At 61.4% G+C, this 56,992-nt stretch carries 52 protein-coding genes and 1 pseudogene (1 of these 53 cut by a window edge); 15 read left to right on the top strand and 38 right to left on the bottom strand.

What is annotated here, in order from left to right:
- Window positions 1-468: the 3' end of an aconitate hydratase AcnA gene (gene acnA / locus KJS47_RS21360; RefSeq protein ID WP_213527543.1), read on the top strand. It extends 2,250 nt beyond the left edge of the window; only the last 468 of its 2,718 coding nucleotides appear in the window; its start codon lies off the left edge, out of view; it ends in the stop codon at window positions 466-468.
- A gap of 153 nt (window positions 469-621) precedes the next feature.
- Here acnA and KJS47_RS21355 read toward each other — a convergent pair whose 3' ends face one another.
- The 5 genes from KJS47_RS21355 to KJS47_RS21335 form a co-directional block, all read right to left on the bottom strand.
- Entirely contained in the window at window positions 622-1,869 is a 1,248-nt protein-coding gene (locus tag KJS47_RS21355; RefSeq protein WP_374707057.1) for an MFS transporter, read from the bottom strand.
- Between the two features lie 192 nt (window positions 1,870-2,061).
- Entirely contained in the window at window positions 2,062-2,676 is a 615-nt protein-coding gene (locus KJS47_RS21350) for an alpha/beta hydrolase (protein WP_213527539.1), read from the bottom strand.
- Window positions 2,673-3,623: a ring-cleaving dioxygenase gene (locus KJS47_RS21345; RefSeq protein WP_213527537.1), complete on the bottom strand. Its 951-nt coding sequence runs from the start codon at window positions 3,621-3,623 to the stop codon at window positions 2,673-2,675. Before KJS47_RS21345 ends, KJS47_RS21350 begins: the two co-directional genes overlap by 4 nt.
- Before the next feature lie 225 nt (window positions 3,624-3,848).
- A complete protein-coding gene (locus tag KJS47_RS21340; protein ID WP_213527534.1) occupies window positions 3,849-4,298 on the bottom strand; it encodes a MarR family winged helix-turn-helix transcriptional regulator in 450 nt (149 codons plus the stop codon).
- Between the two features lie 359 nt (window positions 4,299-4,657).
- On the bottom strand, window positions 4,658-5,404 hold the full coding sequence (locus KJS47_RS21335) for an IclR family transcriptional regulator (RefSeq protein ID WP_213527532.1): 747 nt from the start codon (window positions 5,402-5,404) through the stop codon (window positions 4,658-4,660).
- Window positions 5,405-5,684: 280 nt separating this feature from the next.
- Between KJS47_RS21335 and KJS47_RS21330 the strand changes: the two genes are divergently transcribed.
- A complete protein-coding gene (locus KJS47_RS21330; protein WP_213527530.1) occupies window positions 5,685-6,914 on the top strand; it encodes a Fe-Mn family superoxide dismutase in 1,230 nt (409 codons plus the stop codon).
- Window positions 6,915-7,137: 223 nt separating this feature from the next.
- Here the strand turns inward: KJS47_RS21330 and folE are convergent, their stop codons facing one another.
- The 7 genes from folE to KJS47_RS21295 all read right to left on the bottom strand — a co-directional run bounded on the left by folE (window position 7,138) and on the right by KJS47_RS21295 (window position 12,488).
- Window positions 7,138-7,728, bottom strand: a complete 591-nt coding sequence (gene folE, locus KJS47_RS21325) for a GTP cyclohydrolase I FolE (protein WP_213527528.1) — start codon at window positions 7,726-7,728, stop codon at window positions 7,138-7,140.
- Between the two features lie 46 nt (window positions 7,729-7,774).
- Window positions 7,775-7,990 (bottom strand): YneF family protein, encoded by a 216-nt coding sequence (locus tag KJS47_RS21320; protein ID WP_213527526.1) that lies wholly within the window; start codon window positions 7,988-7,990, stop codon window positions 7,775-7,777.
- Between the two features lie 118 nt (window positions 7,991-8,108).
- On the bottom strand, window positions 8,109-9,140 hold the full coding sequence (locus KJS47_RS21315; RefSeq protein ID WP_213527524.1) for an HD-GYP domain-containing protein: 1,032 nt from the start codon (window positions 9,138-9,140) through the stop codon (window positions 8,109-8,111).
- Between the two features lie 199 nt (window positions 9,141-9,339).
- Complete coding sequence (gene queG / locus KJS47_RS21310) at window positions 9,340-10,551, bottom strand: tRNA epoxyqueuosine(34) reductase QueG (RefSeq protein ID WP_213527614.1); 1,212 nt, start codon at window positions 10,549-10,551, stop codon at window positions 9,340-9,342.
- A 231-nt stretch (window positions 10,552-10,782) separates the two neighbouring features.
- Complete coding sequence (gene rnhA / locus KJS47_RS21305) at window positions 10,783-11,220, bottom strand: ribonuclease HI (protein ID WP_213527522.1); 438 nt, start codon at window positions 11,218-11,220, stop codon at window positions 10,783-10,785.
- Between the two features lie 98 nt (window positions 11,221-11,318).
- Window positions 11,319-11,867: a DUF402 domain-containing protein gene (locus KJS47_RS21300; RefSeq protein WP_213527520.1), complete on the bottom strand. Its 549-nt coding sequence runs from the start codon at window positions 11,865-11,867 to the stop codon at window positions 11,319-11,321.
- A gap of 198 nt (window positions 11,868-12,065) precedes the next feature.
- A complete protein-coding gene (locus tag KJS47_RS21295) occupies window positions 12,066-12,488 on the bottom strand; it encodes a GNAT family N-acetyltransferase (RefSeq protein WP_213527518.1) in 423 nt (140 codons plus the stop codon).
- Between the two features lie 311 nt (window positions 12,489-12,799).
- Here KJS47_RS21295 and KJS47_RS21290 point away from each other — a divergent pair, with 311 nt between their 5' ends.
- On the top strand, window positions 12,800-13,798 hold the full coding sequence (locus KJS47_RS21290; protein ID WP_213527515.1) for a metallophosphoesterase: 999 nt from the start codon (window positions 12,800-12,802) through the stop codon (window positions 13,796-13,798).
- Window positions 13,799-14,052: 254 nt separating this feature from the next.
- Window positions 14,053-14,667: a superoxide dismutase gene (locus KJS47_RS21285; RefSeq protein ID WP_213527513.1), complete on the top strand. Its 615-nt coding sequence runs from the start codon at window positions 14,053-14,055 to the stop codon at window positions 14,665-14,667.
- A gap of 255 nt (window positions 14,668-14,922) precedes the next feature.
- Here the strand turns inward: KJS47_RS21285 and mutY are convergent, their stop codons facing one another.
- Window positions 14,923-16,044, bottom strand: coding sequence for an A/G-specific adenine glycosylase (gene mutY / locus KJS47_RS21280; protein ID WP_213527511.1), 1,122 nt, complete (start codon window positions 16,042-16,044; stop codon window positions 14,923-14,925).
- Window positions 16,045-16,338: 294 nt separating this feature from the next.
- On the opposite strand from mutY, the gene KJS47_RS21275 reads away from it, so the two are divergent.
- The 3 genes from KJS47_RS21275 (at window position 16,339) to KJS47_RS21265 (ending at window position 18,957) form a co-directional block, all read left to right on the top strand.
- A complete protein-coding gene (locus KJS47_RS21275; protein ID WP_213527510.1) occupies window positions 16,339-17,232 on the top strand; it encodes a helix-turn-helix domain-containing protein in 894 nt (297 codons plus the stop codon).
- Window positions 17,233-17,289: 57 nt separating this feature from the next.
- Complete coding sequence (locus KJS47_RS21270) at window positions 17,290-17,865, top strand: hypothetical protein (RefSeq protein ID WP_213527508.1); 576 nt, start codon at window positions 17,290-17,292, stop codon at window positions 17,863-17,865.
- A 411-nt stretch (window positions 17,866-18,276) separates the two neighbouring features.
- The gene (locus KJS47_RS21265; protein WP_213527506.1) at window positions 18,277-18,957 is read left to right on the top strand and encodes a DUF421 domain-containing protein; all 681 of its coding nucleotides are present in this window, start codon (window positions 18,277-18,279) and stop codon (window positions 18,955-18,957) included.
- A 110-nt stretch (window positions 18,958-19,067) separates the two neighbouring features.
- Here KJS47_RS21265 and glpK read toward each other — a convergent pair whose 3' ends face one another.
- From glpK to KJS47_RS21250, 3 genes are all read right to left on the bottom strand, one after another.
- Window positions 19,068-20,540, bottom strand: coding sequence for a glycerol kinase GlpK (gene glpK, locus KJS47_RS21260; protein ID WP_213527504.1), 1,473 nt, complete (start codon window positions 20,538-20,540; stop codon window positions 19,068-19,070).
- 288 nt (window positions 20,541-20,828) lie between these two features.
- Entirely contained in the window at window positions 20,829-22,499 is a 1,671-nt protein-coding gene (locus KJS47_RS21255; protein WP_249716627.1) for a glycerol-3-phosphate dehydrogenase/oxidase, read from the bottom strand.
- Between the two features lie 232 nt (window positions 22,500-22,731).
- Window positions 22,732-23,298, bottom strand: coding sequence for a glycerol-3-phosphate responsive antiterminator (locus tag KJS47_RS21250; RefSeq protein WP_213527502.1), 567 nt, complete (start codon window positions 23,296-23,298; stop codon window positions 22,732-22,734).
- Window positions 23,299-23,489: 191 nt separating this feature from the next.
- On the opposite strand from KJS47_RS21250, the gene KJS47_RS21245 reads away from it, so the two are divergent.
- Window positions 23,490-23,879 carry a c-type cytochrome gene (locus KJS47_RS21245; protein WP_213527500.1) on the top strand — a complete coding sequence of 130 codons (390 nt, stop codon included), beginning with the start codon at window positions 23,490-23,492 and terminating at the stop codon, window positions 23,877-23,879.
- Window positions 23,880-24,075: 196 nt separating this feature from the next.
- Here the strand turns inward: KJS47_RS21245 and acpS are convergent, their stop codons facing one another.
- Both acpS and nadE read right to left on the bottom strand, forming a co-directional pair.
- Window positions 24,076-24,465 carry a holo-ACP synthase gene (acpS, locus tag KJS47_RS21240; protein ID WP_213527498.1) on the bottom strand — a complete coding sequence of 130 codons (390 nt, stop codon included), beginning with the start codon at window positions 24,463-24,465 and terminating at the stop codon, window positions 24,076-24,078.
- Between the two features lie 122 nt (window positions 24,466-24,587).
- Window positions 24,588-25,397: an ammonia-dependent NAD(+) synthetase gene (nadE, locus tag KJS47_RS21235; protein ID WP_213527497.1), complete on the bottom strand. Its 810-nt coding sequence runs from the start codon at window positions 25,395-25,397 to the stop codon at window positions 24,588-24,590.
- Between the two features lie 195 nt (window positions 25,398-25,592).
- On the opposite strand from nadE, the gene KJS47_RS21230 reads away from it, so the two are divergent.
- Together KJS47_RS21230 and KJS47_RS21225 are read left to right on the top strand one after the other, a co-directional pair.
- Window positions 25,593-26,306, top strand: a complete 714-nt coding sequence (locus KJS47_RS21230; RefSeq protein WP_213527495.1) for a tyrosine-protein phosphatase — start codon at window positions 25,593-25,595, stop codon at window positions 26,304-26,306.
- A gap of 224 nt (window positions 26,307-26,530) precedes the next feature.
- A complete protein-coding gene (locus tag KJS47_RS21225) occupies window positions 26,531-26,734 on the top strand; it encodes a helix-turn-helix transcriptional regulator (RefSeq protein ID WP_213527493.1) in 204 nt (67 codons plus the stop codon).
- Window positions 26,735-26,842: 108 nt separating this feature from the next.
- Here the strand turns inward: KJS47_RS21225 and KJS47_RS21220 are convergent, their stop codons facing one another.
- The 3 genes from KJS47_RS21220 to KJS47_RS21210 all read right to left on the bottom strand — a co-directional run bounded on the left by KJS47_RS21220 (window position 26,843) and on the right by KJS47_RS21210 (window position 28,003).
- Window positions 26,843-27,274, bottom strand: coding sequence for a BrxA/BrxB family bacilliredoxin (locus KJS47_RS21220; protein ID WP_213527491.1), 432 nt, complete (start codon window positions 27,272-27,274; stop codon window positions 26,843-26,845).
- Window positions 27,275-27,450: 176 nt separating this feature from the next.
- On the bottom strand, window positions 27,451-27,858 hold the full coding sequence (locus KJS47_RS21215) for a DUF3905 domain-containing protein (protein ID WP_213527489.1): 408 nt from the start codon (window positions 27,856-27,858) through the stop codon (window positions 27,451-27,453).
- Between the two features lie 7 nt (window positions 27,859-27,865).
- Complete coding sequence (locus KJS47_RS21210; protein WP_213527487.1) at window positions 27,866-28,003, bottom strand: hypothetical protein; 138 nt, start codon at window positions 28,001-28,003, stop codon at window positions 27,866-27,868.
- Window positions 28,004-28,146: 143 nt separating this feature from the next.
- Here KJS47_RS21210 and KJS47_RS21205 point away from each other — a divergent pair, with 143 nt between their 5' ends.
- Together KJS47_RS21205 and KJS47_RS21200 are read left to right on the top strand one after the other, a co-directional pair.
- Entirely contained in the window at window positions 28,147-29,424 is a 1,278-nt protein-coding gene (locus KJS47_RS21205) for a BaiN/RdsA family NAD(P)/FAD-dependent oxidoreductase (protein ID WP_213527485.1), read from the top strand.
- A gap of 170 nt (window positions 29,425-29,594) precedes the next feature.
- Window positions 29,595-30,671 carry an SGNH/GDSL hydrolase family protein gene (locus tag KJS47_RS21200; protein WP_213527483.1) on the top strand — a complete coding sequence of 359 codons (1,077 nt, stop codon included), beginning with the start codon at window positions 29,595-29,597 and terminating at the stop codon, window positions 30,669-30,671.
- 164 nt (window positions 30,672-30,835) lie between these two features.
- Here KJS47_RS21200 and ilvA read toward each other — a convergent pair whose 3' ends face one another.
- From ilvA to KJS47_RS21150, 10 genes are all read right to left on the bottom strand, one after another.
- A complete protein-coding gene (gene ilvA, locus KJS47_RS21195) occupies window positions 30,836-32,101 on the bottom strand; it encodes a threonine ammonia-lyase IlvA (protein ID WP_213527481.1) in 1,266 nt (421 codons plus the stop codon).
- Between the two features lie 382 nt (window positions 32,102-32,483).
- The gene (locus KJS47_RS21190; protein WP_213527479.1) at window positions 32,484-33,710 is read right to left on the bottom strand and encodes an ABC transporter permease; all 1,227 of its coding nucleotides are present in this window, start codon (window positions 33,708-33,710) and stop codon (window positions 32,484-32,486) included.
- A 12-nt stretch (window positions 33,711-33,722) separates the two neighbouring features.
- Complete coding sequence (locus KJS47_RS21185; protein ID WP_213527477.1) at window positions 33,723-34,412, bottom strand: ABC transporter ATP-binding protein; 690 nt, start codon at window positions 34,410-34,412, stop codon at window positions 33,723-33,725.
- 250 nt (window positions 34,413-34,662) lie between these two features.
- Window positions 34,663-35,316 (bottom strand): HD-GYP domain-containing protein, encoded by a 654-nt coding sequence (locus KJS47_RS21180; protein WP_213527475.1) that lies wholly within the window; start codon window positions 35,314-35,316, stop codon window positions 34,663-34,665.
- A gap of 355 nt (window positions 35,317-35,671) precedes the next feature.
- Window positions 35,672-37,801 (bottom strand): LuxR C-terminal-related transcriptional regulator, encoded by a 2,130-nt coding sequence (locus KJS47_RS21175; RefSeq protein WP_213527473.1) that lies wholly within the window; start codon window positions 37,799-37,801, stop codon window positions 35,672-35,674.
- Window positions 37,798-38,049 (bottom strand): hypothetical protein, encoded by a 252-nt coding sequence (locus tag KJS47_RS21170; protein WP_213527471.1) that lies wholly within the window; start codon window positions 38,047-38,049, stop codon window positions 37,798-37,800. The genes KJS47_RS21175 and KJS47_RS21170 overlap by 4 nt, the downstream gene beginning before the upstream one ends.
- A 33-nt stretch (window positions 38,050-38,082) precedes the next feature.
- On the bottom strand, window positions 38,083-39,507 hold the full coding sequence (locus KJS47_RS21165) for an RAD55 family ATPase (RefSeq protein ID WP_213527469.1): 1,425 nt from the start codon (window positions 39,505-39,507) through the stop codon (window positions 38,083-38,085).
- Between the two features lie 190 nt (window positions 39,508-39,697).
- The gene (locus tag KJS47_RS21160; RefSeq protein ID WP_249716626.1) at window positions 39,698-40,702 is read right to left on the bottom strand and encodes an inorganic phosphate transporter; all 1,005 of its coding nucleotides are present in this window, start codon (window positions 40,700-40,702) and stop codon (window positions 39,698-39,700) included.
- Between the two features lie 394 nt (window positions 40,703-41,096).
- Window positions 41,097-41,867, bottom strand: a complete 771-nt coding sequence (locus KJS47_RS21155; RefSeq protein WP_213527467.1) for a MerR family transcriptional regulator — start codon at window positions 41,865-41,867, stop codon at window positions 41,097-41,099.
- Window positions 41,868-42,028: 161 nt separating this feature from the next.
- Entirely contained in the window at window positions 42,029-43,096 is a 1,068-nt protein-coding gene (locus tag KJS47_RS21150) for an acyl-CoA dehydrogenase family protein (RefSeq protein WP_213527465.1), read from the bottom strand.
- A gap of 177 nt (window positions 43,097-43,273) precedes the next feature.
- On the opposite strand from KJS47_RS21150, the gene KJS47_RS21145 reads away from it, so the two are divergent.
- Entirely contained in the window at window positions 43,274-44,437 is a 1,164-nt protein-coding gene (locus KJS47_RS21145) for an AI-2E family transporter (protein WP_213527463.1), read from the top strand.
- Window positions 44,438-44,640: 203 nt separating this feature from the next.
- On the opposite strand, the gene KJS47_RS21140 is transcribed toward KJS47_RS21145, so the two are convergent.
- Both KJS47_RS21140 and KJS47_RS21135 read right to left on the bottom strand, forming a co-directional pair.
- Complete coding sequence (locus KJS47_RS21140; RefSeq protein ID WP_213527461.1) at window positions 44,641-45,318, bottom strand: class I SAM-dependent DNA methyltransferase; 678 nt, start codon at window positions 45,316-45,318, stop codon at window positions 44,641-44,643.
- Between the two features lie 26 nt (window positions 45,319-45,344).
- Window positions 45,345-47,234, bottom strand: a complete 1,890-nt coding sequence (locus tag KJS47_RS21135; protein ID WP_213527459.1) for a hypothetical protein — start codon at window positions 47,232-47,234, stop codon at window positions 45,345-45,347.
- A gap of 143 nt (window positions 47,235-47,377) precedes the next feature.
- On the opposite strand from KJS47_RS21135, the gene KJS47_RS21130 reads away from it, so the two are divergent.
- Window positions 47,378-49,546: a HelD family protein gene (locus KJS47_RS21130; protein ID WP_213527457.1), complete on the top strand. Its 2,169-nt coding sequence runs from the start codon at window positions 47,378-47,380 to the stop codon at window positions 49,544-49,546.
- Between the two features lie 107 nt (window positions 49,547-49,653).
- Here the strand turns inward: KJS47_RS21130 and KJS47_RS21125 are convergent, their stop codons facing one another.
- A complete protein-coding gene (locus tag KJS47_RS21125; protein WP_213527455.1) occupies window positions 49,654-51,258 on the bottom strand; it encodes a type 2 periplasmic-binding domain-containing protein in 1,605 nt (534 codons plus the stop codon).
- A gap of 456 nt (window positions 51,259-51,714) precedes the next feature.
- Here KJS47_RS21125 and KJS47_RS21120 point away from each other — a divergent pair, with 456 nt between their 5' ends.
- Window positions 51,715-52,632, top strand: coding sequence for an AraC family transcriptional regulator (locus KJS47_RS21120; protein ID WP_213527453.1), 918 nt, complete (start codon window positions 51,715-51,717; stop codon window positions 52,630-52,632).
- Between the two features lie 262 nt (window positions 52,633-52,894).
- Here KJS47_RS21120 and KJS47_RS21115 read toward each other — a convergent pair whose 3' ends face one another.
- From KJS47_RS21115 to KJS47_RS21100, 4 genes and pseudogenes are all read right to left on the bottom strand, one after another.
- On the bottom strand, window positions 52,895-53,878 hold the full coding sequence (locus KJS47_RS21115) for a Gfo/Idh/MocA family protein (RefSeq protein WP_213527450.1): 984 nt from the start codon (window positions 53,876-53,878) through the stop codon (window positions 52,895-52,897).
- A gap of 2 nt (window positions 53,879-53,880) precedes the next feature.
- The gene (locus tag KJS47_RS21110) at window positions 53,881-54,888 is read right to left on the bottom strand and encodes a Gfo/Idh/MocA family protein (protein ID WP_213527448.1); all 1,008 of its coding nucleotides are present in this window, start codon (window positions 54,886-54,888) and stop codon (window positions 53,881-53,883) included.
- 114 nt (window positions 54,889-55,002) lie between these two features.
- On the bottom strand, window positions 55,003-56,619 hold the full coding sequence (locus tag KJS47_RS21105) for a type 2 periplasmic-binding domain-containing protein (RefSeq protein WP_249716630.1): 1,617 nt from the start codon (window positions 56,617-56,619) through the stop codon (window positions 55,003-55,005).
- 62 nt (window positions 56,620-56,681) lie between these two features.
- Window positions 56,682-56,992, bottom strand: a pseudogene (locus KJS47_RS21100) (carbohydrate ABC transporter permease); the annotation flags it as partial.

The following is a 56,992-nucleotide window of genomic DNA, read 5'->3' as shown; positions in this document are numbered from 1 at the left end:
TACCTGCCAAGCGGTGAAGTGATGTCGATCTACGACGCATCGATGAACTACCAGGATCAGAACACCAACCTGATCGTACTCGCCGGCAAAGAATACGGCACCGGCAGCTCCCGTGACTGGGCAGCCAAAGGGACGTTCCTCCTGGGCGTCAAAGCCGTTATCGCCGAAAGCTACGAGCGCATTCACCGCAGCAACCTGGTGGGCATGGGCGTACTTCCGCTCCAGTTCCCGGAAGGCTTCGGCTGGAAGACGCTCGGCATCTCCGGCACCGAAACCTTCGACATCCTCGGTCTGGACAACAGCGTACAGCCGGGCCAGAAGCTGAAGGTCGTCGCTACCCGTAACGACGGGTCGACTTTCGAATTCGAAGTCGTCGTTCGCCTGGACAGCATGGTGGAAGTGGACTACTACCGCAACGGCGGTATCCTCCAAACGGTCCTGCGTCAAATGATGAACAACTCCAAGTAAGAAGCTCCGCTTCTTGCCTGCAAGCCAAACAGCCTCCGACGGCATCGTCGGAGGCTGTTTTTGTGTTCCTTTAAATAGTCTCGCTGTATCACTCGCTGTTGGGCCGGTGGGAACCACAGGGGAGGTTTGCTTCCTCTTATCCCCGGTCCGCGGTTATGCCGCCTGGGCGGATTTGCTTTTGACGCGCCGGCCCCAGACAGTCGACACCGCCAAACTGCCGAGCAGAATCAGGGCCGCAAGCAGATAGGGATAATCGGCGTGCTGGTCGAACAGGACGCCGGCCAGCATCGGGCCGCAGATGTTACCGAGGCTCATGTAGGCGTTGTTCATCCCGGCCACGAAGCCCTGCTCCTCCCCGGCCATTTTGGACAGCAGCGTATTGATCGCCGGCCGCATGATCGCCGTGAAGGTAAAGAATAGAATCGTGACGCCGAGCACGTACCAGAAGTTGCCCGACAGCAGCATAAGAACAAGCGTCAGCGCGGAGACGAGGAACGACGCGTTAATGAGCTTCCGCTCGCCGAACCGGCGGATCAGACGATCGATCAGCGCCGCCTGGATGAATGTGCCGATCAGCGCACCCACCGTAATCAGGATGGCGATGTCTCCGGTATCGAAGCCGTACTTGCGGTCGACGAACAGCGGGAAGATCGTCTCAAAGTTCGCGAGGCCGAACGTCAGCGTGAACACAAGCAGCAGCAGAATAAAATACGGCGCCTTGAACGAACGCGCAAACTGAAGAAAAATGCTTTCTTTCTTCACGACCGCTTCGCGGTGCTCGCGCATCTTGGCCTTGGTCAGCGTCTCGGGCAGCACCAGCAAAGAACCGATCATAGCCAGCAGCCCGAAGCCTGCAGAGACGAAGAACGGCGTCCGCAGCCCGAACGCGGCAAGCAGCCCGCCGATTCCCGGCCCGATGACGAAACCGAGCGACATGGCGGCGCCGAGCAGGCCCATGCCCTTGCCCCGCTGTTCCTCCGTCGTCGTATCGGCGACGTAAGCCATCATCGCGGGGATCATTGCGGCGGCGCCGATGCCGCCGATCAGCCGGGACAGATACAAGAGCCACAGCTCGGAAGCAAGCGCGAAGAGCAGGTTGGAGATCGAGAACAGGGCAAGTCCCGACACGATCATGATTTTGCGTCCGTATTTGTCGGACCATTCTCCCCCTATGGGGGAGAAAAGGAATTGCGTCAGACCGAAGGCGGCCACCAGATTGCCGGCAGCTTTGCCGCCGGCTCCGAATTCCGCCAGAAATTCGGACAGCACCGGGATAATGAGGCCGATGCCGAGCATGGCGATGAACATGTTGATCATCAATAGGATAAGCGGCGTATTGCGGGTTTTTGCAGTAGACATTACAGGGGTTTCTCTCCTTTTTCTCTCTGGCTCCGGGTCCATCCGGTTTCCGACCTGGCCCGGGCTCTCTCTTCGGTCTTTCCTCCCTCCTAAGTAAAAACAACAACCGGCAGGTTGTAAAGTCCAGACTTTCGTTTCAATAAAACTGGACCAAAAAAAGCCGGCTCCCCTATCGGGTCGCCGGCTAATAGCCAAACATTTGGCAGCTGTGTCTAAATACTGCCAGTTAAACTCTTACCGGGAAAGAAGCTCCTCCCGGAACCATGCCGATGCTGCCTCCACCTCGGTCGCCGTCAGCTGATGGCCGGCTCGTTCCCAATGCACCGAGACGTCTGCGCCGGCCTCCGCCAGGAGGCGCTCCAGCTCCTCGGTCTCCTCCGGCGTACAGAGCGGATCGTTCCGCCCGGCGCCGATGAAGACCGGCGTCCCTGTCAGGTCGGGAAGCTGGACGCCGCGGCGGGGCACCATCGGATGATGAAGCACCGCTCCCCGGAGCGCGCCGGGATGGTGGAACAGGAGACTGCCCGCCAGATTCGCCCCGTTGGAATACCCGACGGCGACGAAATTAGCCCGGTCTACGCCGTACTGCGCCGCCGCTTCATCCAGGAAGTCGTAGGCCTCCCTGGTCCGCAGCAGCAAATCCTCCTCGTCGAAGACTCCCTCGGCGAGCCGGCGGAAAAACCGCGGCATGCCGTTTTCCAGCACGCTGCCTCGGAGCGAGAGCACGGAGGAGCCGGGGGAGAGCATCGCCGCCAGCGGGAGCAGATCCCGCTCCGTTCCGCCCGTGCCGTGCAGCAGGACGAGTGTCGGAGCCTGGGGATCGGTGCCCTTCTCGAACAGATGCTTCATTGCTCTCCCTCCTTCAGCTCTCTGACCTGGATCGGCATCAGACCCGCCTCGATCTGGGCCCGCTTCGGCTCATACCAGTCCGGCAGCATCAGATGGCTGCCGAGCTCCTCGGACGCCTCGTCGACTGCGAATCCGGGCGGATCCGTCGCGATCTCGAAGAGGATGCCGCCGCCCTCGCGGAAGTAGACGGCGTTGAAATATTGGCGGTCGATGACCGGAGTCGGCTGGAAGCCGTTCTGCCGGACGTGCCCCCGCCAAGCCTCGTGCTGCTCGTAATCCTTCGCCCTCCAGGCGATATGGTGCACGGTGCCGGCGCCGCCGTCCCCCCAATTGACGCTTTCGACCGGAACGTCGATGACGTTGCCGAGCTCGCCTGGGGCCCGGAACCGGGCGTAGCCTTCCTCCTCACCCTCCGGCTGGAGGCCCAGAACATGCTCGAGCGTATGGCGCGTGCTGGCCGAGTCGACGCTGTACAGGATGGCGCCTCCGAAGCCTTTGATCGCGTGCTTCTCGGGTACGCCCCCGAACGACCAGGTGCTGGCGGGACCTTCCTCCCGCTCGACCAGCTCGAGGCGCAGCCCCTCGTTGTCAGTGAAAGCCAGGTACGACTCTCCGAACCGGGAGGACGCGCTGTTCTCGATCCCGAACGATTGTAACCGCTTCTCCCAGAAGCTCAGCGAGCCCGGGGGCACGACATACGTCGTGACGCCTACCTGGCCTCCGCCGATTTTGCCTCGGCGGGAGTCGGGCCACGGGAAGAAAGTGATGATCGTGCCGGGACTTCCCTGTTCGTCACCGAAATACAGGTGATAGACATCAGGCGCGTCGAAGTTGATCGTTTTTTTGACGAGCCGCAGTCCGAGCACCCCTGCATAAAAATCGACGTTCTGCTGGGGATCCCGCGCGAAAGCGGTGATATGATGGATACCGGAAGTTTGTAATGCCATAGTTATCGCCTCCATAGTAGTAGTTTGCCGGTTCGAGGCCAGAGTGAACCGTGGAATGAAAAAGATGGGCCCTCTCCCTGGGTGCAGCCCGGCCACAAAGCTGCCTTTAGCCTCAGGATAAGGATGGACAGTATCTTTACCTTTAATATCTTTAATTCAAAGTATCTGGCGTGAACCATCCGATCGAATATCGTCCGTACGCCGGACGGATCGCTGGCTAAGGACTTAGCCGCCCCCCGCCCTCTTGCCCAGCTTCTTGAGCAGCTCGATAGCCTCAAGCTTCTCCTCGAGCGATAGGCCGTCCGCTGCCTGATGGACACTCTCTGCGTGGTCGGGGAAGATCCGGCCGAACAGCTCGGTGCCCTTGGCGGTCAGCTCCGCAAAGATGACCCGGCGGTCCTCTCCGCACGGAACCCGCTTCAGCAGCTGCTTCTTCTCCAGCTTGTCGATGTTGTAGGTGACGCTCCCGCTCGTGACGAGTATCTTCTCGCCGATCTGCTGCAGCGGAATCCGTCCCTTCGTGTAAAGAACCTCGAGGATCATAAACTCGGAAGGCGACAAGCCGTACTGCTTCATATCCTTGACCGCGAGATCGCTCATCGTCTTATAGGCCTTCGACAGAACGACGAACAGCTTGAGCGAAGCGGCCCGGTCCTGGTCCATCTTGTGCGGCATGTCTCTTTCCCCTCCTTTTTGGATTCCTCAGTGAAAAATATCTTAAATTTAAGATAATACATCTCCGGTAGGATGTCAATCCCACTCCCTGCACCTCTCGAACAAAAAGCCGGACGGGAGATCGCGGCAGCTTAGATGGCGGCGAAGGCCCGCGAGCAGAGGAGCGGTCCGTTCGCGACCCCGCCAGGGCAGCGGCATCCGGTCAAGGGGCGTTGCCGTAGAAGCGTGGTCCCTTCGCAGCCCGCCAGGGGCGGCGGCACCCGCCGAGGGGCCCAGCCTTTATTCCCGCAGCTGCTGCGGCACCACATCTCTGCGTGCTACAAGCGATACGCCCCAGCGGCCTACCTCGCGTGACCCGCCTACTTGAGCATCTTGCCCATCCGCCCCGCCGTCTCCAGCACGTCCGGCGCCGCCTCCTGCATCCGCTCCGGAGTGAGCCGGTTGGCTGGTCCGGATACGGCCACCGCGGCGACGAGCTTGCCCGCGCGGTTGAACACCGGCGCCGCGATAGCGGCCGCTCCGGCCTCCCGCTCCTCCACGCTCGTCGCGTAGCCGAGCAGCTGCGTCTCTCTCAGCTGCTGCAGCAGCTGCGCCCGGTCCCAGCCCTCCGGCCAATCGGGGGAGGCGAGCAGCTCCTGCGTCACGGCGGGATCGCCGAACGCGACCAGCACCTTGCTCGACGCGCCTACGTAGAGCGGCAGGCGCGCGCCGACCGGCGCGACGCGGCGAATCGCCTGCAGACTCTGGACCGCCTGGATGCGGATCCGCTCGAGTCCGTCGCGCACGTACAAGCTAACGGTCTCGCCCAGCACATCGCGCAGCCGCTCCATCTCCGGCAGGAGCAGGATGGCCGGGTCGTCCGTCTGCGACATGCCGGCGGCCAGCTCCCAGACGCGCAGGCCGAGCCGATAGCGGTCGGTCCCCGCATTGCGCACCAGGAAGCCTTTGCCCTCAAGGGAAGCGAGCAGCCGGTGCACCGTACTCTTGTGCAGCCCGACCCGCGTCGCAATCTCCGTCAGGCTCAAATCCGAAGAATCGGTGAAGCATAGCAAAATATCCAACGCCCGCTCAACTGCGCGGACGGTCAGTTTCGTATTGTCTTCCATTGCCAACATCCTCCGCCTCTCGGCACCCGCCCCTCGCGGGCGGACTTTGAATCGGGCCGCATTCGGCCTGTAAAGTTTCAAGGGGTGAAACCTCGTTACACCTAGTATACCCGATCACCGCTATCCGGTAAAGCGTTCAACCCGTTTTCCGGACCTCCGGCTCCTGCATTTTTTCCGAGGCGGACACGCGCATAACGTTCCCGCCCGCTTCATAGAGTGGCAATAGTGCACAATGGACCGCCGGACACCGGCAGCCCATGCCCAAAGGAGGAATTCGCCAATGCTCACTGTCTACGGGGCGCTGATGCCTCTTCGCGTGCTGGAAGAGATCCGCTTCTGGAAGATGCAGGAGAAGGAGCATACGGAGGTTATCCGCGCCCTCGTGCCCAATCTGGAGCCGGAGTACGTCCGGCTGCTCAAGGAATGGGAGCCCGTCTTTGCGCAGACCGAGAATACGGCCGTCCAGTACATAGAAGCGGTCGTCCGGACGCCCGGCAGCCTGTCTCCCTACATGCAGACCCAGGTCGAGCAGCTCATGTATACGTCTCTCCTGCAGTCCCGGCTGTTCGTCAGCCAGCTGAGCTACATGGCGTTTCACAGCGCACCGATTGCCGCGAACCCGACAGCGCAGGTGGTCGTGCAGCACATCATCCGGGAATCCGAGTATTTCCTCGGCGTGCTGGACAGCTTCCTCGCCCGCTATCAGATCACGCCGGAGATAGCCCAGCAGGAGGCCTATGTTCCTTATCCCGGCGAAGCCAAGGTCTCGCTGTCCGCGTTCGAGGAGCTGCGTACGAAGGAGGAGGCGGCCGACCGGGAAGCGGCATCGATGAACCTGACCGCCGAAGGCCAATGGTCCCAGCCCCCCGTGCCTGACCAGAAGCCGGTTCCGATCGGCGGCCATACGCTTCCACCCCTTCCTTATGCGTACGACGCTCTGGAGCCCCATATCGACGCCGAGACGATGAAGCTGCATCACGACAAGCATCATCAATCTTACGTCGAAGGGCTGAACAAGGCGGAGAAAATGATGGCCAAGGCGCGGCAGTCCGGCGATTTCGAGCTCATCAAGCATTGGGAGCGGGAGGCGGCTTTCAATGGAGCCGGGCATTACTTGCACACGATCTTCTGGAATATTATGAAGCCGGGCGGCGGCGGCAAGCCGACGGGCCCGATCGCCGAGCAGATCAACCGGGATTTCGGCAGCTTCGCGGCGTTCAAGAAGCATTTTTCCGAAGCGGCGGAGAAGGTGGAGGGCGGCGGCTGGGCGATCCTCGTATGGAGCCCTCGCAGCCACCGGCTGGAGATTCTCCAGGCGGAGAAGCACCAGAACCTGTCGCAGTGGGACGTCATCCCGCTCCTCGTCCTAGACGTCTGGGAACACGCATACTACCTGAAGTACAAAAACGAGCGCAAGCCGTACATCGAGGCTTGGTGGCACACAATCAACTGGGGGCATGTGAACGAGCGGTTCTCGGCGGCCCGCATGCTGAAATGGCATCCGTACTGACCGGACACGCAGCCATAGGGCTTCGACAAGACTCCGGGGCCATACTCAAGAAGACCGCTTGTCGCCCATTCCCGCCTCGCCGGCATCGCTGCTCTTCCGGCCGGCATTGCTTCCATAGAAGCGGGCCCAGGAAAACGAACAAAAGCCTCCCGCCGCGTCTGCGGCAGGAGGCTTTTTCGTGGGGCCGGCCGGAAGGGAACCCTCTCCCTCGGCAGGCGTATCGTTAGGACTTCAGAAGCGACAGGAATTCGGTCCGAAGCGCGGCATCGTTGCGGAAGACGCCTCTCACGCCCGAAGTGACGGTCGAGCTTCCGTACTTCTTCACTCCGCGGGCGCACATGCACAGATGTTCTCCCTCGACGACAACCATGCAGCCGTGCGGCTGCAGCACTTCCTCGATAATATCGGCCACCTCTGAGGTGATCCGCTCCTGCACCTGCAACCGCTTCGTCACGGCGTCGACGAGACGGGCGAACTTGCTCAGGCCGGCAATCTTGCCGCTTGGGATGTAGCCGATGTGGACCTTGCCGAAGAACGGCGCCATATGGTGCTCACATTGGCTGTAGTAGATGATGTCCTTGACGATGACGAGCTCCTCGTGGTGCTCGTCGAACGTGACGCCCAGCACATCGCGCGGGTCAACATTGTAGCCTGCGAATACTTCCTCGTACATCCGGGTGACACGGGCCGGCGTGTCGAGCAGGCCTTCCCGCTCGGGGTCCTCCCCGATCAGCCTTAGGATTTCCCTGACGTGGCCTTCGATCTTCTCGCGGTTCTCCGCGACCAATTCATTGCGGTATTCTTGAAACGGCATGCTTGCACCCTCCCTGTACCTATCCGGTTCTCTATCTTTGTTTTGTCTATTTGAACTTCTGCTTCTTCATCATCTGCTGCACGCGCTGCATCTGCTGCTTGTTCATGTTGTAGCCCATCTGCTTGGCCATCTTCTGCAGCATCTCGGGATCGCTCTGCATCTTTTCCATCTGCTTGCGCAAGTAATACACGCCGGCCAGGAAGCCCAGCACCGCGCCGATCAGCAGCGTGACGATGGGAATGACATAGTTGTACCAGCTCATGCCTGTTTCACCTCATAAAATATGTTTCGTCTATCCAATCCGGCGAGCAGCGCCTGCCACCGGACATAGGTCCTGCACTATCATAGCATGTCCGCTAACTGGATACAAATAGGAGACATCAGGAAAGAACGGCCTCGATAAACGTCGTTGTATGCCGGGCCAGATCGACCTCCCGGTACTCGAGCTCGTCGTCTCTTTTCTGGATGACGCGCACGATCGGGCGGCCCGGAAGCCCCCGATGCTGGCCGACGACTACGCCCGTCTCCTTGGTGGACAGCCGTACCGAGATGCCGGTTGGATAGATGGAGATCATGCGTAGAAACGCTATGACCAGCTCCCGGTCGAGCTTCGTTCCGGCCATCCCCATCAAATGCTCGGTCACCTCGTGCGGCAGAAGGCGGCGGCCGTCCTCTCCCTCCCGGTTCAGCAGGTTGTCGTACGTGTTCGCCACGGCGACGATCTTGGCGTACAGATGAATCTGCTCGCCCCCGAGCCCGCGCGGCACGCCCTCGCCGTCCAGTGTCTCGTGGTGCTGAAAGGCGACGTGCGCCACGAGCAGGCTGAAGTGCTTCTTCGCCTTCAGCAGCTCGAAGCCCCGCCAGGTGTGATGCTTCCGCATGTCCTCAGCCTCGTCGTCGTGCCCTTCCTCGACCTTGCCGGCATCGTGCAGCAGAGCGCCGATCGCCAGCTCCTTGAGCTGGACGTGCGTCAGTTCGAGCTGCGCTCCCATCAGCACGGCGATCGTGCACACGTTAAGCGCGTGTAGGTATTGCTCATTGTCGCGGGTGCGGATATCCGTCAGCTGCAGCATGATCTCCTTCTTCTCCAGCAGCTCCTCGATGAGCCGGTCCATCGATAGGCTCATCGAGCGCATCGGCAGCTCCCTGCCGGAGCGGAACGCCTCGAGCGTCTCCCCCATCCGCTGCATGACGTTTCGCTTCGTCTCCTCGGTCAACGCTTCCTCGACCTTCAGGTCCGCGAAGCCCGGATCCTGGATGAACAGCATGGTGACGCCGATCCGGCGCAGCGTATTGATCATGAACACGGTCAGCTGCACACCCTCGGCGAGCATAACCGTCCCGTTTCCGTTAAAGATAGTCTTGCCGAGATACTGCCCCGGCTCTACGGCGTCGATTTGAATATATCTCACGGATGCATTCCCCCATCATAAGTCCCGTCCTCTCCCTCTGCGGGGGACAGCCTCGCCTGATGCGGCGGTTCCGGCCAGGAGGCTGGAAGGCCCTCCGCTCGGGGGAACATAGGTCTGTCCGGCAAACAGCCGCGCGGCCGCATGCCGGCACGCAGCACCTTCTAAGCCGGCAAGGGCGCAACGCTGGCACACAGCCGATCTAATCAGCCGCCTCTCCGTGGGCTGACGCCCGGGAGCGGTCCTCCCGCTCCCCCGCTTCGCCGTCCAGACGGACAAGCGCCTTGGCGATCTCCTCGGCCGCTCGCTCATCCGTCTCGTCCTCCGCCGCCTGCCGCAGCGCCTGCAGCGCTTCCTCCCCGCCGATCTTGCCGAGCGCCCAGGCAGCTGTCCCCCGGATCTCCCAGCGGGGATCCGATCGCATAGTCTCTATTATTATCGGTACGGCGCTCCGGTCTTTGAAGTTGCCGAGCGCAAGCAGGGCGTTGCGCTGGATCGGCTTCTTGCCCCGCCAGGCCGCGGCCGAGCTGCCGAACCGCTCCTTGAACTCCTTGTTGCCAAGCGTCAGGAGCGGCTTGAGCAGCGGTTTGACGATTTCGGGATCGGGCGCAAGGTCCGCATGGTGCGACCAATGCTTGCCCTTATTCTTCGGACAGACGATCTGGCAGGTGTCGCAGCCGTACAGCCGGTTGCCGATCTTCTCGCGGAATTCGTCGGGAACGAGCCCCTTGGTCTGTGTCAGAAACGAGACGCAGCTGCCCGAGTTGAGCTGACCCGGCCCGACCAGTGCCCCGGTCGGGCAGGCGTCGATGCAGATCGTGCAGTCGCCGCAGTCCTCCGTAACGGGGGTATCCGGGGCAAAGGGGAGATTGGTAATCATCTCCCCCAGGTACACCCAGGAGCCCCATTCCGGCGTAATGACGGCGCAGTTCTTGCCCGTCCAGCCGATGCCGGCCCGTTCCGCCACCGCGCGGTCGACGAGCGCGCCGGTATCGACCATGCTCTCCAGCCGGGCGTCCGGCACCCGGTTTCGGATGAAGGCTTCGAGCCTCGCCAACCGGTCGCGCAGCACATGATGATAGTCCTTGCCCCAAGCCGAGCGGGACAGAATGCCTCGGTAGGCTCCCGGCTCCGAGCGGGGCGGATTGTGCAGCTTCGATGGATAGGCGACCGCGATGGAGAGAATCGACCGCGGACGGTCGAAGAGCAGTTCGGGATGAACCCTCTTCTCGATATCCGGCTCCTCGAAGCCGGATTCGCGGCCAGCCTCCCGGTGGCGGTACAGTATGTCCTTCAGTTCCAAGAACGGGTCCGCCGTCGTGAAGCCGATCTTGTCGATGCCGAGCTCGGGGGCCGCCGACCGGATCTCCTCCTTCAGCCGCTCCCAGAATGCGGGATCCCTCTCCGGGGGCATCCCGCCCCCGGCATGGGGCTCAGGGCCCGTCCCTGGTCCTGCGTCACCGCCAATGGCCGCGCCCGAACCGGTCCCCGTCCGCTCTTCGGCTTGCCAGCTGCCTCCTGCGCCGGCATCGTTCTCCCTCAGGAAGGCAGCGGGAGGAACGGTGCCGCCGTTTCGCTTCCGGTTTTCCTGCTCTCTGATGTCTGTGTTCTCTGTCCGCCGGTTCCCGTTCATCCCGCATCCTCCTTATCTCATCTGCTTGATCGCTTCCCGCGCGAGAAAATCGCAGCGGTTGTTGAATTCGTTGTCTGCATGGCCCTTTACTTTGATATAGCTTACGTTGTGCACCTTCATCAGCTCCAAGAGCCGCTTCCACAAGTCCTGGTTCTCGACGGGCTGCTTCTTGCTGTTCATCCAGCCGTTTCGCTGCCAGCCGCCGACCCAATTCTTCTGAAAGCCGTTCACCACATAGGCCGAGTCACTGTAGATCGCCGCTTGGCATGGCTCCTTGAGCTGCTCGAGCGCCGAGATCATCGCCTGCAGCTCCATCCGGTTGTTGGTCGTATGCGCTTCGCCGCCCGACAGCTCCTTCCGGTGTCCGTTGAAAAAGAGGATTGCTCCCCATCCGCCCGGGCCCGGATTGCCCGAGCATGCGCCGTCCGTATAAATGGTTACTTCCTTCACTTGCGTTCCTCCCTCGCGTCAGTCCCTTAATTCCTGCTGTCCGCTCTACCCGAGAGCGGTCTTTCGGCTTGCCGAGCAGGCGTGCCGTCCACCTGCGCCTAGTCCGCCGCTTGTTCGTCCGGGAAGAGCGCTAGGTAGCGGCGGATTGCCTCCTCGTCTCCGAACGGGGCGGCTCCCTCCCGAATCCGCGCAAGCAGCTCTTCGAGCCCGGTGCGCACCGCCTCCCGGATCGTCTCCGGATAGCCGTACCGCTCGCTGTGCAGCTCGTATTCGTCCTCGTCGTCGATCGTAACCAGCCCCTCCGGCGATACCAGCACGTCGAGATCGTAATCGACGTACCGGATAGCCGCCGCATCCACTTCAGGCGGAGAAGCTAGGTTGCAATAATAGCTGAGACGTCCCTCCATGGGAAGGGCGACAATATTGTACCACCATCCCGGCTTGAAAAAGCTGACCGCCCGCGTCCTCGTAATCCACGTGGTCCCGTCGGCCTCCGTGACGGGCGTCCGTCCGTTCACGAGGACGAGCAGGCACTCCTCCCGGTGAGCGTCCGCCAGCAGCTCGTCCGGCACGCGGAGATTCTCGTGCCAGGTCCGGTGCTGCCGGCCGTCGTGCTTCAAGCTGTGAATGCTCCAGTTCTCCCGCATGCCCTCGCGCCTCCCGCTTCCTTCCGGTTCGTCCAAAGGCGTGCCAATAGGCCGCGTGCGGACGAACCCGTTATAGCAAGAAAAGCATATCCGGCGGCCAAATGCAATGGCGGCCGGATATGCTCTCCTTAAGAGCTTCCGGTGAAGCGAGGCAGGATTCACGCCGTCTATTCTTCGCGGCGTTAATCGGTAAGAGGGTTAACCATTCACGATGCCAAGCGGTTTGTCGGGCTTGGCGAAGTCGCCCATGTCGTAGCCGACTGCCTGATAGAGCGGCAGTACCGGCTCGTTGTGCGCATCGACTGTCACGAGGATGCGGCTGACCTTGCGCGTAATGAACCGTTCCTTGAGCCGTTGGATCAGCGCTTTGCCGATGCCCTTGCGGCGGTGGTCCGAATGGACGGCGACGCGGTAATAGTAGCCCTTGTTATCGTCGATGGTGCCGATGATGATGCCGACAACCGCATCCTGCTCGGTCGCTACGAGGACGAGCTGGCTGTCAAGCGAGAGCTGTCTGCTGAACGCCTTCATCGTCTCCGTGTAGCATTCCTCCGAGAGGACGTCTTCCAGGAGCCGATTGACCGAGAAATAATCCGACAAATGAAACGAACGTACGATCATGTCTGTCTCTCCCCGCAGCATGGTTTAGGTAACCTATCCTATTCCTATTCTCTCTCGACGCATATTCTGTACTTATATTTTACAACAGTTATCGCGAAAATCGAGCAAAAAATTCAAAAATTGTTTAGAAAACTTTCAAATTTGGGCGAAACCACCTGGCTGTCACCGCTTTCATCCGCGCCGCTGCTGGGTCTGTCCATCGGCTGCCAATTGCAGGCGCTGTGAGGCTAATCAGTTCCAAAACTGGCATATTTCCCCTATCAACTTGTGCTATAATGAGCCCGACTCTCTACCATGAAGAAGGCTGGTGAATGCTTATGACTACTCCTACCGATTCCCTCCGTCCGGAGACCGACTTCGATTTTTCGGTCGTGCTTATCCCGGATACGCAGTATGCCAACCGCTACTATTCAGACCTGGTGGAAAAGATGGCGCGCTGGATCGTCGACAATGCAGCGGCGCTAAGTATCAAGGCCGTCGTCCATCTCGGCGATATCGTCGATGTCGGCAAGAACGAACAGGAATTCCAATGGGCCCGCCGCTGCATGGACATCGTCACGGACGCCGGGCTCCCTCTCCTGGTCTGCATCGGAAACCACGATTACGAGGATTTTGAAGTGAGCCGGGAGGCGCCCTTCTTTCGCTCGTACTTCGGGCTCTCGCATTACCGGAACCAGCCGTGGTTCCGCGAAGCGTTCGAGGAGGGCAAGCCGGACAATCTGTATGGCATTCTCGAGATGGGAGGCGGCGTCCGGTTCCTCTATCTTATGCTCGAATTCGGCCCCCGGGAAGAGGTGCTTGCCTGGGCGGACGAGGTGCTGAGCCGCCATGCGGACTGCCCCGCCGTGCTCTTCACGCATTCCTACATGTATATCAACGGAGAGCGAACCAAGCCGGGCGACGATCACAATCCGAAGGACTATGCCGGCATGACCGGGGCGCTCGACGGGGAGGATATTTGGAACCGGCTCGTGCGCAAGCACCCGAATATGACGGCCGTGTTCAACGGTCATCATGTGCCAGGCCCCGTCAGCTTCCGCGTGGACCTCGGAGACCACGGCAATCCCGTGCTCCAGTCGTACCAGAACTGGCAGCATTCCGAGGAGGGAGGCGCCGGCAGGATCCGCATCCTGCAGTATTCGCTCGCCCGCCGCGAGCTTCGGATGACGGTCTATAACCCGTCCACGGGCGTTTATGAGGACAAGGAAGGCTACACGATCGTGCAGCCGCTGCCGTCGCTCGTATGCACCCCAGCCGCTTCTCCCGCCGAGGAGAGCCCCCTGCCGGAAACGGCCGCAGACGCCGGCTAGCTCATAGACGTCGGGTAGCCAGTGCACAAGACGTCCGCCAGCCGTGTATAGACGGCAGCGGCCGTCCATGAACAGCGGCTAGACGTTCCTGCACGGCGGCTTTCTCCGCGTATAAAAGAAGAGAATGGGAGCAAGCTAGAACGGCAAGACGATCCCCCGCCTCCGGCTAGTTTAGCAACACCCATGTTGATTTATTAACCGGAACGAGAGATAATAGACTCGTAATCACTACATACAATAGGAGGTTTTACGAAATGGCCCATCAATTACCTGCACTGCCTTATCCGAACAACGCGCTGGAGCCTCACATCGACGAGCAGACGATGATGATTCACCACGACCGCCATCACAACACTTACGTCACCAATCTGAACGCGGCCCTGGAAAATGCTCCTGAACTGCAAGACAAGAGCGTGGAAGACCTCATCTCCGATCTGAACAGCGTGCCGGAGTCGATCCGTACCGCGGTTCGCAACAACGGCGGCGGCCACGCCAACCATACTCTCTTCTGGCAAATCATCGGACCGAACGGCGGCGGCCAGCCGACCGGAGCGCTCGCGCAAGCGATCGACAGCGAGCTCGGCGGATTCGAGAAGTTCAAGGAAGATTTCGCCAAAGCAGCTACCACACGCTTCGGCAGCGGCTGGGCATGGCTCACCGTTGATAACGACGGCAAGCTGGGCATCAGCAGCACCGCCAACCAGGACAGCCCGCTGATGGAAGGCAAGACTCCGATCATCGGCCTGGACGTCTGGGAGCATGCTTACTACCTCAAGTATCAGAACAAGCGTCCGGACTACATCGGCGCGTTCTGGAACGTTGTGAACTGGGAAGAAGCGAACAATCGCTACGAAGCCGCCAAGAAGTAAGGCTCGCTTCGCCTGTCCGGCGGTCCGGCTCCCCCGTTTGCGTGAGCACGGGGCGCCCTCCCGCAAGACACAACAAAAGCCCGGCAGCCGCCGGGCTTTTGTTGTGTCTTGACGCGCATACGTCCGCCGACGGGGAAGGTGCCTACGGCACGTCTCCCCATAAACCCCGTGAGCTTCCGTGCCACTGGTTTTGAGCTGCGGGAGTCGGGGCACGGCGACGCTGCTCTCCTCGCTTGGGCCGAGACGCGCACGGCGCTAGGAGGCGCCTCCCCGCCCCCAGTACCGCTGGAGCAGCCGGACAAAGACGTTGGGGAACGCATAAGCGTCCACGTCTTCGGGCCCGATCCAGCGGTAATGGGGCGGCAGTGCCTCGGGCCGCAGCCGGGCGTCCGGGCGGCAGCGGTACACGGCCAGCTCCCAGCGAATGTGGCTGAACACGTGCTCCGTGTTCAGCCACCAGCCGGACGGCCAGACCGCCACGCCGTCGCCCGAGGCCAGCTCGCGGGCGAGCGCGTCCATCTCCGCCGGCGCATCGGGCTCGGCCCCCGGTGCCCGCTCCACCGGGACGTGCGGCAGCTCCCACATCCGCGCGAGCAGGCCCTCCTGCGGCCGCTGGCGGATGAGCAGCTTGCCCGCCTGCGCGCCTTCTCCTTCCACGAGCGCGACGGCGCGCGGCTCGAGACGCGGCTTCTTGGCTTTCGTCTTGATCGGCAGCTCCTCCTCGCGCCCGGCGATCCGGGCCGCGCAGTGCTCCATGACCGGGCAGACGAGGCACTTCGGCGACCGCGGCGTGCAGACGGTCGCCCCTAGCTCCATGAGACCCTGGTTGAAGTCGCCCGCCGCTCCGTCCGGAATGAGCTCCTTAGCCAGCTTTTCGATCTTGACGCGGGTCGCCGGCTTCGCGATATCGTCCTCCAGGGCAAAATACCGCGACAGCACACGCATGACGTTGCCGTCCACCGCTGGCTCCGGCACGTTGTAGGCGATGCTGAGGATCGCGCCGGCGGTATAGGGGCCGACTCCCTTGAGCGCGGACACGGCTTCCTTGGTCGACGGGACGATGCCGCCGTGCTCGTCGCGCACCTCGCGCGCCGCCGCCTGGAGATTGCGCGCCCGCGAATAATAGCCGAGCCCCTCCCACAGCTTGAGCACGTCCTCCTCTGGGGCGTCCGCCAGGGCGTCGATCGTCGGAAACCGCTCCGTGAACCGCAGAAAATACGGGATGACGGCCTCCACCCGCGTCTGCTGGAGCATGATCTCCGAGATCCAGATGTGATAAGGATCGCGCGTACGGCGCCACGGCAGGTCCCGCTTGACATGCCGGTACCACGGCACTAGCCTGGCGGAGAAATAAGCTTTTGATTGTTGACTGGTCATGCTGCCTCCTTGCTTGTCCGTTTCCGGACCTCTCTATTGGGAATTCCGTAGTTTCCCGATTGGGGCTTGACGAGCCCCGCGGATGTTCTACTATAAGAAGAAACCGCTCCATCCTGTCGACGGCCGGAGCGGACCGCATCGCTAGCCGGATGCTGCCCGAGCGGCAGAGGGTCCGCCCGTCCGGGGGCCCCTTCGCTTCGGCGCAGCTTCTACTCTATGGGACGCCATTCGCGCCGCTCGGCGAACAATCGCTTCGGTGCGCGGCGGCCTTGACCGAACGGAGGCCACGAAGTCATGCTGACTCCAGGCGAGCTCGCCGCCAACCTCAATCAATTGGTGTATACCCTGCTCCTCGTCGGGCACGTTAAGTCCGACCCGGACTGGTACCGGCCGCCCGGCCTGACCCGCCACCATTCCCTGTGGCTCGTCGTCAAGGGCAGGGGCACGTTCACCATCAACGGCACCCACTATCCGGCGGAGCCGGGCAAGATTTTCTTCTTCGTGCCCGGGATGACCGTCGAACGGCGGACCGATCCGCTGGAGCCGGTAGAATACTATTTTCTCCGGTTCGACTATGCCGAGAGCCATCCGGGCAAGGAAGGCTGGAGCCTCAAAACGTCCGCCGAGCGGCCGTTTCCGCTCCAGGGCATGTATACGATCAGCGATACGCCCAAACTAATCTATCTGCTGGAGCAGCTCCTCGCGCTCAAGAACAAGCGCGGCCCGATTACGGGCATGCGCCGCCGCATCATGCTTCAGGAGCTGATGCTGACGGTCGTTCTGGACTTCCGCTCCCAGCTTATTACAGGCGATACGACGTCGGCGATCGAGCGCACGCAGGACTACATGAGCTGGCACTACCAGGAGCCGCTCACGCTGGAGCAGCTCGCCCAGATGGCCGGGCTCAGCGTAAGCCACTATTCCCGGCTGTTCCGCAAATACAGCGGGTACAGTCCGATCGATTACCTGACGAATTTGCGGATGGACCGGGCCAAGGAGCTTCTCGTGCTATCCGGTTACCGGCTCAAGTCGATCGCCAACAGCGTCGGGTATGCGGACGAGTTTTATTTTAGCCGAATCTTCAAAAAAATTGAAGGCGTCTCGCCGCGCGAGTACGCCAAGCAGCACCGGGTCGACCTCGGGCATACGGCCACTCCTCCGCCGTCCGGGCCGAAGCCGCCCATTTGACTTCCCGCCCCGGAAAATAGTAAGCTAGCGCATAGAAAAAAGAGAGGAGGAGACCTGTTGGCACAGTCGTATGGCGACTGGCAGCGCACCATGCGCGGCTATCTGCCTCAAGCATCCTCATTATTGCCGTTATTCCATGTATGGGGGCTGCAGTGGATCCTCCATGCCGGATTCCAAATTTATTACCGCTGGAACGAACCGACCTGGATCGAGCCCGCGACCCTCGCGGCCGCCTTGCTCATCAGCCTTTTCGTTCTATTCCGCAAGCCTGCCCGCACGGCGGAGCCCGCCGCCAAGGAATGGAAGATGGCGCTCTGGCTGCTGCTGCCGCTCGTCGTCCTGGCCGTCTCCTCGGCGGTGCTGCTCTACGCGGGCGCCGTAAGCTGGTTCTACGGCGGCATGCTGCGCGGCCTCGCGGCGGCGCTTCTGTACGTCCTGCTGGGCGTCGTATTCGGCAAGACGCTGGTCTACATCGGCCTGTGGCTGCTCACGTTCTCCGCGCTCGTCAGCTTTCTCTACCTCGGCTTCTCCCCGATTGCCATCCAGCTGATGGGCGGGTTCAGCCTGCTCGGCGCCGGCTGGCTGCTTCAGCGCTGGAGCCAGGCGGCGGCCGGCAGCAGCCGTTCCGCGTAGCCTAGAGGGCGCGGGACGTCTCCGAACAAGCCGGTGCCCATCCGTCGGCGCAGAACAGGCCAATGTCATTCGTCGGTGCCGGCCAATGAGCTTTAACCCGCTCCGCTCATTGGCCGTTTCCACAATCATTTTTCTTGTGGATACATACCTACACGCTCACGCTCACGCCCTTCCCAAAAACCCTATCTTACCTAACCTTATCATCCTTACGCCAACACAGAACCACGTCCTCCCGCACTTGCAGCACGCAACGCTGCCGTCACGTCCCGCAGCCCCGCCGCGTTAAACCGGACAGGGGAGCTTTGGCGCGCCTCCCTCTCATTCCCAGCCTCTCGCCTCTGCTTGCCGGATTCCTTCTAGCCGGGAACGGGTAAGAATGGGCAATCACAGTGAGAAAGGCGGGTGCGTTTCATGGCGTTCGGACAGGTGGCGCTCAAGCTAGCGTTCTCGTTTGTCATGCTGTGGATTGTGACGCGTCTTGTCGGCAAGAAAGAAATTTCCCAGCTGACGCCGTTCGATTTCATCTCCTCGCTTATGCTGAGCGAGATCGTCGGCAATACGCTGTACGATGAGGAAGTCAGCCCCTATATGATTGTTCTCGGTTTGGTCTTTTGGGGGGTGCTTACATTTCTGTTCGATCTGTTGACCCGGACCTTCAAAAGCTCGCGGAACACGCTCGAAGGGAAGCCTTCGCTGCTCATCGCCAAGGGCGATGTCAATGTCCGCGAGCTTCACAAAAACAACCTGGATTTCGATCAACTGACGATGATGCTGAGGCAAAAGGATATTTTCTCGATGAGGGAGGTCGAATACGCCATCTACGAGAAGAACGGCTCGCTCAGCGTGATCAAAAAAGCGCCGTACGAGGCCGTCACAACAAAGGATCTCCAACTCGAGGCCGAGAGTGAATGCCTCTCCTACTGCGTCGTCGAGGACGGCCGCATCCGGGAGGATACGCTTCGCGAGCTTGGCTTATCCCGTTCGTGGCTGCTCGACAAGCTGAAGGAACAAGGATACGAGGGACGGCGGATCCACGACATCGCCTACGCGGAATGGAAGGAAACGGAGGGCATCTATATCCTGACCAAGTAGCCGCGTAAGCAGAAACAACCTCCTCGCGCCCCGGCGGCAAGTCCTTCTCGAAGGACCCGCCTGCCGAATGCGCAGGGAGGTTGTTTGTTATGCCGTGGGAACCTTCTTCGTCACTGCTGGTAGCCGACCGCGCGCTTCCAGCCTTCGTACTTCCGCTCCCGCGCCGTCTCGTCCATCTGAGGCAGGAACCGGGTATCCTCGGTCCAGATCCGGCAGATCTCGTCGGTATCCTTCCAGACGCCGACCGCAAGGCCTGCAAAGAAGGCCGCGCCCAGCGCCGTCGTCTCGCGGACCTGAGGACGCGATACAGGCTCGCGGATCAGGTCGGACTGGAACTGCATCAGGAAGCCGTTCTGCACGGCGCCGCCGTCCACCCGCAGCTCCTGCAGCTTGATGCCGGATTCCTCTTCCATCACTTTGAGCACGTCGGCGGACTGGTAGGCGATTGCCTCCAGCGCCGCGCGGATGAGGTGGTTGCGTGTCGTCCCGCGCGTGAGGCCCGTAATCATGCCGCGCGCGTGCGGATTCCAGTACGGCGTGCCGAGTCCGGTGAAGGCCGGCACAAAGTAGACGCCCCCCGTATCCTCCACCGCGAGAGCGGCTTCTTCCGTCTCCGCAGCATCGGCGATGATGGAGAGGCCGTCGCGCAGCCACTGGATAACGGCCCCCGCCGTGAAGACGCTGCCCTCCAGCGCATAGGTGACCTTGCCGTTCAGGCTCCAGGCGATGGTCGTCAGCAGGCCCTGCTGGGAGGCGACCGGCTTGGCGCCCGTGTTCATCAGCATGAAGCAGCCGGTGCCGTACGTGTTCTTGGCCATCCCTTCGGAGCAGCAGCCCTGGCCGAACAGCGCCGCCTGCTGATCTCCTGCCGCTCCTGCGATCGGTACCTCGCTCCCGCCGCCGAGCAGGCCGGTCGTGCCGTACACCTCGCTGCACGAACGAACCTCCGGCAGCATGGCACGCGGAATACGCAGCTTGGCGAGAATCTCCTCGTCCCAGTCAAGCGTGTTGATGTTGAACAGAAGTGTGCGGGACGCGTTCGAGATGTCGGTGACGTGGACGGCTCCGCCCGTCAGCTTCCAGATGAGCCAGCTGTCGATCGTCCCGAACAGCGCTTCGCCGCGTTCGGCCTTCTCCCGAATGTCCGGACGCTCCGCCAGCAGCCACGACAGCTTCGTTCCCGAGAAATACGGGTCGGTCACGAGCCCCGTCTTCTCGCGGATTTTCTCTTCCCAGCCTTCAGCCTTGAGCTGCGCGCACATCTCCGCGGTGCGGCGGCATTGCCAGACGATTGCCCGGTAGAGCGGCTCTCCCGTCTCGCGGTCCCAGACGACCGTCGTCTCCCTCTGGTTCGTTATGCCGATTGCCGCGATGGCCTCGGCGCCAACGGCGGCCGCAGCTTCCTTCATGACGTCCAGCTGCGTATTCCAGATCTCGGCGGCGTCATGCTCTACCCAGCCCGGCTGGGGAAAGTGCTGCGTGAACTCACGCTGCGCCATTGCCTTGACCTGTCCGGTCCGGTCGAACACGATGGCCCGGCAGCTCGTTGTCCCTTGATCCAGCGATAGTATATATTGCCCCACTCTATCGTTCTCCCTTCCTGATTCCCCGTATATGGAACGTTATGATGGCGTTTACATAGTCATTCACAGGCCTGCCGCTCCGCCGCGGAACGGCGGGTCGGCAAGGCGTTCCGATGCTAGCATAGCATATCCGCCGGCCGCTGACAGCCCGTACTACGCTTGCGGGTAAGGGCTGCGTAGCGCGCACGGGCTGCCGCCGCCGGGGACGACAAACCGGCCGAAGCCCCTGTCGGTGCCAGGGCTGGCCGGATCTGCGTGCCTCGGAGGCGAACCGCCCCCGCTGCCGGTTTATTTGCTGTCCTTGCGCGTCGTTGCCTTAACGGTCTCGAATTCCTTCTCGAGCCGGTCCTGCTGCAGCTTGAGCTCAGCCTCGCTCCAGCCCAGACGGTCGGCGAGCAGATGCAGAATGGACGGCGCGATTTCTTTGGCGCGCTTCACGTTGAAGAGCAGAAGCCCTGTCCGGCGGACAAGGAAGTCGACTGCCGTGACGGTCATCTCGTTCTGGATGCAGTAATCCACCTCGGCGATCAGCGCCTTCTGGTCGGTCGACAGCGCCTGCTCGCCCGCCATCTCACGAATGCCGGCATGAATCTGAGGCGTGTTGGAGCCATAGCGGGAATACAGATAGGAAGCGTGCTTCGGGCTCAGGCCGAGGCGAATGCCCTCGTCCTCAATCTGCTTCTTGTAGGCTTCGTAGCTCTTGCCGTCGGTGCTGCCGCCGCTCAGCACTTCCTGGTCGGTCGTGCAGCCCGGGAACGAACGGCCTTCTTCCTGGCCGATCTGCTTGGCGACGAGATCGACAACCTTCTCGGCCATTTTGCGGAAGCCGGTCAGCTTGCCGCCCGCGATGGTGATGAGACCCGAGTCCGCAAGGAAGATCTCGTCCTTCCGGGATACCTCGGACGGCTTCTTGCCGTCCTCGTGAATGAGCGGGCGCAGGCCGGCCCACATCGATTCGACGTCATCCGGCGTCAGCTTCACGTCCGGGAACATGTTGTTGCACGCGTTGAGCAGGTAATCCCGATCCTCGACTGTCGTCCGCGGCTCTTCGATCGCATCCTTGTAGAACGTATCCGTCGTCCCCATATAGGTCTTGCCGTCGCGCGGTATGACGAAGATCATCCGGCCGTCCGGCACGTCGAAGTACGCAGCCTGCTTGACCGGCAGGCGGCTGTGGTCGACAACGAGGTGGACGCCCTTGGTCAGGAGCAGCTTTTTCCCTTTAACCTCATGGTCCTTGCCGCGGACACGGTCAACCCACGGACCTGCGGCGTTGACGATTTTCTTCGCGTAGATCTTGTACTCCTCGCCAGTCGTAACGTCCGTTACATTCACGCCGATGACGCGGCCGTTCTTGTACAGGAATTCCCCCGCCTGGGCGTAGTTGACGAGTTTGGCGCCGTTGCGGTTCGCGCACTTGGCAACCTCCATCGTCAGCCGGGCGTCGTCGGTCCGGTATTCGTAATAGTAGCCCGAACCGATCATGTCCTTCTTCTTGAACAGGGGCTCGAGCTCCTGCGTCTTGGCGACACGGTACATGATGCGCCGTTCCTTGCGCTTGACGCCCGCAAGCATGTCATAGACGTAAAGGCCGATCGAGGACATGAAGTAGCCCATCGAGCCTCCCTTGTAGATCGGCAGCATCATCGGTGCCGGAATGACGATGTGCGGGGCGTTTCGGTGCAGCAGCGCGCGCTCCCGTCCGACTTCCATGACCAGCTTGACCTCACCCTGCTTCAGATAGCGCAGGCCCCCGTGCACGAGCTTGGTCGAGCGGCTCGACGTGCCCCAGGCAAAGTCCTTCATCTCGATCAGCGCCGTCTTCATTCCCCTGCGACTGGCGTCCCAGGCCGTTCCGACCCCGGTAATCCCCCCGCCGATAATAAGAATGTCGTGTGTCTCCGCGGCCATCGCCTTCAGAATGTTCTGCCGCTCCGTTGCTGCAAAAGCTGTACTCATCCTGTATCCCTCCAATGCATGTCTTCGTCCTTGCGCATAGCGGTGCCGGCCATCGGGTGCGGCGCCCCCGCCCAAGAGCGGGAAGGCGGACACCCGATTCTTGAACATAAAAAAGAGAACCCTGCGTCCTACACACCTAAACAAGGTGCATAATCAGCAAAGGGTTCTCTTTGGTCTCCGCCCACTTGCAATATGCTTATGGCTCCATTATAGCCCTCCAGGAGGAATCTGTCTACAAGTCCATTCGCCATAATTCGGGCGTTCCGACCGATACGGCCAGTGCGCCCGCCCGGAGCGCCTCAAGCACGTCCTCTCTCGTCCGCACGAGGCCGCCCGCAATAATCGGAAGATCGGTCAGGTCGGTCAGCTCGCGGATCACCTTGGGCATGACGCCGGGCATGATCTCCACCGCGTCGGCGCCGGACGTGTGGATGGCACGGAGTCCATTGCGGATCGCCGTGCTGTCGATCAGGAATAACCGCTGGATCGCCATCAGCCCGTATTCCTTGGCTAATCCGACGACATGGTTGCGCGTCGACAGGATGCCGTCCGGGCGAATGTCGTTGGCCATGAACCGGATGCCGCTCTTGTCGGGTGCGATCCCTTCCGTAAAGTCCAAATGAACGAACATCCGCTTGCCGGAGCGCTTGCCCAGCAGAATTCTCTCCTGCAGATTCAGGATCGACCCGTTCAGCAGAAAGATAACGTTGACGCTACTGGAGAGCGCGTCCGCCAGCTCCTCGTCGGACCGCACCGAGGCGATCACTTGGTGCTCCACCATGTCGACAATCGATTCCACGAAGGGTGTCTTCCTTTCCGGATTTCCAGTCTTGCTCCAATTGTAGCATAAACGGCTCCGCCGCGAGAGCCTGTCCGGCATAGAAGACGGCCGGGGCGAAATAAAACGCCCGTTCGGTTCCCGTATCGTTTTGGCCGTTTGGGACACTCTATCGGTAGACTTTCCATTCTTCAACACAAGGAGCTATTGCCATGAACAAAAAGATCGGAGCGCTTGTGCTCGCAGCCGCGCTTGTCCTTGCTCTTGGCGCTTGCGGCAAATCGAACGACAACAAAACCGGGCAGGGGACGAGTCCTGGTGCTACCACAACGCCCGGCGCCACGACCGGCGGAGGAACCGCAGGCGGGGGAACTGCGCAGGCTGAGCAGGTGTACAAGGCAAACTGCCTCGCCTGCCACGGCGATAATCTCGAGGGCAAGATGGGCGGCAACTCCAATCTGACCAAGGTGGGTGCCCGCCGGTCGAAGGAGCAGATCGTTACCCAGATCTCCAACGGCGGCAACGGCATGCCGGGCTTCAAAGGCCGCATCTCCGACACCGAGATCAACGCGCTCGCCGACTGGCTCGCCGCCAAGAAATAAGCGGCTTTCCCGTGGATAAAGGCGAGAGAGACGCCATGACCAAGAGATGATTGGCGTTCGCTCGTACCCGACGGCGGGTCGGGCAGGACGGCAATCGGCTACCCTTCCCGCTCCAACAGCAACCCCCCGGCTCTATGGGAACCGGGGGGTTGCTGTGTGAACGGACAGCCGCTACCGCGCGGCGGATTCCGCTCTACTAGTCTATTTGCTCCGCGATGACGTACGCAGCGGCGTTCGTGCTCGTGTGCGTGATGCTGAGATGGACGCGGACGCCGCTGCCAAGCTTCAGCCGATGGAGCGATACCGCGGATAGGCTGCATTCCGGCTTGCCGAGCGGGTCAGGCAAAATCTCGATGTCCTGAAAGCCGACCTGGCGGCCTATTCCGCAGGCGAGCGCCTTGGCGACGGCCTCCTTGGCGGCGAACCGGCCCGCCACATATTCATGCAGCCTTCCCTTCCGATCTTCCGCCAGTCTCAGCTCCTCCGGCGTCAAAATGCGCTGGACGAACCGCTCCCCGCTTGGCCCTTCCATCAACCGCTTGACCCTGCTGATCTCCACGAGATCGATGCCTACCCCAATGATCATCTGCGACTCCCCCTCTGCGCCTGCTCCCGCGTCGGGCACGGCCGAATGCCGGCATGTGTCTTCCTGCCTCATTCGGTTCTGTCTGTCTCCGTCCCCGCCGGTTTTCCTGTATCTCTTCCCGTTTAAATGCCCGGGATCTCGTTGCGCTTATGATTCGTACGGAGATAAGCGCGCTCCAGACGCTCCTTGGCGTCGGTGCCAATCTCCTTGCCTTCCAGGTAGTCGCTGTTGTCTTCGTAGCTGACCCCAAGCTCACCCTCGTCGGTCTGCCCCGGCCAAAGGCCGGCCGTCGGCGTCTTGTCGAGGATGCTCTTCGGAACGCCGAGCGAGCGGCCGAGCTCCCGCACCTGCCGCTTGTTCAGCGAGCTGAGCGGAGTGATATCCACAGCTCCGTCGCCCCACTTCGTGAAGAACCCGGTGATCGCCTCGGACGCGTGGTCAGTGCCGACAACGAGCAGGTTCAGCTCAAAGGCAAGCGCATATTGCACGACCATTCGCGTGCGGGCCTTGATGTTGCCCTTGCCTTCCTTGCTCATATGCTGGCTGCGGCCGATCGCACGCAGCGCGTGCTCGGTCTCGAGGGCGATCTCGTCCACCGAGTCCTCGATATTCGTCTCCACCTTGTACTTGAGGTCGAACGCTTCGGCCGTTGCATAGCTGTCGGCGATGTCGACCTGCTCGCCGTAAGGCTGGAACACGCCGAGCGTCATGTATTCCTTGTTCTGCTCCTTGGTCAGCTCATCGGTCGCCCGCTTGCACAGGCCGGCGACGACGGCGCTGTCCAGCCCGCCGCTGATGGCGATGAGCAGCCCGTTTACTCCCGCCTTCACGATATAATCCTTCAAGAAGTCAACCCGCCGGCGGATTTCTTCCTCTACGTCGATCTGGGGCTTGACGCCCAATTGACGAATAATTTCCTGCTGCAGACTCATCGCACGTTCATCCTTTCCATTCCGTTTTGCCTTAAGTATAGACCAGGCCGCATAGACAAGCAATTTGCTTGCACGGCATGTCAGACCGGCCTCGCGGGGCCGGCATCCCTCTACCGACAGACTATCCAATAGCTGGATTTTTATCCAGCTGTTTGCTAGCATTACGGAAGAACCAACCCAAGAGGAGGCCTTCCCATGATCGATATTCACTGCCACATTCTTCCCGGGATCGACGACGGAGCCGGCGATCTCGAGGAAGCGCTTGCGATGGCGCGTATCTCTTATGAGGACGGAGTGCGCCATATTATCGCAACGCCACATTACAACTCGGTCTACGCTCCGGACGCGGCCTTCGTGCGGGCGTCCGTCGAGCAGCTGCAGCAGGCGCTGGACGAAGCGGCCATCGGCATTACGCTCCACGCCGGCCAGGAAGTGCAGCTGGCCGGAGCCGCCGAGCTGACGCAGATCATCGAGAACCAAAGCGTCCAGCTGCTCGGCCCTACCGGCAGCTTCGTGCTGCTCGAGGAGCCGTGGTCCGGCTATCATCCCGATTCTGAGAAAGCGGTCCGCTACTTGACGGGGCTCGGCATCACGCCGATCATTCCCCATCCCGAGCGGCACGCCTTCTTCCGGGACGAACCGGAGCTGCTGACCAACCTGATCAGCCTCGGCGCCTGGACTCAAGTGTCTGCCGACAGCCTGGCCGGCAATTACAACAAGGAGGCTCAGGCATTCGCAGAATGGCTCGTCGACCAAGACCTCGCTTTCACGCTTGCTACCGACGCCCACAATATAAAACGTAAGCCCAACCTGTCCGCCGGCTATCGGATCGTCGCCGAGCGCGTCGGCGAGGAGAGAACCGAAGCGATTCGGGAGCGGATGCGGCGGATCGTTCCTAAGGTGGACTGACCTCGGCGGACATGCCGGAGGACCGCAACTCTTGGGGGGACCCTTCCCATCCCCTTACCCATATACGCCTTCGCTCTAATCGTTCTTTATCCGATCAGCGGGTACGGGAAGACCCATTATGCCGACGGAATACATAGGACGGCTCGGCTGCCTTTTGACAGAGCGAGCTCACGCCCGTATACTGAATGTCAAATATGTTAGACATTTGGGGAGGCCCCCGCACGATGGTGAACCGGATCAAGGAGCTGCGCAAGGAACGCAGGCTGTCACAGGAGGACCTCGCTCAGGCATGCCGCGTCACCCGGCAGACGATCAACGCGATCGAGAATAACAAGTACGACCCGAGCCTGCAGCTCGCGTTTCAGCTCTCCCGGGTGCTAGGCGTTCCGGTCGACGGGCTGTTCTCCTATCAGCCGGAGTCCGACTAGCCGCATGGCGGAGTCAGCCGGGAGAGCCACGCCCGGACAAAGCAAACCCCCCGAAGCCTGGGACAGTCCAGGCCTTGGGGGGTTATTGGCGTTAGCTGCCCGGAATGCTTACCGGCAGTATTTCTCGAAGGCTTCGGTCAGATCGGCGGCGATCATGTCGGCCGACCGGTCCTCGATCTGGTGGCGCTGGATGAAGTGCACCAGCTCTCCGTCCTTGAACAGGGCGATCGACGGCGAGGACGGCGGGTAGTCGATGTACTCGCGGGCTTTGGCGGTCGCTTCCTTATCCTGTCCGGCGAAGACGGTGAACAGGTGGTCGGGCTTCGCCTCTCCCTGCAGCGCCTTGGCTACGCCCGGGCGGCATTGGCCGGCGGCACAGCCGCAGACGGAGTTGATAACGAGCAGCGCCGTTCCCTTGGCGTCCTCGAGCTGCTCCTGAACTTCCTCCGGTGTACGAAGCTCCTGAACTCCGATCCGGGTCAATTCGTCGCGCATCGGCTGAACCATATCGCGCATATATGCGTCAAAAGACATTGCCATCTTAGCGTTCACTCCTTAACGAGATAAGTAATTGTCACTTACTTTTTATTATACAGGTCCCGAGGAGGAATGGAAAGAACAATGATGACGCCGCGCAAAAGCCGCTCCGGAACGCCGAAGCCCGGAACGGCACTCTCTTCGGCCTCAGGCGCCCCGGTATGATCGGGACACCCGGCCTACCGACGGTTCCCTTCCTCCGGTTCTTCCGCCTCCGGCGGACGCTTCGCCGCGCTTGCCGTATTGCGGACCGCGTGGAGGAAGATCCCTTCCTTCGGCGGGATGCCGCGCTCGAAATAATCTCGGTTCTCGGCGGTATGGAAGCCGATGTCCTTGAACGGATGCACCCACTGGTCTCCCGACATGATAGCGGGATCGGTTTCCGTGCTCCACTGCTCGAGAGGAGAGTCCGCCGAGACATAGTCATGGTCGCCGATCAGGACGCCGTGCTCGTTGACGAACGGCCGCTTCGGTCCCCGCCCCTCCCGGAATTCCGGGAGGAAATCGATCTCGTAGGGATCCAGCCGGTCGTCCCCGACAACGCCGGTCTCCCGGAAGCTCTCCGGTCCTTCTTTATGATCCGTCATGCTCTTCCTACTCAGCCGGGCGGTTCGGGCCGCTCAGCTTCTTGTCGGGGACCGAGCCGGCGAAGGAATCGCGGCCTTCCTTGCGGTTCTGGCGCTCGTGCTTCGCCTGCTCTGGGGATTGGCCCGCCGTCTTGTCCTTCTTCATGGCAATCCTCTCCTTTCTGCCCCTAGTATGCGCGGCGTCCCGCGGTTTTATCATCCGCCTGTTCCCCCGCCGGCCAAACCGGTTACAATAGAGAGAGTGCGCCTAGCGCCGCTATCAAGGCTTACAGCAAAGGAAGATGAAGGTTGGACTATGACATTATCGTAATCGGCAGCGGGTCCGCCGGCCTCATGGCCAGTGTGGCCGCGAGCGGGCGGGGCGCCTCCGTCCTTCTGCTCGATAAAGGAAACAAGCCCGGGCGCAAGCTCGGCATCTCGGGAGGCGGGCGGTGCAACGTCACGAACGCCAAGGAGCTGGACGAGCTGATCCGCCACATTCCGGGCAACGGCCGGTTCCTCCACAGCGCGCTGGCGACGTTCGGGAACAAGGATATCATCGCTTTTTTTGAAGGGCTGGGCATCCGGTTGAAGGAAGAGGACAACGGGCGCATGTTCCCGGTTACCGACAAAGCCAAGACGGTCGTCGACGCATTGGTGAACCGGGTCCGCTCCCAAGGGGTGGAGATGCGGCTGAACAGCCCCGTCGACCGTCCCCTCTTCGAGGACGGTCGCGTCGCGGGCGTCCGGCTGCGAACCGGCGAGGAGCTTCGCTGCAGGGCCGTCATCGTCGCCGTCGGCGGCAAGTCGGTGCCGCATACCGGCTCGGAGGGCGACGGCTACGCCTGGGCGGAGAGTGCCGGCCATACGGTAACCGAGCTGTACCCGACCGAGGTGCCGCTTACGTCGGCCGAGGCGTTCATCCAAAGCAAGGAGCTGCAGGGCCTCTCGCTCCGGGACATCCGTCTGACCGTGTGGAATCCCAAAGGGAAGAAGCTGATCCAGCACGACGGCGACATGATCTTCACGCACTTCGGCCTGTCGGGTCCTGCGGTGCTGCGCTGCAGCCAGTTCGTCGTAAAGGCCCGGAAGCAGTTCGATGTGCCGACCGTCAAGCTGACGCTCGATCTCTTCCCGGACAAGTCTTCCGGCGAGATCTTCGAGGAGACGCTGGCGCTTGTCCGCGACGAGCCCAAAAAAGCGATTAAAAACGTGCTGAAGGGCTACGTGCCCGAGCGCATGCTGCCGATTCTGTTCCGCAAGGCGGGGCTCCAGGCCGAGCTGACGCACGCCAATCTGCCGAAGACCCAGTGGCAGACGCTGGCGGAGCTCGTCAAGGCGTTCCCCATCAACGTGAACGGAACGCTGTCCATAGAAGAGGCGTTCGTGACGGGCGGCGGCGTCCATCTGAAGGAGATCGATCCGCGGACGATGGAGTCGAAGCTGATGCAGGGGCTTTATTTTTGCGGCGAGGTGCTGGACATTCACGGCTATACCGGCGGCTACAACATTACGGCGGCGTTCTCGACCGGGTACACGGCGGGCAAGAGCGCGGCCGAGGCCGCAAGCGGCCAGACGCTCGAGTAAGGCTTCGCATCCGCAGGAGAGCTAGAGCAAGCGCCGGAGAGATCCGGCGCTTTTTGGCGTTTGTGCCTCCGTTCCAATTTGCTGATGAATCTTCCGGAATTGTGGTTAATTAGGAGGAAGATGGGTTTGTCAAGCTTTTTTGCGGAGCGGAACCGATGGAGGTGCAACCGATGAAAAAAGCAATCAAATACGCCGTGGCGTTCCTCTTCCTGCTGCAAGCGATGCTTCCTTACCTGCTCCCTCTCGAGCCACTCTACGATTACCGGGTGCGCGAGGACAAGTTCGCTCAAGACAGCCGGAACTACCATGCGCTATTGGACCGGCTCAAGGTGGAGATCGACGATAATCGGATCCGGGACTACATCGTCATCCTAGGGGATTCGGTCGCGTACGGAAGCGCGGTCCAGCCGGAAGAGTCCGTCGGCTATTATATGGAGCAGCTGCGCGTCAAGGAAGGCGGCTACGGCAAGCCGGCTATCTTCAACCTGGCGCAGCCGGGCATGCAGGCGGGCGATATGTACGCAATGCTGCTGCTGCTCGACCGCTACGGCATCTCGACCGACCGGGTCGTGCTGAACGTCCGGTACGACGATTTCGCACCGCGCCGGCCGGGACCCGCCATCGCCGCACTGCTGCCCGATACGCTGCACGATCTCGACCGGGACAGCTACGCGCATCTGGAGCCTCAACTCGCGTCGAACGGCCACCATACGCCGGGCAACCGGCTCGGGCAGTCGCTCGCCTACGCGAGAGACCAGATCGCGGCGTCGGTATCGCTTATCCGCTACAAGGATGTTCTGGCTGAGCAGGCCAGCTTAGCATACGAGCGCTATTTTGAGAGCCGGGCGCAGGCGTATTCCGAGCAGGAGCAATCGGTTCCGGCGGAAGCGGACGTCCCGGCGGAGGTGCCGTCCACCCTATCCCGGGAGACGTTCGACCTGACGGACGCAAGCCCCCAGGTCTACATGCTGGAGAAGATCATGGAGCATCAGAAGGGCAAAGAGACGCTCGTCTTCCTCGCCGGCATCAACGAGACCGCCCACGCGGAGGAGCTGGCGGACACCCGGGTAAGGGACAATCTGCAGCGAATCAACGGCTACTTCGCGGACAAGCCGGTGAAGTACTTGAATCTGCAAGGCCGGCTCACAGACGAGTATTATGCCGACGACGTGCTTTACAATGCGAACGGGTACCGGGCCATCGCCGCGATGCTGTGGGAAGAGATGCGGCAGACGAAGGACGAATGAACCGCCGCAAAATCAGTGGCGGGCGTCAGCTCAGGCGTCAGCTCAGGCGTCAGCTCGGGCGTCAGCTCGGGCGTCAGCTCGGGCGAAGCGTGAACCAAAAAAGGCGGAGCCGCAGCATCCCGTGGGGATGGCGGCTCCGCCTTTTGCAGCCCGCAGGCTGTTCCTCAGATGAGGAGATTGAACAGCAGCGGATCCTTGTTCAGCTCGACATATTCGAAGCCCTTGCGCGTCATGCGCTCGATCAGCGGACCGTAATCGTCGCGCGACTTCAGCTCGATGCCGACCAGCGCCGGCCCGTTCTCCTTGTTGTGCTTCTTGGTATACTCGAACCGGGTAATATCGTCGCTGGGCCCCAGCACATCGTCCAGAAACTCGCGCAGGGCGCCGGCCCGCTGCGGGAAGTTGACCGTGAAGTAATGCTTGAGGCCCTCGTACATGAGCGAGCGCTCCTTGATCTCCTGCATCCGGTCGATGTCGTTGTTGCCTCCGCTGATGACGCAGACGACTGTCTTGCCCGCCAGCTCTTCCCGGTACAGGTCGAGCGCGGCGATCGGCAGCGCGCCGGCCGGTTCGGCGACGATCGCATTCTCGTTGTACAGCTCGAGAATCGTCGTACACACCTTGCCCTCCGGCACGAGCACGACGTCGTCGAGCACGTCGCGGCACACCTCGAACGTCAGCTGACCGACCTTCTTGACGGCGGCGCCGTCGACGAACTTCTCGATCTGCTCGAGGCCCGTCACCTCGTTGCGCTCCAGCGCATGCGTCAGCGAAGCCGCGCCGGTCGGCTCTACGCCGACGACGCGGGTCCGCGGGCTGATCGCCTTGACATACGTGCCGACGCCGGCAGCGAGGCCCCCGCCCCCTACCGTAACGAAGACGTAGTCGGCCGGCACGGGCAGTTCTTCCATCATCTCCATCGCCACGGTGCCGTTGCCGGCGATGATCCGCTTGTCGTCAAACGGGTGGATGAACGTCATCCCTTCCTCCCGGCTGACGCGGATAGCCGCGTCATACGCATCGTCGAACGTGTCGCCGGTCAGGATAACCTCGACGTAGCTGCCGCCGAACCGGCTCACCTGGCTCACCTTCTGCCGCGGTGTCGTCGCGGGCATGAAGATTTTGCCGCGAATTTGCAGCGTCTGGCACGAATAGGCGACTCCCTGCGCGTGGTTGCCCGCGCTGGCGCAGACGATGCCGCGCGCCCGGTCCTCCTCGCCGAGCGAACGGATCCAGTGATAGGCTCCGCGGATCTTGAACGACCGAACCACCTGCAGGTCCTCCCGCTTCAAATACACCTGGCAGCCGTATTTGGCCGACAGAATCGGATCCTTTTGCAGCGGCGTCCGCCGCACGACCTCCTTCAGCGCGTGATGCGCCACTACAATATCCTGCATAGTAACCTGCTCTTCCACCTTGTTTCCGGCCATGGTTGCGCCCTCCTTCTCTTTCGGTTTTGCAGAGACAGACAACAAAAAAATCCCGTCCCCCCAAGGGACGAGATTAGCTCTCGCGTGACCACCCTACTTCCAAGAAGCCCCGCCGTCTGCTGACGATCGACAGGCCTTACCCGGCACCTCTGCTGCGTACCATCATACGCGGTCCTTGTAACGGCGGACTCCCGTCCATCCTTACTTGCTCTCCCGAGCGTTCGGCATGGCTTCTCGGAGAAGATATTCGGCTCACGTCCGACCGTCGGCTCTCAGCGGGCACCGACTCTCTGGCAGATCGCAATCGCGGCTTACTTGGTCTCGTCAAGCGAATGTATTCAGGTGAAATTTAGTATAGTTATACTCCTTTTCCCCGGCCAAGTCAATTGGGAATCGACGTCATGGCGTAGGAGGCGGCGATTCCGAGAACAGCGCCGGCGGGAAGCAGGAGGAGCGCGCCCCACGGAGGAAACACAAACGCCCCCAGTACTATGCTCATCAAGAGCACCGGCGGCAGCACGAGTACCGCCACGGCGCGCGGACCCGCGGCTACGACCAAAGCGTCGGGCCGGGGAAACAGCTGGAGGTAGCGGGCCGCGAGCGTCTCCTTCCATCCGAGCCTCGCCAGATAGGCGAGCATGAAGCTTCCTCCCACCCACAGCATCCACTTGGCAGGCGCGGGAAGCACGGCCATCGCCCCCGTGCTGAGAAAGGCCAGCTGCAAGTACAGACGGAAGCTCGCCGGGTTGCGCAGGAACGCCTTGACGGCGGCCTCCGCCAGACCGGCCGCCGGCGAGCGGCGGCGAAACAGCCGGTTCGACGAGCGGAACAGCTGCGGCCGGCGGCGGCTCGACACCGGAGGGCGGGGCATCGCCTGGCCGATCAGGAACGAGGTGAAGCGCAGCTTGAGCTTGTGATCCTCGGCGGCATCCTGGAGCGCATAGACGTGGCGCTGCAGACGCCGGTGCGCCAGGCCGAGCAGCGCCGCCGCCAGCAGCGCGGCGTACAGCCCGGCATAGGCTGGCTGCAGCAAGAGCAGCAGCCAGCCGGCCGCGAGCAGCCCGGCGCCGAGCAGGTGCAGCAGCAGCTGGGCCGCAATGCGCCGCCAGCCGCGCAGCAGGCGCTCCAGCCACTGGGCCGCGACCGCGAGGCCGGTGCGCAGCAGCGCTGTCAGCAGGCCGAGCAGCACCGCCTCTGCGGCGGAGAGGCCTGCCTGGCGCACAAGCACCGGCGCGAGGATCGCGACGGCCAGGGCAGCCAGCGCGGCGTGCACGACGGCCGAATAAGCGAGCCCCGCGCGCATGAGGGAGCGCCGCCAGGCCGGCCGCGTGAAGACGAAGAGCTGATCCGCTTCCTCGAGATAGAAGCGGATGCGTCCGGACAGCGCGGCCAGCGTGAGCAGCACCGCGGCGGCAGCTCCCCCGTAGAGCTCGAGCCAGGCGGGCGGAGCGGTCCACCAGAGCCAATATTGGTAGCCGAAGACGGCGAGCGCCGGCAGCAGAAGATAGACGCCGACGATCCAGTCAAAGGCGGATCGCCAGGCCCGCCACTGGAAGCGGGCATCGTCCCGCAGCCGGCGGACAAACAACTGATGAGGAGTACGCAGCATGGCCGTCCCTCCCTAGGTCAGCTTCAGGAAGCAGTCGAACAGCGACGCTCCCGGAAGTCCGCTGCTAAGCCGTAGCTCGTCCATCGTCCCCTGCGCGACGAGCCGGCCTTTGTCCAGCAGCAGGAATGTGTCGCACAGCCGCTCCGCGGTGTCGAGCACGTGCGTCGACATGAGGATGCCGGCGCCGCGCTGCCGCTCCTCCTCCAGCAGCTCGATCAGGTCCTGGACGGCGCGCGGGTCGAGGCCGATGAACGGCTCGTCCACGATGTAGACGTCCGGCTTCTGCAGGAAGGCGACGAGCAGCATGATTTTTTGCTGCATTCCTTTGGAAAAGCTGCCGGGCAGGTGATGACGCACCTCGGTCAGCCGAAAACGCGCCAGCAGCCGTTCGGCGTCGGCGCGGAACGCTTCAGGCTCCAGCTCCCACACCGCGGCCGCCAACTCCAGATGCTCCCACAGCGTCAAATGCTCGTAAAGAACCGGATGCTCGGGGATGTAGGAATAGGGCCCGCTAAATACGACTGTTCCTTCTCGTTTGCCGAGCAGTCCGAGTATAGCTTTGATCGTCGTGCTCTTGCCCGCTCCGTTCGGGCCGATCAGCCCGACCCATTCTCCCTCCCGCACCGTGAAGGCGACATCGGACACGACCGCGCTCCGGTCCGGATAGCCTGCCTCCCGCAGCTCTACCTGAAGCTTCTCCATATCCCTCAACCTTTCTCAATCTGTCTCTCTACTATGTCTATGTCTATTTTATACGAAACGAGGAAGCTTTCGTGTCGAACCTCAATTGCCTGTCCGTTACACACAAAAAAAGAGAAAGCCTGCGCTTTCTCTCCTCCGCCCGTCTGCAGGCGGCTCTCCTATCCGGTTAGCGTATGGGTTCTGTCGGCCGCCGTTCTCCGGCGGTCTGCGGCCGGTCCCCGCTCATCAGGGTCCGTCCCGGGTCTGGGGTCTAGCGCTTGTGCGACACTTTGCGCAGCGGGGTGTGTTTGTCTTTTTTGAGGCCGGGGCCGTAAATGTGCAGCATCAGGTTCACCAGATCCTCGTCGTACATGACATCCGCCCAGCGGTTCAGCTCCTCAAGCGCCTCCTCGATCCGCACCGTCCTGCCGAGCCGCCGGTCGTAGCCGGTTATCGAGGCGAACGTATCGGCAACGCGCAGAATGCGGGCATTGAGCGTGATGTCCTTCCACGTCTTCTCGAACGGGAAGCCCGTGCCATCCAGGTTCTCGTGGTGCTGCAGCACCGCCTCGCCGTCCACAAGACCTCTTACGATGAGCGGCTCCAGCAGGCCCCAGCTGTACGTGGGGTGCAGCCGGACGCGCCGCTCCGCTTCCTCGTCCTCGCCCTGCAGCTCCCTGTCGCCGAGCCGCAGGCGTCCGATGTCCATCAGCAGGGCGGTGCGGTACAGCACCTCCTGTTCGTTGTCGTCCATGTTCAGGTACTGGGCGATCAGCAGAGCGTAATACGCTGTCCGCGTCGCCTGCTCATGAAGGCGGGCATCCGCCTGTTTCATCCGTTTAAGCAAAAAAGCCGTCTGGGGGTTGTCCAAGCAGAACATGTCGGACATGCTCTTGATCTCGTTTACCGGAGGTGAGTAGGTCATGGTCTCGTCTCCCCTTTCCCTATCTATCGAATGGCTGCTCGCTTCTATGTTGTCGATCTCTTTGTCTCTATTGTCTATTACTGTCGCTTTATGCGGTATCCCCGTTCTTTCTTATTCTTTACCCAGCTTTTGCCGGAACGCTATCACACCTATTTCCTACTCGCGATTCCCCTCCGGGAGCCTGTCCTCCCCGCCCAAACGGCAAAACAGCCGAACCCGCGCCCCGCGCGACATTCGGCTGTCCGATTCGTTGTCCTATTCTTCCTATCGATCCTGCTATACGATCTTCTAACGAGGCCCCGTTCCTTCAAATGCTCTCGGTCTTCCTATTGAGCTCTCCAGGTCGGACCAGCTGCTAATTCTGCCCGTATCCGCGCTGGTACACGAGCGCGATCAGCTGTGACCGGTCCGTCACGCCCAGCTTCTGAAAGATGTTGGTCATATGGTTCTTGACCGTATGCTCGCTGATGAACAGCGTCTCGGCAATCTCCCGGTTGCTCCGGCCGGTCGCCACCAGGCGGAGTACCTCCTGCTCCCGCGACGACAGACCGAGCTCTTTCATGCTCTTGACCGGCTCCTTGACGTCCACCGGTCCCTCCAGGGACAGCTCCAGCTCCAGCGTCTCCCGCCGTTCCCGGAACGCCTCGAACCGCTTCCGGAGCGCGGGAGACACCGCACCGAGCGGATGCCGGCCGGCCTTGAACGCGTAACCGGCGCTGCCGAGCGCTAGCACAACGATCTGGCTGGCCTCGCCGAACGCGGCGTCGGCCTGCGAAACCGGCTGCTCGCCCGCGGCCTTGACGATCTCTCGCATCTCGTTCAGAACGTGCAATAGCCCCGGATCGCCGATCCACTCCCGTATAATCTCGCCCTCCAGCGGGGCGAGGCAGCAGGCGTCGCCGATCCGCTCGGTCTCCTCGGCGGACAGGCCCCGCTCCTTGGCGAACGCGGCGCCGAGCTCCTTGGCCTCGAGCGTGTGGCTGTACGCCTCGGGATTCCACTGCTTGACCGTGCGGTGCAGCAGCTGGACGACGCTCGGCCCCTGCTGGCGCTCCCTCTCCGCGATCCGCACGAGCGCGGCGCTGCCCATCATTGCGAGGCTGAGGAACAGCTCACGGGCGTCCGCCTCGTCGGTCGGGCGCTTCAGCCCGATCAGGAAGACGCCGAGGAATTTCCCCTTGCTGACGAGGGGGCACTCCAGGTAGCGTACGCCTTCCCGCTCCCGCATGGTTACCAGATCGGCCGACAGCTCGTCCTCCTGGAAACCCTCGTACCGCGGCACGATGTCGCGGAGCCGGGCTTCGGCCTCCCGCTGCGGGAGTCCCCGCGAGACGACCTGCGCCTTGCCAGACGGCTGGCGCAGGAAGACGGCGGCGTAGGGGCTCTCGAACAGATTGACGCTCATGTCGATGAGGATGAACATCGCCCGTTTTCTCTCCTCGACGAGCGTCAGCGTCCGCGCGATCTCCATCATCATGGTCAATCGTATGTAATGTTTGTTCCGCTCATCCCGGAGCATGTCCACCACCTGGCGGGCGCCGAGGAGGGAGGCGAAGGTCTGGCCGAGCTCGTAGACCTCCTCTCCCGCCGTTTCCTCCCGTACGGTGCCGGCGAACAGGACGCCGCGCACGGACTGCTCCAGCAGCACCGGAAAAGCGTAAAGCGTATGCGGCCGGATGCCGAGCCGGGAGAAGAAGACAGAGCGGGGATCGCGCTCCATCTCCGTCCAGCGCGCCGGCTGCCCGGTCGTCGCCGCCTGGCCGAGGAACCCTTCGCCGAGGGAGAACGAGGTGCCGAGCAGCCCCGCCGCCTGCTCGCCGACCAGGTCGGCAATCTGGAAGCGCATCGCCTCCGCCCGGTGCGCATAGCCGACGAAGCCGAGGCTCCGGTCGGCCTGCTTGAGCAGCCGCAGCGCGTCCATCAGCCGGAAACCCGGCTTGTCCACCAGCTGCGCCGCCTCCCGGATGAGGTGGGCCTGGTGCCGTTTTCCGCCCGCTGCGTCCCCGTCGTCCTGGCGAAGCAGAAGGCTGGCCGTCTGCGCGAAGCGCGAGAGCTGCTCCAGCAGCCGGTGCTTCTCTCCCGCGTTCAGCAGCGGCAGCTCGGCTCGAAGCGTCGCCCAGCTCCCTTCCTGCCTGCCGCTGTGCGCTTCATAGTCCTGCAGCGCCTTGCTCATCCGCGCTTCTGCGAAGAACGCTCCCCAGACGATGCCCGCCTTGCCCGTATCAGCGGGAATCGGAACCGCAGCCAGCTTCACCCCGGCCTCGATCTCATAATCGAGCGCCGGACTCCCGGGCCTGCCGCTCTTCCAGATCCCGGCGAGCTCCTGCAGCAGCCTTGGCGCGCCATCCTCTTCCGCCAGCAGCCGGGACAGCCAGTCCTCCCGGCCGGAGGGCTTCGTGAGCAGGGCGCCCTCGCTGTCGGTGATCGCCAGACCGAGACCGGTCAGCGCCGCGAACGCATCCTGAACCGTCTGCAGCTGGCTCATGGGCGAGCCCACTCGAGATCGGAATCAGCCGCGACCGCCGGCTGGATGTAGCGGTAGATGGCGCGCTGTCCCTCTCCCAGCCGTTCGAGGATGGCGAGCTCCACAAGGCGGCCTAGAATCGTTTCCAGATGGTCGGGTCTGCGGCCGAGCCGGAGCGCGAGTCCCTGGACGGACTCGAGCGTATAGGGATTGGCTTCAAAAAACAGCGTGCACTCCAGCTGCAGCCGGAGCGTAAGTTCGTCGCGCATGAATACCTCCTAAGGATTCGCGAATGCCGGCCGCTAGACGAGCCGGATGAAGGGATAAGCGGCTACGTTCTCGACGAGCAGCGGCTCGGAGATTTTGCCGGTCGGCGACTTGGTTACCTGGGCGAATTGGTAGGCTCCGTCCACCCAGGTCCGCACCACTGCGTTCGAGGTCCGCTCAAGAAACGACGACGTCTCCTCGCCGATCTCGGAGAAGTTGCACAGCAGCATGACGGTCATGCCGTACGAGCGCGCCATCGCCGTCTCGGAGGGAAGCGTCTTCAGGACATAGTCCCGTCCCCGCTCCGCGAAGATCGTGTTCAGGTCGTAATATAGGAACCACCGGCGGCCTTGCTCCAGCCCTTCCTTCAGGATCGGAAACAGCTTTTCGCGCTGCCAGCTCCGATACGCTTCGTTATCGAGGCAGCTTGCATCGAGCACCTGCGGCTGGACCGCCTCGGGGTAATGGCGGTCGTACTGCTCGATATACCAAACATCGCGGGCGGCCGCCTTGTCCGCCATCGAGATGCCGTACAGGGCGAGCAGCCGCTCATTGTCGCCCGGCGTGTTGAAGCTGGACAGCATGGCCAGCAGCTTATCTCCCTGATGCAGATGGCTCGCAACGATCGCGCCGACGAGATACTTGTAGTTGGCCTTGCTGTTCGTGTCGACCAGAAGCACCGTTCCCCTCGGCACGCCGCCGCCGAACAGCTGGTCCAGCCGGCCGATCCCGGTCGCCACCTGGTCGGATTGCTTCAGCAGCGCGACATCCTCCAGCATCGAGCGGGCTGGCACGACATGGATGCCCTCATCCAGAATCCGGTAAGCGTGCTCACCTTCGCAGATGGGACGCCCCCGCATCTTGAGCACCTCCAGCGTGCGCATCCGGAACTTGCCCATATGCGGCCGCAGCGCGAGACGAACGACCCCGTCGAACAGATAGTTCTCAAAGGGCGGCTCTCCGCCGCTTTGCTCCGTCTCCTCCCGCAGCAGCAGAGAGGTCAGCCGGTGCTTGCGAAGAACGGTGCGCAGTCCGTACAGCGTCTGGCGGAGGTTTTCCCGCTCCCCGGCGTCGTATCGGTACAGACTGATGCTGTCGATGACGACCCGACGGCAGCCAATCTCTTTCAGCAGCTGCTCGAACAGGCCTCCCGGCTCCGTCATCTGCTCAAGCAGCAGCCCGGGTGACATGCAGAGGACGCGCAGCCGGTTTTCTTTTTCCAGCCGCTTCAGCTCCCAGCCGAACGCCGCCATATCCCGGTACAGCTGCTCGGGCAGCTCCTCGAACGTTATGTAGAGGCCTGCCTCTCCTTCGCGGACGGCCCCGTTGTACAAAAACTGCATGCCGAGCGTCGTCTTGCCCGTCCCCGGCGCTCCTTCCACGATTACCGTCGAGCCGCGGGGGATGCCGCCGTTCAGGATATCGTCGAACCCATCGATACCGGAGGACACCAAGTTCATGTCCGGCTCACCTTCTCTCTATGTAGACTTCCGCACAAATCTCGTTGAAATAATCAGTCCTACTTTACCATATTTCGACAATAAAGTCCCATCGACCGATAGACCCGAATCTGGCCGCCGAACCGGGCCACACGCAACGGGCAAACAAAAAAAGCGGCCTGCTGCAGGCGGCCGCCCTCTCGTATCGGCTCTAGAGCCAGAAGAACATCAGCTTGAAAATGAGAAACGCCAGGACAAACGAGATCGGGATCGTGATGACCCACGTCATGATCATACGCCCGACCGTGCTCCAGTTGACCGATTTGGGCCGGATTGCGGTGCCCGTTCCGATGATCGACGAGGTGATGACATGCGTCGTGGAGAGCGGCATGCCAAAATGCGTCGCCGTCTGGAGAACGATCGTCGAAGTGACGTCCGAGGCGAATCCGTTCATCGGCTCGAGCTTGAACAGCTTCTTGCCGACCGTCTTGATGATCCGCATCCCGCCGGATGCGGTTCCAAGCCCCATCGCGGTCGCCGCAGCAATCTTAACCCACAAGGGGACGTGCAGCTCCGTCTGGAAGTTCCCCGCCATGAGGGCGAACACGATAATCCCCATCGCCTTCTGGGCGTCGTTGGAGCCGTGCGAAAACGCCTGCGCAGCCGCGGACACAATCTGCAGCAGCCGGAAATTCCGGTTCACCTTGCTCGGCGACCGGTTGCCGAGGAGCAGCACGATCCAGCGGATGATGTGCAGCACGACAAAGCCGACCAGGAACGCCACCACCGGCGACAGGACGAGAACAAGCAGAATTTTGTTGAAACCGGACCAGTTGATCGAAGCAAGGCCCGCACCGGCGGCCACCGCTCCCGCCAGCGAGCCGATCAGCGTGTGCGAGGAGGAGGACGGGATGCCGAAATACCAGGTCACCAGGTTCCACACGATAGCGGAGATGAGCGCGGCGATGACGATTTCCATGCCGTGGTTAATATTCATCGGGTTCGCGATGCTCCCCCCGATATTCTTCGCCACCCCTTCGAACAAGATCGCTCCAAGGAAGTTAAGCACCGCCGCCATCATGATGGCGACGCGAGGCGTCAGCGCTTTGGTCGAAATGGACGTGGCGATCGCATTGGCCGTGTCGTGAAACCCGTTGATGAAGTCAAAAACCAGAGCAAGAAACACGATGATGATCAAGATAGTCAAAGCACTCAAGGGAGGACCTCCTAGGATAGCTTGTCCAGTCAAACGGTCGGCAGCGAGCGGGCCTGCAGGGCGGGATTCCGTTCCGATTTGCCACTAGAAATCATACCACAGAACTTCCGAAAAAGTTACGCAAAATCCGCGGAAATCACCGGGAAATCGGCATTTTTCAACTGCAATCGCTTCACTTGGTTCCTCTACAATTTATACCCATGGATTCAATTTCCTAAAACAAGAAGATCATTCCTGTACCGGTTCGTTCGCGCAAACCGCTCCTATTATCCATCCAGGTATCGGCCTCTGTAAAGGACCAGAATGTGTCCATAACCGGGTCCTCGGCAAGCCGGCGGCCAAACGCAAAGACACCCGTCCGGGCCGGACGGGTGTCTTTGCTTACTGCCGCTGCCTACTCCTGTTCGGCCAGACGGTCACAGTATACGTGGATAGCCTCCCGCAAAAAAGCGGCGAGCCCTTCCTTGTATTTGTCGATATTGGCAGTGAATCGCTCATCCTGCACATACAGGTCTCCGAGCCCCCGGAAAATGTCCGGCGTGCAGTCGTAGAACGTATCGGTGATGCCCTGCCGCAGATCCGCTACTGCTTCCTGCACCCGCGGATCTCCCGGGCCCCCGTCCATCGCCTCGATGATCGCGGCATAATTGCGCTCCATCCGCTCTTTTATGAACGCCCAATCGTTCGGTCCGTAGGCGGCCGCCCGCTCCTCCGCCGCTTCGACGGCCGCTTCTCCGTAGCGCTCCCGCGCTTCCGCCGCATACTTGCGCTTGTGCTCCTCGAACGGAGTTTCGTCGAACCCTTCGAACATGTCTTTCCCGCTCATTGTCCTTCCCCCTTCCATTGCCTCGATCGTTCGGTCCAGCGTCGCCACAATGGCAGCCAGCCGGCGCTGCTTCTCGAGCAGCAGCTCCCGGTGGGCGGCCAGCGCCTGCTTGCGGTCGAAGTCCGGCCGGTCGATGATCTGCCGGATCTCCTGCAGCGGAACGCCCAGCTCCCGAAAGAGCAGAATCTGCTGCAGCCGCTCGAGCTCCCGCTCCTTATAGAGCCGGTAGCCCGCCGGGCTGACCGAGCCCGGCTTCAGGAGGCCGATCTCATCGTAATGATGGAGCGTCCGGACGCTGATGCCGACGAGCGTCGCCACTTCCTTCACCAGATAAGCCATCTCCTCACCTCCTGGATTCAGCATAAGGCCTCACGTAACGGGAGAGTCAATCCCTAATATTGCGGGCGTGCCGGGACATTAGCGCGGTAACGGTTCGAGTCCGATACATGCCTGCCGAGAGATCGGGGTCCAGGCGGGCAAGTGGAGAGAACGAAACGGCCCTATTCCGCCAGCAGGCTGTGCTGGCAGGCGGTGTGCAGGTCTCGCCACGTCCGGTTCAGTGCCGTTCCTTCCATCAATGCGGCCATGCCGAGCTTCGGGAATACGGCCTGGGCCGTCTCCCGCGCCGTCCGGCCCATCGCCTTGCAGGCTGCCGATACCTCGCTCTGTTCCTCGTCCGTCAGCGCTCCAGCCTCTACGACCCGCTCCCATGTCCGCTCCACCGCTTCGTAATAGACTCGAGCTGCGGCGTCGAGAAGGGCTTCCGCTTCCCGAATCGCTTCGGCGGTCCGGTCCGCGCGCCCCGGTTTTGCCGCCTCCCATCCGTCCCGGCTGCGCTCCACGAACCGTCCGGCCTCCTCCAGGTAATGCCGGGCAATACCAAGCCCGACCGCCGCGAACGATCCTTGCGCGAACGGCAGGAACGGATACCGGTACAGCGGATCCGTCCCGGGCGCCGGCGGCGCGGTCAAGTCGAAGGTCCGCTCCTCCGGCACGAACTGGTCCGTCACCTCGATCGTATGGCTGCCGGTTGCCTTCAGCCCGAAGCTCGCCCAATCCTCCCGAATCGTCACCTGCTCGGGACGGAAGGCGAACGACCGGATCTCTCCGGCCGGCACTCCTTCTCCGCGGTCGATGACACAATTGGCCGTGAACGTGGTAGCGTATGGCGCTCCGCTGCAGTATTTCCACCGCCCGCTCACCTGGTAGCCGCCCTCTACCGGCACGGCGGTGCCGGTCGGCATGCCGCTGCCCGCGATGACCGCCTCCCGGCGCTCGAATACCTCTCTTGCCGTCTCAGGCGTCATGGCCGGCGCGAAGACCCCACCGCCCGCCCCGATCGTCACGAGCCAGCCGGCGTTGCCGTCCGCCCGGGATACCTCCTCGAAGACCCGGAACGCCTCCGGCAGCGGGGCCATCCGCCCGCCGAGCTCTTCCGGTACGAACAGCTTGAACAGCCGCTCCTTGTACAGCCAATCCAATACCCAGACGGGCAGCTCACCCGCCTGCTCGATCCGGTCTGCCTGCTCCCGCAGCCGCTCCCGGATTCCTTCTTCCCAACCCCACATGTCTATCCCTCCCGTAATTCTGTCTCTATTTTACTGCAAAAGGAGGCGCGGCGCCTGTCTTGTTTGCCTCAGCGGGCGGGCTCCCTGCGGGTTCCGTCTTTCGCAGGAACTTGTTCCGGCGGCCAAAAATAGGTATTCTCAAAGTAGCTTATTTTTCACAAGGAGGTCCTCGCCACGATGGGGAGTCCCGGCAATCGAACGGATCGGTTCAAATGGCTGTTTCTGAACAACAGATTTGTCTTGTTTCTCCTCATTCTCTTGTTAATCGGCCTGAATATTTGGGTGCTGAACAAAATCCCATTCGTCTTTCTCCCTTTTATTGTGCTGGTCAAGACGGTTCTGCTTCCCCTCATTCTGACCGGCATCGTGTACTACCTGCTCAATCCGCTGGTCGACCGTCTCGAGAGACGGGGCGTCAAGCGGGGCTATGCCATCCTGCTGCTCTACCTGCTGATCGCCTGCATTCTGACCGTCGTCATCATGACGGTCATTCCGCTCATCCAGAAGCAGGTCGTCAGCCTGATGCAGAACGTGCCCAAGTATATCGAGGAGATTCAAGAGCAGTTCGAGGAAATGACCGGCAGTACCATCATCGCCCAGCTGCAGCAGGCGATTCATCTGGATTCGACCGATTGGATGAGTACGGTGACCGAGCGGGTGACGACCATTCTCAAGACGGCCGGCACCAGCATTGGCGGCTTTCTGGGCGCGCTCACTGAGACGCTGCTCGCGATCGTCACCGTTCCATTCATTCTGTTCTACCTGCTCAAAGACGGCAAGAAGCTGCCGCGCTACATTCTCGCTTTCGTCCCGGTGTCCCTCCGGCGGCAGACGAACCGGGTCATGACCGAGATGAACCACCAAATCAGCTCGTACATCCGCGGCCAGATCATCGTGAGCTTCTGCATCGGCTTCCTGCTCTACATCGGCTATCTGATCATCGGGCTGGACTACTCCCTCGTGCTCGCCATCATCGCAGCCTGCACGAGCGTCGTGCCGTATCTCGGCCCCGCGATTGCCATTACGCCGGCGCTCATCGTGGCGATCGTCACGTCCCCGGTCATGCTGCTCAAGATGATCGTCATCTGGACGATCGTGCAGCTGATCGAGGGCAAATTCATCTCGCCGCAGATTATGGGCAAGACGCTCGAGATTCACCCGGTGACGATCATCTTCGTCATCCTGACGGCGGGGAACCTGTTCGGCATCGTCGGCATCATTCTAGCGGTGCCTGGGTATGCGGTGCTCAAGGTCATCTGCACCCACTTGTTCCATTGGTTCAAGATTCGGTCCCATCTGTACGATGATGACCTGAACAACCCGATCAAGCCGAAGATCTGACGACAATCGGGCTTTGGCCACGCTTCCGCAATAAAAAAGCCTGGAGCAGGCGCCTAACGGCGCTGTCTCCGGGCTTTTTCGGTGTCTTGAGCCGTGTTCCGCGAGTTGGCGCGGCTTCCTCGCTCTCGGGGTACTCCGGCCTAGTCGAGACGGATAGCTCGCTCCGGCTCCAGCTGATCCGTTTCTGGCCGCCCGTTCCGCATTCAAAGCGGCTTGCGGCCAATCGCGCCGAAGTAAAGCGGCAGCCGATCGACGGCGGCATCGGGTCGTGCCGGCTCGTCGACCCGCAGCAGCGTGAAGCCTGCTTCGAGGAAGCTATTCACGTAGTCCGCCAGCGGCCGATGATAGGCCCCCACCGTGGAGCGGATCGTGCCGGTGCCGGATGAGATCCAGAATTGGGGCGTGTACTCGCGAATTCGGCGAGAGCCGTCGCCCTCCGGGGCGCTAAACGGCGACTGGAAGCAAGGGTGCGTAATGATCCATACGAACGTGCCGCCCGGTTTAAGGATGCGGGAGGCCGCCGCGAAGACGCTGCGGTGATCCGGCACGTCGACCAGCATCACGCAGGAGACGGAGAAGTCATACGCCCCGTCCGGCAGGGAGGCAAGCGTCATCGCATCGTCCTGCACCCATGCTGTCCCGCCGGACTTCCGCCGGGCGTAGTCCAGCAGCCGGCCGCTCAGATCGACGCCCGTCATCGCGGCGCCCAGCCGTTCCAGCCGGACGGCGAGCTCTCCCTGGCCGCAGCCGATGTCACACCCTTGCATCCCCTCGAGTCCGAGCGGGCGAAGCTGCTCCAGCACGTACCGGTAGGCGGCTTCGGACCGTCCCGTCTCGACCATCTCGTTATACTGCTCCGCGAATGCGTCATACTGAGCCATCTGCTTTGCCCTCCTCTCCTATACCGCTATTGAATGACTATGCCGCCGCGGTCCAACTCTTCCCGAATCGGCCCTCTGTCCCAGCTGAGCCGGGTCGTCCAGACCGTGCTGTCTCCTATCTCCATACTTCCCGGCAGGGTCACGACGGCGCTGGCGGCTATTCCGGAGACGGAGGCGGTGGACCTCGCCAGCGACAGCTCCAGCTCACCCGGTCCGTCGCAGGCGAGAACGAAGCGCCGGCCTCTGTAGCTCAGCCGGATGACTCCTCTGCCGGCAGCTGCCGCCCGGATGCCCTCTTCGCCGTCATGGACGAGCAGCGGGACATACTGGCGGACCGAGACGAGGGGCGCCAGCGCCGTCAGCCGGTACGCCCAGGCGAAGCCGCCGGGCTCCACCCGGATCTCTTTTTCCACGCGCACATGCTCGGTTGACCAGACTAGGCGGAGCCCTTCGTCGGCGGCAGCCGCAGGTACATTCTCGGTTCCCGAAGGATATTCCAATCGGCCATCGCCGAGCTCGATCAGCACGCCCTCCCAAAGCGACTCCCGCGGCGAGGCTCTCGCGAACCGCGGCTCTGCCAGCGGAAGCCGAATCTCCCCTGCCCGGTAGTGGAAGCCCTGCATCGCGGGCGTATAGCCCCAGCTGTGCATCCGCAGCGTGCAGCCGAAGAACCGCTCTCCCCGGCGGACGAAGGCGTAACCGCTAGCCTCGTCGAGGAACAGGCCGTCCTCCGGCTCCCCGGGGCCGTCCGGTCTGCCGATAGCGGCTCCGATCGCTCCGTGATGCCCGGCGCCGCCGTTGCTCCCCACTGCGTCTTCTGCTTCGGCAGCACCTTTATCTCCAGAAGCGCCCTTTTCTCCGTCTTCATACCACTCTATGATGCACCTTGCGCCCGCAGCCCCCGTGTCCGTTCCGACGGAACGCCTCTCCTCGTTCTCCTCGAGCAGAGCTGCCAGCGCAATGCCGGTCATCCCTAGGCAATTGTACATGTTGACGTGCGTGTAGCTCTCATAGCCGACCCTCAGCTGATGCGGCCAGAAGTTCGGCGTACAGCTGTAGCTGCCGTCCGGCTTCTTGTATGCGAGCCAGCTGTCCAGCATCCGGTGGCGAAGCCGCTCGTCCTCCTTTCCAAAGGCGGCGAGGAGAGCAGAACCGGCTCCCCAGGTGAACATCTGATAGCTGCTCCGCTGCGTCATGGCGAACGTGCCGTCGGTGGTGACGGTCCTCCGGAACCAGGCGACACCTTTGGCGATAACATCCCCGGCACGACGGAACAAAGGGACATGCTCCGGCTTGGGTTCGGAGATCAGCGCCAGCGGAGACAGCAGCAGGAACAAGGTGAACGCATGATAGGCGATCGGCATGCCGTCCTTCTCTCCGGCTTCGTCCTTCTCGTCGTTCACAAAGCCCGACTCCATCTGCGCCTCCTCTACATGCCGCAGCAGCTTGGCGAGGCGCTCGGAGTCCGCCTGCCGGTACCCCAGCGCCTCCAGATACAGCTCCATCCCCCATTGAAGCGCGGCGCAGTTGGTATTGAGCGTGCGGCAGTCGTCCTCGTAAGCCGCATAGAAGGCCGCGAAGGCAGGCGCCTCTTCCGCCCGCTCCCGCTCGGGAAGGAGCAAAAGCGCCATCAGGCTATAATGAAAGAGAAAGACGCGGCAAAACGGAGACACGCTCCGGTCTTGGAGCAGCTCGACAGACCGGCGGACCAGCCCTATGCAGCCCGCCAGATGCTCCGCCCGGCCGCTGCCGCGGTAGGCCGAGGCATAGACGACCGCCGCGTTGGCCGGTGCGTAATTCTCGCTGTAGATCGTTTCATAGGGGTCGGGAAGCGTACCGTCTTCCTGCTTCCAATGCTCCAAGACGCCGGTAAACTCCTGCAAGATGGCCTGCATTCTGCTTCTCAGATCGCTCATGGGGATCGCTCCTTTTTTTGGGGCGTACGGGAGACGGCGGGCCGCAAACTCTCCCTTGCACAACCCTGCAGCTTGTGCTATATTGTAAACCTTTCCCATTTCACGGGCACGCATCAAATCGATACCGAACGGAGGGACATGTTGTGGACACCGAGAGGCAAAGCGCATATCAAGAGGAACTGGATCAGCTGGATCAAGTGACCCGGCTGATCGACGACCAGCTTCGCGAGCTGGAGGCGATTCCGCGCTATTACGGCACCGACCTCACCGAGCAGGTGCTGGAATCGATTCGCGAGAACGGACGCCGAAGCCTGGCGAGAGCCCGGCCGGAGCCGTACTTCGGCCGGCTGGATTGGCAGGAGAAGGACAGCGAGGCCCCAGCTCCGCTCTACATCGGCAAGGTCGGCGTGGAGAACCGCGCGACCGGACAGCCGCTTGTCATCGACTGGCGCGCTCCGGTGGCCAGCCTGTTCTATTCGTTCACCGGAGGAGCCGACGCCGCCTCCTACGACTCGCCCGAAGGCCTCGTCGAAGGGCTGGTCTACCTGAAGCGCAATCTGGTTATCCGCAAGCAGCTGCTTCAGCGGGTCGTCGATACGTATACCCGCGGCGGCGACAACCTGGCGGTGGCGGACGAGTTCTTGCTCTACCGGCTCGGCGAGAACAAGGACAACCGGCTGCGGGACATCGTCTCGACGATTCAGTCGGAGCAGGACAGCATCATCCGGGCGGTCAAGAACCAGGCGCTGCTCATCCAGGGCGTGGCGGGAAGCGGCAAGACGACCGTCGCCCTGCACCGGCTCGCCTATCTGCTCTACCAATACCGGGAGCAGATTCGGGCCGAGCGGATGATCATTTTTGCTCCGAACAGCATGTTCCTCGACTACATCTCCGGCGTCCTGCCCGAGCTGGGCGTCGGGGACATCCAGCAGACGACGTTCACCGACTGGGCGCTCGAGCAGCTGGACCATGAGGTCAAGCTGGCGGACCCCGCCAAGACGCACGCGTACTGGTTCGCTTCGGGCACGGACCGTCCGGCCATTACCGACGAGACGCCGGGCCGGTTCAAGGGAGCGCTCGCCTTCCGCGAGCTGCTGGATGCCTGCCTCGATCATTACGAGGCCGTCTTCCTGCCCGATGCCGACTTCGAGGCTGCCGAGGATCTCGTCCTGCCGGTCTCGCTCATCCGCCGCTGGTTCACCGTCGAGAACAAGCATTACCCTCTCGCGAAGCGGAGAGAACGGACGCTTGCCCGGATCAAGCGATGGCTGGAGATGCAGCTGGAGCAGATGGCCGATCCGGTTCGCCGCAAGGACAAGAAGGCGAAGGCTTCCGCCCGGCTGCGCGCCTACGCCAAGGCGTGGCCGGCGCCGAGTCCGCTCACTTTCTATACCCAGCTGTTCCGCCCCGCCAAGCGCACGCTCTCCTTCCCTGAGGAGCTGCTGAGCCGCATTCCGGAGACCGTCGCCGAGGAAACCGCCAAGACGCTCAAGAAGAAGCAGGCGCAGTGGGAGGACCTGGCCCCGCTCGTCTATATCCGGGACCGCTTCGAGGGCATAGGCGGCAACGACACGTTCGATCATACGGTGATCGACGAAGCGCAGGACTTCTCGCCGTTCCAGGTGGCGCTGCTGGACCGCCATACCAAAGGGAGCTCCTTCACCATCCTCGGCGACCTGTCGCAGGGGATTCACGGGTACCAGGGCATCATCTCCTGGGATGAGTTTGCCGCCGTGTTCGGCGACGGGCAGTCGGCCTACTATCAGCTCGACCGCAGCTACCGGTCGACGATGGAGATCATCCGGTTCGCGAATCAGGTTCTGGCGAACAGCGGCGGCGACTTCCCGCAAGCGGTTCCCGTCTTCCGAAGCGGCGACAAGGTTAAGCTGGTGCCCGCATCCCGAGGCGGGACCGCCGCGCAGGTGCTGGCCATTCTCGCGAAGCTGGCCGAGGGGCCGGCCGAGACGATCGCGGTGATGACTCGCTCCGAGAAGCGCAGCCGTGAGCTGCATGCCGCCCTCGAGGCGGCGGGCCGTGAGCCGTCGCTGATCCAGGCCGGCCAGCGGGAGTACCGGGGCGGACTGTCCGTCCTCCCCGTCTACCTCGCCAAAGGGCTGGAGTTCGACGCGGTTGTGCTCGTCGACGCCGACGAAGCTCACTACGCGGCCGATCCGCAGGACGGCAAGCTGCTCTACGTCGGCTGCACCCGGGCGCTGCACGATCTATGGGTCGTCTACGAAGGCTCGCCTACGCGTCTCATCCGGGACGCCGGAGCCGACGTCGCCGAGACCGCGGCTGCCGCGTCCCTCTAACGAACTTCAAATCAAGCAAAAACACCCCCGCCGGCTGGCGGGGGTGTTTTTGCGGGCGGCGGCCTCCGGGCCCGCCTTCCCGGACCGGCCGTATCGGCAGACGCCGGTTAGTTTGCGGCCTTGAAGGTGTAGGTTTTGCCGAGAGCTTTCGAAATCTGCTCAGCGTACCCTTCGAAGATGGCTTTGCCGCCGTATTTCTCCATCAGCTCTGCCCGGTACTTGGGCCAGTTGGAAGAATCCTTCTCGTCGAACAGAACCTTCGTATGAAACAGGTTCATCTGCTTCCGGAAGGCGGACAGATCCGTTCCGGTCGGGGGCGCTACGTTGGTGCCGATAGACGGAATATACTTGTACGAGCGCAGCTTCGCCAGGATGGCGCGGTCGTGGTCCGTCTCGTTCGGGTCGATCAGCTCCATGCCGAGACGCTCCGGCTCGTTCGGGGTGAAGGCGCCCCAGACGTCCAGGAAGCTGCCATTGTCGACGATGTCCTTCTTATAGGCATCGGCCTGAATTTCGATCCGGTTGCCGTTCTTCTTGTAATGCACGCCTTCCTGGCCGTAGTTCGTCAGCAGAAACCCTTCGGGTGAGCTGAGCCAGTCAAGGATCTCGATAGAGCGCTTGATCTTCTCGTCGGACGCCTTGGCGCTGAACATGAACGGCGTACCCGGGAGCACCTCGGTGCCGACACCGGTTTTGGCCGCGATGTGGAACGGCTGCCAGTCGGCCGTCTGGACGCCGGTAATCTCCTTGGTCTTCTTCTGCACGCTGACCGCCGCATTGTCGAATGCGATTTCGCGCGTAGCGGAGTAGAAGATGCCCACTTTGCCCGTTTGCGCCTTCTCCAGCTGTTGACCAGGCTTGTTGAGATACCAGTCGGGGTCTACGATCTTGGCCGCGATGGTCTTGCGGATATCGTCGAGTACTTTGCCGGTGCGCAGATCGCTGCCCCGGTCGATGAATTGGTCGTTTTCGAGATACAGGCCGCCTGCCATGCCGTTCGAGAACCACTCGGGGAAATCGCCCGGAACGCTGGCGCCGTTGCCGGCAGCCGAGAAGCCGTACGTATCGTTCTTGCCGTTGCCATCCGGGTCGTTGAGCGTGAACGCCTTCATGACGTTAATCATCTCGTCGTAGGTCTCGGGGATCTTGAGGCCGAGCTTATCCAGCCAATCCTTCCGGACGTAATAGGAGAAGTACTGCGATTTCATAAACGGAACGGGCGCGCGCATAAAGACATCCTGCACCTGATAACGCTTCATCTCGGGCTCCGTGATCCACGATTTGAAGTAATTGGGCATGTTCTGGGGAGTGACGTACTTGGTCAGGTCGGCCGATACTTTGTCGAGAATGTACTTGTTGGATTCCTGTCCGCCCGCCATGAACATATCCGGCGCGTCGCCGCCGCTCAGCTTAAGATTGAGCTTGTTGGTATAGTCGGTTCCGAAGACCATATACTCCAGGTTGATCGTCACGTTGAACTTCTCTTCAATCGCCTTCCTGACAAAATCCTTGTCGGCCGCAGGCAGCTTGGCGGACGAGTTGTTCACGACCCACATCCAATTCAGGGTCAATTTTTCCTTGCTGTTGGTGCTTGCTCCGGGCGAGGAAGTGGATGTATTCGTATTCGTGTCCTTGCCCGTATCGCTTCCGCATGCACTCAGTGCCAATGACGACGCCAACAACACAGCCGACGCTGCTCGAAATGTCTTCAAACCGGATGACCTCCCCAAAAAATAAGTGTACTGACAGGCTGCCCTCTTCCTATCCTTGCGTGCGCCCAGTGGATTGGATCGGCGGCGGATAGACCCTGCCATGCTGCGTTAGAAACCGCTTACAAGTTGAGGTAACAGTTGTCTCTCTGCCGCTGCATGAGGGATGGACGCAAACATATGAACTGGTCATATACCTGTTACATATTTATGATAAGGGAGCGAAACCGAATGAGAGAGTCAATTTTTATATAGACATGCCAATTATGGCGGATTCTGCGATTAAAGACCTATTAAGGTCGTCCGTTCGCCCGCTTCCTTTTCCGCTTAAAGTTGTGTAATTCCTCTCCCCCTCCCACGGTCCCCTATGGTACACTAAGACCAAATCGGCCCCCACCCTTATCCGCAGCCGCCCTTCATTCCGGCCGATCGTTGGAAGCGTTAACAGGAGGGAATCGCATGGCTCTTTATCCCGTCTATCAGGATGCCTTGTCGCACGCGAATATCAAACGGGGACAGTTTCCTTTTTATATCTCGATCAATACGATCCAGCCAAGCGTCCCGCTTCATCACCACGATTTCGTCGAGCTGTCGTTTGTTATCGAAGGCAGCGGAACCGAGATCATTAACGGCCGCAAGCATCCGATGAAGCCGGGGACGGTCTCGTTCCTGCTGCCGCATCATATTCACGAAATCTACAGCGATCCGGGGACGCCGATCAAGGTGTTCTGCTGCATGTTCGATATCAGCCTGCTGTTCGGATCGTCCGTAGATGCCGAGCTCGGCAGTCTCCTCCTGAAGGCAGGCGAGACGCTGTCCTCCTACGTCGATCTGCCCCCCGAGCAGGCGGATACGCTGCGTATCCTCTGCACCCAGATGCTTGAGGAGCACCGGGGCGACCGCGTCGGGAAGAACAGCTGCATCCGCGCGAAGCTCATCGAAGCACTGCTGCTCTATCTCCGGGCGAACCGGAATGGCGAATCGGCCGAATCGGCGCCGAGCGGTCCCGAATCCCGCCGGGCGATCTGGGCCATCATTCAATATGTGCATACCCATTACCTTGACCATATGACCCTGGAGGACCTGTCCCGCCGGTTCGGCCTCAGTGTCCCGTATTTGAGCCGGACCTTCAAGGAGCAGGTCGGCCAAAGCTTCCTCGCTTATCTGCACGCCCTGCGCATCCGGCGCGCCTCGAGTCTCTTGATTACGACACAGATGACGGTATCGGAAATCGCTACCGAAGTCGGCTTCGACTCGTTTCGGACGTTCTCGAGGGTATTCAAGGAGCTGAAGGGCCAGACGCCAAGCGAATACCGCCAGGCGTTCGTCGCCGGCATACCCGAGCTCGCAGGCGGGAAGCAGCATCCGGCGGGCTAGACCGGGGAGCCAGGGAGGCACGCCCCGCTCCCGCAGTTATGCCGGGTGCCCCGGAGGCCGCTCGGTTACGCCAGCGCACTTCGGACATCCCTGCTGTACCGTCGGGTTACCCGGCCTTCCTCCATCGCCCGCCTCGCCATCCGTCCCTGGACTCCATCCAATGTCCGACAACGACAAAAAGACCAGAGCGCCAAGCGCTCTGGTCTTTTTGGGTTAGTGTCCGGACCTTGGTTCAACGGGGAACGGGCAGGCAGCCGGTCTCTTAAAGCTTGATCGCTTTCTTCTGGGCGATGGACTCATAAGCAGCCAGTGCTACCTGCGCCGACTTCAAGCCATCCTCACCGGTAATCGGTACCGGCGTGCCGTTCGCGATGGCGTTCACGAAGCCTTCGACCAGACGGCCGTCCATGCTGTCTCCCCATCCGCTGTAGGTCGGCTTGGCGGCGAGATTGCTGAACACTTCGTTCTTCTGGTTGAACGAATCGATGCTGACGACGCCCTTGGTACCGACGATCTCCATCGTCACGTCGCCCCAGGTCGGGAACATTTTGGGGCGGGACCAGCTGGTGTCGAGCGCGGCGATGACGCCGTTCTCGAACTTCACATGGACCATGCCCGAATCGTCTACCTTGATATCGTGGAAGAACGTACCGGCCTCTGCATATACCTCGGCAACCGGGCTGTCCAGGAACCAGTTCATCAGGTCCATGACGTGTACGGTATGATCGAGGACAGCGCCACCGCCGGACAGCTCTGGCTCGATGAACCAGCTGCCTGGCATCGTGCCGCGGTTCGTTCCCTTGATCGCGAGAATCTCGCCGATCTCTCCCCGCTCAATGGCGGCCTTCGCATCGAGAACAGCCGTTATGTAGCGGCACGGAAACGCGGTCATCAGCTGGACGCCCTTCTCGCGGCAGACGTCGATCATCCGCTGCATCTCCTCCGTGGAGATGCCGAGCGGCTTTTCGCACAGCACATGCTTGCCCGCGTTCGCGGAGTCGATGGTCTGCTGGGCGTGATGCACGTTCTCGGAGCAAATGACGACAGCGTCGATATCCGTCTTCAGCAGCTCGCGGTAATCCTCGTAATACGCCAGTCCGTGCTTCTCGACGACGCCGGCGACACGATCGCGGACTTCGTCGGCGATCCCGGTAACCGTAACATTCGGCAGCTCCAGCAGCCCCCGCAAGTAGCTGAAGGCATGTCCATGCGCGAAGCTGATCATTCCAACTTTAACGTGGTTCATTTCTATTCCCTCCCCGCCTTGCTGTCCGACCCGAAGGTCACCGGCTGTCCGGTCTCTGCCGATTCGACGGCTGCCAGGCAGATCTCGATCGCCTTCAGGCCGTCCTCCGCTGTTACGCGAGCCTCTTCCCCGGTGCGAATGCACGACAGGAAGTGCTCCAGTTCATAGTAATAAGGATCATGGAGAGTCGGACTCCGGTCGGCAGAGACGACGACGGGAGCGGCCCCCTCCGTCTCGGCGATTTTGCGAATCTTCACCGTCGAGGTTGTCTCACTGTCGAAGCGGATAATGCCCTCTGAGCCAGCCACTTCGATGGCCGTCGTGAAGCTGCCGGGGTAGCCCCAGAAGCCTTCGATGTTGGCGATGGCCCCTTGCTCGAAGCGCAGCGTCACGAGGGTATATTCCATATGCTCGGTCAGCCGGCTCATGGCGTATACCGAGCTGACCTCTCCAAGCATGCCACGCAGAAAGTCTATGTCGTGAATCATCAGATCCATGATCACGCTGCCGGTTTTGGCCCGGTCGTTATACCACGGACGCGTCCGGCCCGGATGGCCGCCCCTCCGCTTGGCGTTGACGACGCCTACCTTGCCGATAGCACCGCTTTCGACCTTGCGGCTGATGTCCAGATAGTTCGGGAAAAAACGAACGACGTGTGCGACAAATAGGCGGACGCCTTGTTTGCGGCATACGTCGATCATTTCTTGGGCGTCTTCCTTTGTCGGAGCGATCGGCTTCTCGCAGATGACGTGCTTCCCGCGATTGGCCGCACGAATGACGTACTCCTTATGCAGGTAAGTCGGCAGGCAAATATCCACTACATCCGGATCAACCTCGTCGAGCATCTGGTCAAAATCGGTGTAGGCTTGCGTTCCGTACGCTTCCGCGGCAGACTTGGCTGCTTCCTCCATGAAATCGACGACCGCGGCTAGCTCGGCTCCGGGCATCTTCGCATAGTCGCTTGCGTGGGTTCTCCCCATCCCTCCGCAGCCGATAACGGCGACTTTCATTGACTGGTCCCTCCCATGATTCCTGTAATTTAAGGTCCGAATAGGAAAAGGAGGCGCAGCCTCCTTTTCCGTTGTGATTATACCATTGTTTGGAGCAAGATAGAACGCTTTCTTTTATTTTTTATAGCGGTCGTAGCCTGCTTTGTAGATCTTAAGATATTCGTCGACTCCCATCTTTTTGATGGTCGCCACATAGTTGTCCCACTCGGTGAACGGAATCGTTCCGGTAATGAACTTGGTCTCCATCTCGGTCACGTACGTGTGAATATCGTTCTGCAGCGTGATCAGCTTCTCGTTCTCTGCGTCGGTGAAGCTGAACGGCGGCCAAATGTCCTTGATCAGGTTCGGCTCGACCTTCTTCGCCGCTTCGATCGATTCCGGCAGCGCCTCAGCGCCCGCGAAGAATTTCTGGCGTACGATGCCTGGGTAGCTGCCGCCCGGCCAGGTCACATACTTGACGACTGCTTGCTCGAGCGTCAGCCCCTGCGGGTTCTTCGTGATCTCATCCGTGTACTGGACTTTGCCGTCTGCCGTCTCCGTATACGACTGGTCCTTGATGCCCATGAAGAACATCTTGTTACCCTCTTCGCTGTAGAAGTAATCCATCCAGCGGACGGTCGCCTCCGGATTCTTGTTCTTGTCCGTAATGACGAATGCGCCTGTCTGAACGAGCGGAGAACGGATGGCCGTGAACTTGTCCTGGCCGTTCGGTCCCTTCAGCATCGGCATTCCGACGTAGGTGGTCTGCTTCATGAGGGTGTACGGGCTCGTGGTCACCATCGAACCGTAGACGCCCTCAGCGCCCTTCGCATAGAACTGGTTGCTCTTGATCGTGGTGATTTCCTTTTCAATCAAGCCTTCCTTCGTAAGCTTGTTGACGTACTGAAGCATTTCCTTGTACTCCGGCGCTGTCGGGACAAAGCGCAGCTCGTTCGTCTTCGGATCCATGTCCACGTTCGGCTGAGCGGTGCCGCGGTTCATGAGACCGAAGCTGCCCTTCAGCTTGTTGAGCAGATCAGCATAGCCGACGCCGCCGTAGCCGATCTCATCGGCTTTGCCGTTCTTGTTCAGGTCGGTATTCTTAACCGCTTTCAGATACTCGTAGAATTCGTCCAGCGTCGTCGGCTCCTTCATGCCGAGCGCGTCGAGCCAATCCTTCTTGTACCAGAGCTTCGCGCCAAGAAGAGCAGATGTGAACTGCTGGTCGTAGATGAGCGGGAATGCGTAAATGTTGCCGTCCGCCATCGTAATCCCTTTGCGGATCGAGGGGTCTGCGTCCAAAATCTTTTTCAGGTTCGGCGCATATTTGTCGATCAGGTCATTCAGCTTGATGAACGTCCCCTGCGAGCCGTATTTCACCAGATCGGTATTCGTCATTCGGGTCGTATGGAACGCGTCCGGATAGTCGCCGCTCGCCAGGGAGAGGTTGCGCTTCTCCGTCAGGTTGTCGAACGGCACGAGCTGGAAGTCGACGTTGATGTTCGTCATTTTGGCGTATTCCTTCCAAATCACCGTCTCGTTCCAGTTGTTCGCCGTGGTAGCGGCCTTGCCCGTAAAGAAGGTCAGCTTGATCGGTTCCTTCACAATCGGAAAGCCCGTTGCATTCAGGTTGCTGTTCTGCGCCTCTCCTTTCTTGCCGCTGTCGCCAGAAGCGTCGCCTCCGCCTCCGCAGCCCGCCACCAAACTAGCGGTCACCGCCGATGTTACCAGTGCTGCTGTCCATTTCTTCATTGCCACTTTCTTTGACCTCCCCTTTTTCCTCAAGAGCCCATAATCTAAATCGTTATGTTACATCAGCCTTTCAGTGCGCCGATCATAACGCCCTTCACGAAGTACTTCTGAAGGAACGGATACAGAATCAGCACCGGCAGATTGGCGATGACCACAACCGCATACTTGATGACTTCCACTTCCATGATCTTCTTGGCGAGCGAGTCGTCCGCCATGTCGACCATATCCGCCATCTGGCCCTGGATCAGGATCTCCCGCAGAATCAGCTGCAGCGGATACTTGCCCCGGTCGGTCAGGTAGATGAGGGCGTTGAAGAAGGCGTTCCAGTGCCCGACCGCGTAGAACAGAATCATGACCGCGATGATCGGCATCG

This window comes from Paenibacillus sp. J31TS4 (assembly GCF_018403265.1).
Lineage (GTDB): Bacteria > Bacillota > Bacilli > Paenibacillales > NBRC-103111 > J31TS4.
Note: the sequence above shows the minus strand (reverse complement) of the source record. Positions and strands in the feature narration are given on the sequence as shown.

Excerpts from the sequence above, each read along its gene's own strand:
- mutY (WP_213527511.1), bottom strand. The coding sequence starts at position 16,044 with ATGACCAGTCAACAATCAAAAGCTTATTTCTCCGCCAGGCTAGTGCCG.
- KJS47_RS21350 (WP_213527539.1), bottom strand. The coding sequence starts at position 2,676 with ATGAAGCATCTGTTCGAGAAGGGCACCGATCCCCAGGCTCCGACACTC.
- KJS47_RS21190 (WP_213527479.1), bottom strand. The coding sequence starts at position 33,710 with ATGCTGCGTACTCCTCATCAGTTGTTTGTCCGCCGGCTGCGGGACGAT.
- KJS47_RS21330 (WP_213527530.1), top strand. The coding sequence starts at position 5,685 with ATGCTCACTGTCTACGGGGCGCTGATGCCTCTTCGCGTGCTGGAAGAG.
- KJS47_RS21200 (WP_213527483.1), top strand. The coding sequence starts at position 29,595 with ATGAAAAAAGCAATCAAATACGCCGTGGCGTTCCTCTTCCTGCTGCAA.
- KJS47_RS21210 (WP_213527487.1), bottom strand. The coding sequence starts at position 28,003 with ATGAAGAAGGACAAGACGGCGGGCCAATCCCCAGAGCAGGCGAAGCAC.
- KJS47_RS21225 (WP_213527493.1), top strand. The coding sequence starts at position 26,531 with ATGGTGAACCGGATCAAGGAGCTGCGCAAGGAACGCAGGCTGTCACAG.
- KJS47_RS21340 (WP_213527534.1), bottom strand. The coding sequence starts at position 4,298 with ATGCCGCACAAGATGGACCAGGACCGGGCCGCTTCGCTCAAGCTGTTC.
- KJS47_RS21335 (WP_213527532.1), bottom strand. The coding sequence starts at position 5,404 with ATGGAAGACAATACGAAACTGACCGTCCGCGCAGTTGAGCGGGCGTTG.
- KJS47_RS21110 (WP_213527448.1), bottom strand. The coding sequence starts at position 54,888 with ATGAAAGTCGCCGTTATCGGCTGCGGAGGGATGGGGAGAACCCACGCA.
- KJS47_RS21275 (WP_213527510.1), top strand. The coding sequence starts at position 16,339 with ATGCTGACTCCAGGCGAGCTCGCCGCCAACCTCAATCAATTGGTGTAT.
- KJS47_RS21355 (WP_374707057.1), bottom strand. The coding sequence starts at position 1,869 with ATGGACCCGGAGCCAGAGAGAAAAAGGAGAGAAACCCCTGTAATGTCT.
- KJS47_RS21245 (WP_213527500.1), top strand. The coding sequence starts at position 23,490 with ATGAACAAAAAGATCGGAGCGCTTGTGCTCGCAGCCGCGCTTGTCCTT.
- ilvA (WP_213527481.1), bottom strand. The coding sequence starts at position 32,101 with ATGGCCGGAAACAAGGTGGAAGAGCAGGTTACTATGCAGGATATTGTA.
- KJS47_RS21170 (WP_213527471.1), bottom strand. The coding sequence starts at position 38,049 with ATGCGCGACGAACTTACGCTCCGGCTGCAGCTGGAGTGCACGCTGTTT.
- KJS47_RS21345 (WP_213527537.1), bottom strand. The coding sequence starts at position 3,623 with ATGGCATTACAAACTTCCGGTATCCATCATATCACCGCTTTCGCGCGG.
- KJS47_RS21320 (WP_213527526.1), bottom strand. The coding sequence starts at position 7,990 with ATGAGCTGGTACAACTATGTCATTCCCATCGTCACGCTGCTGATCGGC.
- KJS47_RS21165 (WP_213527469.1), bottom strand. The coding sequence starts at position 39,507 with ATGAACTTGGTGTCCTCCGGTATCGATGGGTTCGACGATATCCTGAAC.
- KJS47_RS21230 (WP_213527495.1), top strand. The coding sequence starts at position 25,593 with ATGATCGATATTCACTGCCACATTCTTCCCGGGATCGACGACGGAGCC.
- KJS47_RS21175 (WP_213527473.1), bottom strand. The coding sequence starts at position 37,801 with ATGAGCCAGCTGCAGACGGTTCAGGATGCGTTCGCGGCGCTGACCGGT.
- KJS47_RS21285 (WP_213527513.1), top strand. The coding sequence starts at position 14,053 with ATGGCCCATCAATTACCTGCACTGCCTTATCCGAACAACGCGCTGGAG.
- KJS47_RS21220 (WP_213527491.1), bottom strand. The coding sequence starts at position 27,274 with ATGGCAATGTCTTTTGACGCATATATGCGCGATATGGTTCAGCCGATG.
- KJS47_RS21150 (WP_213527465.1), bottom strand. The coding sequence starts at position 43,096 with ATGTGGGGTTGGGAAGAAGGAATCCGGGAGCGGCTGCGGGAGCAGGCA.
- KJS47_RS21290 (WP_213527515.1), top strand. The coding sequence starts at position 12,800 with ATGCTTATGACTACTCCTACCGATTCCCTCCGTCCGGAGACCGACTTC.
- KJS47_RS21140 (WP_213527461.1), bottom strand. The coding sequence starts at position 45,318 with ATGGCTCAGTATGACGCATTCGCGGAGCAGTATAACGAGATGGTCGAG.
- KJS47_RS21215 (WP_213527489.1), bottom strand. The coding sequence starts at position 27,858 with ATGACGGATCATAAAGAAGGACCGGAGAGCTTCCGGGAGACCGGCGTT.
- nadE (WP_213527497.1), bottom strand. The coding sequence starts at position 25,397 with ATGAGTCTGCAGCAGGAAATTATTCGTCAATTGGGCGTCAAGCCCCAG.
- KJS47_RS21120 (WP_213527453.1), top strand. The coding sequence starts at position 51,715 with ATGGCTCTTTATCCCGTCTATCAGGATGCCTTGTCGCACGCGAATATC.
- KJS47_RS21255 (WP_249716627.1), bottom strand. The coding sequence starts at position 22,499 with ATGAGTACAGCTTTTGCAGCAACGGAGCGGCAGAACATTCTGAAGGCG.
- KJS47_RS21180 (WP_213527475.1), bottom strand. The coding sequence starts at position 35,316 with ATGACCTACTCACCTCCGGTAAACGAGATCAAGAGCATGTCCGACATG.
- acpS (WP_213527498.1), bottom strand. The coding sequence starts at position 24,465 with ATGATCATTGGGGTAGGCATCGATCTCGTGGAGATCAGCAGGGTCAAG.
- KJS47_RS21265 (WP_213527506.1), top strand. The coding sequence starts at position 18,277 with ATGGCGTTCGGACAGGTGGCGCTCAAGCTAGCGTTCTCGTTTGTCATG.
- KJS47_RS21185 (WP_213527477.1), bottom strand. The coding sequence starts at position 34,412 with ATGGAGAAGCTTCAGGTAGAGCTGCGGGAGGCAGGCTATCCGGACCGG.
- KJS47_RS21145 (WP_213527463.1), top strand. The coding sequence starts at position 43,274 with ATGGGGAGTCCCGGCAATCGAACGGATCGGTTCAAATGGCTGTTTCTG.
- KJS47_RS21155 (WP_213527467.1), bottom strand. The coding sequence starts at position 41,867 with ATGGCTTATCTGGTGAAGGAAGTGGCGACGCTCGTCGGCATCAGCGTC.
- folE (WP_213527528.1), bottom strand. The coding sequence starts at position 7,728 with ATGCCGTTTCAAGAATACCGCAATGAATTGGTCGCGGAGAACCGCGAG.
- KJS47_RS21295 (WP_213527518.1), bottom strand. The coding sequence starts at position 12,488 with ATGATCGTACGTTCGTTTCATTTGTCGGATTATTTCTCGGTCAATCGG.
- KJS47_RS21300 (WP_213527520.1), bottom strand. The coding sequence starts at position 11,867 with ATGCGGGAGAACTGGAGCATTCACAGCTTGAAGCACGACGGCCGGCAG.
- queG (WP_213527614.1), bottom strand. The coding sequence starts at position 10,551 with ATGCCCCCGGAGAGGGATCCCGCATTCTGGGAGCGGCTGAAGGAGGAG.
- KJS47_RS21115 (WP_213527450.1), bottom strand. The coding sequence starts at position 53,878 with ATGAACCACGTTAAAGTTGGAATGATCAGCTTCGCGCATGGACATGCC.
- KJS47_RS21105 (WP_249716630.1), bottom strand. The coding sequence starts at position 56,619 with ATGAAGAAATGGACAGCAGCACTGGTAACATCGGCGGTGACCGCTAGT.
- KJS47_RS21135 (WP_213527459.1), bottom strand. The coding sequence starts at position 47,234 with ATGAGCGATCTGAGAAGCAGAATGCAGGCCATCTTGCAGGAGTTTACC.